The 49,404-nt window shown below is 53.7% G+C and carries 44 protein-coding genes, 2 tRNA genes and 2 pseudogenes; 19 read left to right on the top strand and 29 right to left on the bottom strand.

What is annotated here, in order from left to right:
* The first annotated feature begins 5 nt into the window (after window positions 1-5).
* Window positions 6-407 carry a flagellar motor protein PomA gene (locus HPY71_12930; protein NPV54398.1) on the top strand — a complete coding sequence of 134 codons (402 nt, stop codon included), beginning with the start codon at window positions 6-8 and terminating at the stop codon, window positions 405-407.
* Between the two features lie 3 nt (window positions 408-410).
* Window positions 411-1,124: an OmpA family protein gene (locus HPY71_12925; protein NPV54397.1), complete on the top strand. Its 714-nt coding sequence runs from the start codon at window positions 411-413 to the stop codon at window positions 1,122-1,124.
* 814 nt (window positions 1,125-1,938) lie between these two features.
* On the opposite strand, the gene HPY71_12920 is transcribed toward HPY71_12925, so the two are convergent.
* The 14 genes from HPY71_12920 to HPY71_12855 all read right to left on the bottom strand — a co-directional run bounded on the left by HPY71_12920 (window position 1,939) and on the right by HPY71_12855 (window position 15,347).
* Window positions 1,939-2,014 (bottom strand) — tRNA-Arg (locus tag HPY71_12920).
* Between the two features lie 30 nt (window positions 2,015-2,044).
* Window positions 2,045-2,123 (bottom strand) — tRNA-Pro (locus tag HPY71_12915).
* Window positions 2,124-2,384: 261 nt separating this feature from the next.
* Window positions 2,385-3,020: an XTP/dITP diphosphatase gene (locus HPY71_12910; protein NPV54396.1), complete on the bottom strand. Its 636-nt coding sequence runs from the start codon at window positions 3,018-3,020 to the stop codon at window positions 2,385-2,387.
* 116 nt (window positions 3,021-3,136) lie between these two features.
* The gene (gene rph, locus HPY71_12905) at window positions 3,137-3,940 is read right to left on the bottom strand and encodes a ribonuclease PH (protein NPV54395.1); all 804 of its coding nucleotides are present in this window, start codon (window positions 3,938-3,940) and stop codon (window positions 3,137-3,139) included.
* Between the two features lie 85 nt (window positions 3,941-4,025).
* Window positions 4,026-4,844: a glutamate racemase gene (locus tag HPY71_12900; GenBank protein NPV54394.1), complete on the bottom strand. Its 819-nt coding sequence runs from the start codon at window positions 4,842-4,844 to the stop codon at window positions 4,026-4,028.
* A gap of 43 nt (window positions 4,845-4,887) precedes the next feature.
* A complete protein-coding gene (locus HPY71_12895; protein ID NPV54393.1) occupies window positions 4,888-6,615 on the bottom strand; it encodes an N-acetylmuramoyl-L-alanine amidase in 1,728 nt (575 codons plus the stop codon).
* A 97-nt stretch (window positions 6,616-6,712) separates the two neighbouring features.
* Window positions 6,713-7,120 carry a hypothetical protein gene (locus HPY71_12890; GenBank protein ID NPV54392.1) on the bottom strand — a complete coding sequence of 136 codons (408 nt, stop codon included), beginning with the start codon at window positions 7,118-7,120 and terminating at the stop codon, window positions 6,713-6,715.
* Window positions 7,121-7,203: 83 nt separating this feature from the next.
* The gene (locus tag HPY71_12885; GenBank protein NPV54391.1) at window positions 7,204-7,719 is read right to left on the bottom strand and encodes a MerR family transcriptional regulator; all 516 of its coding nucleotides are present in this window, start codon (window positions 7,717-7,719) and stop codon (window positions 7,204-7,206) included.
* A 313-nt stretch (window positions 7,720-8,032) separates the two neighbouring features.
* Entirely contained in the window at window positions 8,033-9,271 is a 1,239-nt protein-coding gene (gene glgA, locus HPY71_12880; protein NPV54390.1) for a glycogen synthase, read from the bottom strand.
* A gap of 270 nt (window positions 9,272-9,541) precedes the next feature.
* On the bottom strand, window positions 9,542-11,302 hold the full coding sequence (locus HPY71_12875) for a phosphotransferase (protein ID NPV54389.1): 1,761 nt from the start codon (window positions 11,300-11,302) through the stop codon (window positions 9,542-9,544).
* Window positions 11,303-11,336: 34 nt separating this feature from the next.
* Complete coding sequence (locus tag HPY71_12870) at window positions 11,337-11,921, bottom strand: glycerol-3-phosphate acyltransferase (protein ID NPV54388.1); 585 nt, start codon at window positions 11,919-11,921, stop codon at window positions 11,337-11,339.
* Window positions 11,922-12,221: 300 nt separating this feature from the next.
* Entirely contained in the window at window positions 12,222-12,806 is a 585-nt protein-coding gene (locus HPY71_12865; protein NPV54387.1) for a Fe-S-containing hydro-lyase, read from the bottom strand.
* Between the two features lie 199 nt (window positions 12,807-13,005).
* Entirely contained in the window at window positions 13,006-13,848 is an 843-nt protein-coding gene (locus HPY71_12860; GenBank protein NPV54386.1) for a fumarate hydratase, read from the bottom strand.
* A gap of 155 nt (window positions 13,849-14,003) precedes the next feature.
* A complete protein-coding gene (locus HPY71_12855) occupies window positions 14,004-15,347 on the bottom strand; it encodes an NADP-dependent malic enzyme (GenBank protein NPV54385.1) in 1,344 nt (447 codons plus the stop codon).
* A gap of 600 nt (window positions 15,348-15,947) precedes the next feature.
* On the opposite strand from HPY71_12855, the gene HPY71_12850 reads away from it, so the two are divergent.
* The 5 genes from HPY71_12850 (at window position 15,948) to HPY71_12830 (ending at window position 20,841) form a co-directional block, all read left to right on the top strand.
* Complete coding sequence (locus tag HPY71_12850; protein ID NPV54384.1) at window positions 15,948-17,072, top strand: ABC transporter substrate-binding protein; 1,125 nt, start codon at window positions 15,948-15,950, stop codon at window positions 17,070-17,072.
* 317 nt (window positions 17,073-17,389) lie between these two features.
* Complete coding sequence (locus tag HPY71_12845) at window positions 17,390-18,283, top strand: branched-chain amino acid ABC transporter permease (GenBank protein NPV54383.1); 894 nt, start codon at window positions 17,390-17,392, stop codon at window positions 18,281-18,283.
* 8 nt (window positions 18,284-18,291) lie between these two features.
* Entirely contained in the window at window positions 18,292-19,380 is a 1,089-nt protein-coding gene (locus tag HPY71_12840; GenBank protein ID NPV54382.1) for a branched-chain amino acid ABC transporter permease, read from the top strand.
* Entirely contained in the window at window positions 19,350-20,150 is an 801-nt protein-coding gene (locus HPY71_12835; protein ID NPV54381.1) for an ABC transporter ATP-binding protein, read from the top strand. The genes HPY71_12840 and HPY71_12835 overlap by 31 nt, the downstream gene beginning before the upstream one ends.
* Window positions 20,137-20,841, top strand: a complete 705-nt coding sequence (locus tag HPY71_12830) for an ABC transporter ATP-binding protein (GenBank protein NPV54380.1) — start codon at window positions 20,137-20,139, stop codon at window positions 20,839-20,841. The genes HPY71_12835 and HPY71_12830 overlap by 14 nt, the downstream gene beginning before the upstream one ends.
* An 80-nt stretch (window positions 20,842-20,921) precedes the next feature.
* Here the strand turns inward: HPY71_12830 and HPY71_12825 are convergent, their stop codons facing one another.
* A complete protein-coding gene (locus HPY71_12825) occupies window positions 20,922-21,527 on the bottom strand; it encodes a DedA family protein (protein NPV54379.1) in 606 nt (201 codons plus the stop codon).
* Window positions 21,528-21,708: 181 nt separating this feature from the next.
* Between HPY71_12825 and HPY71_12820 the strand changes: the two genes are divergently transcribed.
* A complete protein-coding gene (locus HPY71_12820; protein ID NPV54378.1) occupies window positions 21,709-21,975 on the top strand; it encodes a zinc ribbon domain-containing protein in 267 nt (88 codons plus the stop codon).
* 279 nt (window positions 21,976-22,254) lie between these two features.
* Here HPY71_12820 and trxA read toward each other — a convergent pair whose 3' ends face one another.
* The 6 genes from trxA to HPY71_12790 all read right to left on the bottom strand — a co-directional run bounded on the left by trxA (window position 22,255) and on the right by HPY71_12790 (window position 28,225).
* Window positions 22,255-22,581 (bottom strand): thioredoxin, encoded by a 327-nt coding sequence (gene trxA, locus HPY71_12815; protein NPV54377.1) that lies wholly within the window; start codon window positions 22,579-22,581, stop codon window positions 22,255-22,257.
* Between the two features lie 298 nt (window positions 22,582-22,879).
* Window positions 22,880-23,287: a metal-sensitive transcriptional regulator gene (locus HPY71_12810; GenBank protein NPV54376.1), complete on the bottom strand. Its 408-nt coding sequence runs from the start codon at window positions 23,285-23,287 to the stop codon at window positions 22,880-22,882.
* Between the two features lie 490 nt (window positions 23,288-23,777).
* Window positions 23,778-24,515, bottom strand: coding sequence for a sugar ABC transporter ATP-binding protein (locus HPY71_12805; GenBank protein NPV54375.1), 738 nt, complete (start codon window positions 24,513-24,515; stop codon window positions 23,778-23,780).
* 126 nt (window positions 24,516-24,641) lie between these two features.
* Complete coding sequence (locus HPY71_12800; protein ID NPV54374.1) at window positions 24,642-25,652, bottom strand: ABC transporter permease; 1,011 nt, start codon at window positions 25,650-25,652, stop codon at window positions 24,642-24,644.
* 149 nt (window positions 25,653-25,801) lie between these two features.
* Window positions 25,802-26,764, bottom strand: a complete 963-nt coding sequence (locus HPY71_12795) for a substrate-binding domain-containing protein (GenBank protein NPV54373.1) — start codon at window positions 26,762-26,764, stop codon at window positions 25,802-25,804.
* Between the two features lie 684 nt (window positions 26,765-27,448).
* On the bottom strand, window positions 27,449-28,225 hold the full coding sequence (locus HPY71_12790; protein NPV54372.1) for a glucose 1-dehydrogenase: 777 nt from the start codon (window positions 28,223-28,225) through the stop codon (window positions 27,449-27,451).
* Window positions 28,226-28,569: 344 nt separating this feature from the next.
* Here HPY71_12790 and HPY71_12785 point away from each other — a divergent pair, with 344 nt between their 5' ends.
* Entirely contained in the window at window positions 28,570-28,839 is a 270-nt protein-coding gene (locus HPY71_12785; protein ID NPV54371.1) for a nucleotidyltransferase domain-containing protein, read from the top strand.
* A pseudogene (locus HPY71_12780) lies at window positions 28,820-29,238 on the top strand (HEPN domain-containing protein). The gene HPY71_12785 and the pseudogene HPY71_12780 overlap by 20 nt, the downstream one beginning before the upstream one ends.
* Before the next feature lie 57 nt (window positions 29,239-29,295).
* On the opposite strand, the gene HPY71_12775 reads toward HPY71_12780, so the two are convergent.
* Window positions 29,296-29,670, bottom strand: coding sequence for a hypothetical protein (locus HPY71_12775; GenBank protein NPV54370.1), 375 nt, complete (start codon window positions 29,668-29,670; stop codon window positions 29,296-29,298).
* A 718-nt stretch (window positions 29,671-30,388) separates the two neighbouring features.
* Between HPY71_12775 and HPY71_12770 the strand changes: the two genes are divergently transcribed.
* From HPY71_12770 to HPY71_12735, 8 genes are all read left to right on the top strand, one after another.
* Window positions 30,389-31,663 (top strand): extracellular solute-binding protein, encoded by a 1,275-nt coding sequence (locus tag HPY71_12770; protein NPV54369.1) that lies wholly within the window; start codon window positions 30,389-30,391, stop codon window positions 31,661-31,663.
* A 98-nt stretch (window positions 31,664-31,761) separates the two neighbouring features.
* Complete coding sequence (locus HPY71_12765; GenBank protein ID NPV54368.1) at window positions 31,762-32,646, top strand: sugar ABC transporter permease; 885 nt, start codon at window positions 31,762-31,764, stop codon at window positions 32,644-32,646.
* 15 nt (window positions 32,647-32,661) lie between these two features.
* The gene (locus HPY71_12760; protein ID NPV54367.1) at window positions 32,662-33,555 is read left to right on the top strand and encodes a carbohydrate ABC transporter permease; all 894 of its coding nucleotides are present in this window, start codon (window positions 32,662-32,664) and stop codon (window positions 33,553-33,555) included.
* Window positions 33,556-33,750: 195 nt separating this feature from the next.
* A complete protein-coding gene (locus HPY71_12755) occupies window positions 33,751-34,803 on the top strand; it encodes a hypothetical protein (protein NPV54366.1) in 1,053 nt (350 codons plus the stop codon).
* 36 nt (window positions 34,804-34,839) lie between these two features.
* Complete coding sequence (locus HPY71_12750; protein NPV54365.1) at window positions 34,840-35,871, top strand: LacI family DNA-binding transcriptional regulator; 1,032 nt, start codon at window positions 34,840-34,842, stop codon at window positions 35,869-35,871.
* 175 nt (window positions 35,872-36,046) lie between these two features.
* The gene (locus HPY71_12745) at window positions 36,047-38,734 is read left to right on the top strand and encodes a hypothetical protein (protein ID NPV54364.1); all 2,688 of its coding nucleotides are present in this window, start codon (window positions 36,047-36,049) and stop codon (window positions 38,732-38,734) included.
* A 286-nt stretch (window positions 38,735-39,020) separates the two neighbouring features.
* On the top strand, window positions 39,021-39,521 hold the full coding sequence (locus tag HPY71_12740) for a hypothetical protein (protein NPV54363.1): 501 nt from the start codon (window positions 39,021-39,023) through the stop codon (window positions 39,519-39,521).
* Window positions 39,522-39,649: 128 nt separating this feature from the next.
* Entirely contained in the window at window positions 39,650-39,793 is a 144-nt protein-coding gene (locus HPY71_12735; protein ID NPV54362.1) for a hypothetical protein, read from the top strand.
* Window positions 39,794-40,019: 226 nt separating this feature from the next.
* Here the strand turns inward: HPY71_12735 and HPY71_12730 are convergent, their stop codons facing one another.
* The 5 genes and pseudogenes from HPY71_12730 to HPY71_12710 form a co-directional block, all read right to left on the bottom strand.
* Window positions 40,020-40,883, bottom strand: a complete 864-nt coding sequence (locus tag HPY71_12730; GenBank protein NPV54361.1) for an ABC transporter permease — start codon at window positions 40,881-40,883, stop codon at window positions 40,020-40,022.
* Window positions 40,884-41,077: 194 nt separating this feature from the next.
* Window positions 41,078-42,109, bottom strand: a complete 1,032-nt coding sequence (locus HPY71_12725) for an ABC transporter permease (protein NPV54360.1) — start codon at window positions 42,107-42,109, stop codon at window positions 41,078-41,080.
* A gap of 205 nt (window positions 42,110-42,314) precedes the next feature.
* Window positions 42,315-44,144, bottom strand: a complete 1,830-nt coding sequence (locus tag HPY71_12720) for an ABC transporter substrate-binding protein (protein ID NPV54359.1) — start codon at window positions 44,142-44,144, stop codon at window positions 42,315-42,317.
* Between the two features lie 145 nt (window positions 44,145-44,289).
* Complete coding sequence (locus tag HPY71_12715) at window positions 44,290-45,393, bottom strand: ABC transporter ATP-binding protein (protein ID NPV54358.1); 1,104 nt, start codon at window positions 45,391-45,393, stop codon at window positions 44,290-44,292.
* Window positions 45,394-45,439: 46 nt separating this feature from the next.
* Window positions 45,440-46,436: pseudogene (locus HPY71_12710) on the bottom strand (ABC transporter ATP-binding protein).
* A gap of 532 nt (window positions 46,437-46,968) precedes the next feature.
* On the opposite strand from HPY71_12710, the gene HPY71_12705 reads away from it, so the two are divergent.
* A complete protein-coding gene (locus HPY71_12705) occupies window positions 46,969-47,307 on the top strand; it encodes a hypothetical protein (GenBank protein ID NPV54357.1) in 339 nt (112 codons plus the stop codon).
* Here HPY71_12705 and HPY71_12700 read toward each other — a convergent pair.
* Together HPY71_12700 and HPY71_12695 are read right to left on the bottom strand one after the other, a co-directional pair.
* Window positions 47,287-48,657 carry a PFL family protein gene (locus HPY71_12700; GenBank protein ID NPV54356.1) on the bottom strand — a complete coding sequence of 457 codons (1,371 nt, stop codon included), beginning with the start codon at window positions 48,655-48,657 and terminating at the stop codon, window positions 47,287-47,289. The two genes, HPY71_12705 and HPY71_12700, sit on opposite strands and share 21 nt — an antisense overlap.
* A gap of 40 nt (window positions 48,658-48,697) precedes the next feature.
* On the bottom strand, window positions 48,698-49,045 hold the full coding sequence (locus tag HPY71_12695; GenBank protein ID NPV54355.1) for an ACT domain-containing protein: 348 nt from the start codon (window positions 49,043-49,045) through the stop codon (window positions 48,698-48,700).
* Between the last annotated feature and the right edge of the window lie 359 nt (window positions 49,046-49,404).

The following is a 49,404-nucleotide window of genomic DNA, read 5'->3' as shown; positions in this document are numbered from 1 at the left end:
AGAGGATCCTGGCAACCATGGCTTCTCTAGCGCCGGCATTTGGCATGATCGGGACGCTGATTGGGCTGGTTCAGATGTTAAGAAACCTGGATAGCCCGGATAAAATCGGCCCGGGAATGGCTGTTGCCTTGCTCACCAGCTTATATGGGGCACTCTGGGCCAATCTCGTCTGTACCCCCCTTGCCGGGAAATTAGAAATGAGGAGTGAGGAGGAGGTTTTCGTAAAGCTCTTAATGGTGGAGGGACTCCTGGCTATGCAGAACGGGGATCCTCCCCGGTTAATTAGAGAGAAATTGTATCGTTTCCTGGCACCGAAGAAACGTGAGGAGCCCCCTACCCAAAGGGAAGTCCAGGAAGCAGGCGCATATCAGGTTGAAAATATTTCAGATGAATCGATTACTGCTTGACAAATGGGGGGATCAAATCTGTTACCAGATTTTATTGGAGAAAAAAAGAACAAAAGTCAGGGGCAAGGCGAATGGATACTGACTTACTCGGATATGATGACTCTCCTACTGACATTCTTTGTGCTCCTTTATAGCTATTCAAGGGTGGATATAAAGAAGTTTCAACAGATTGTAGCATCATTCAGGAAAGCCTTATCAATCGAGACAGTAGTATCGTTTGACGGGTCAAAAGCCCCTCCAGGAATATCCGAGGAGGAGATCTTTAACCGTATCCGCGGCCTAGTAGAAAGGGAGGAGGGCCTAAAGGGCCAGGTAAGCGTTTCGATGGAAGGGCGGAGGGGCGTAGTTATTAGGCTTGGGGAGAGGATACTCTTTGATCTTGGTAGGAGCAAATTAAGGCCGGAAGCCTTTCCTGTAATTAAGAAAATCGGCAAGGTTTTGTGTGAGGTGCCAAGTGTAGAAATACGGGTGGAAGGCCATACGGATGATATACCTATAGATACTGCTCTTTACCCTTCCAATTGGGAACTCTCTGCGGCCCGTGCCGGTGCCGTAGTAAGATACCTCGTGAATAGCTGCGGATTGAAGCCGGAACGGTTTGAAGTTGTAGGGTGTGGGGAGTTCAAACCGGCATACCCGAACAAAGGCGAATACTGGAGACAGTTAAACCGCAGGGTAGAAATAGTCATAAGAAAGTCAGAAGGGAAGATGCCTTGAGAAAACGTATCAAACTGGCGGTATTGGCCTTTATGAGAAGGTTATGTCTGGGGCCTCCCTGGTGTAATTAACACATCACCCTCTCAAAATATGTCCAGGGGGAGCGTAGATTATTTCGTGTAAATGGTCTTCTAATCGCACCATAGACATAGACATATTGAAATCCTCGATAAACGGTGACGGTCATATAGTGCCGCTACTGAGTTTTGCGACACTTATTGGATTTAGCATCGCGTTATTCATCTTGAGCCTGAAAAACGTAAAAAGGAAGGGATCTATTGAGGGGGTCCAGACCTGGAGGCCAAGAGAACTGAAGTGTACCACGAGATCTCTAGCCCCCAGCAATTAAAGAAGTCTAAGGCAGCACACCAGCAACTGTGCGGGCGTTTGATCGAGTGCCGGTCCTACGCTACTTTGGGCCGCCACCGAACCTGACGGCCTGGGCCACAGTCACGATACCGGTCTTATTAAGAAACACTTTTTGCCCAACCAGATAGATGATATAATACAGAACATACTGGCTGATAGCACGAGAAAAGCAGCATGCAATTTGGCATAACTTAACACCCACCAGACTCTCAGCCCGCCTTTTCTGCCGCCCAATTGCCGCCCAAAGGGATAGCAAAGGGTGGAAAAGGAAGAGATCCCCTGGTAATTCGGGAGCCTCTTTTGCCTGCTAGATGACAATATTCAGTATTCAATGATAACCAGGAATGGAACGGGAACGCAACTTAGGAGCAAGCGGGTTGCTGTAACGTTGCTGTAAAATCACCTTTTGCTGTATTTCATGAATCCCGCAACCCCTAGAAATACTTGGCGCGCCTGGCAGGAATCGAACCTGCGGCCAGCTGATTAGAAGTCAGCTGCTCTATCCCCTGAGCTACAGGCGCGCTTTACAATGAAAACCCTAAATTGTAACCTGGTCGGGGCGAGAGGATTTGAACCTCCGACCTCCTGCGCCCAAGGCAGGCGCGCTAAACCAAGCTGCGCTACGCCCCGCAAACTAGCGAGATTTATTGTAGCAAAAAAGACACCGATAGTCAAACGACCTTCCGATGTTCCCAAGTCCGGCTCATCATGCAATTGAGCGGAACATGGCGAAAATGCGTTCTCTCATACGCCTATCGCTCGAAAGCTACATGTTTATCGCCCTAAAATCCCGTTTTTACCCACGAATCGCAATCGCTATCCCGAAAATGACCAGCAGATTACCTCCAGGAAATTTTCACTCTTTGCGGCGTCGCACCGCGGCATGGGGGTCTAACATGACTCGGAGTCCGGCCCCCTCGCGGCTAGAATCTCTCTCAGGATATCCCTCACCGCTTCAAGGGCTTTCGCCCGGTGACTAATCCTATTTTTTATCGCCGGACCAAGCTCGGCAAGGGTTTTGTCATAATCAGGTACAACGAATAAAGGGTCATATCCGAAGCCCGCGGCGCCTCTCATCTCATGTGCGATATAGCCTTCGCAGACTCCCTGCGTGGTTTCTACATCGCCCTCCGGCGTTGCCACGGCTATCACACACCTAAACCGCGCTCCCCGCCTGCCATCTGGAATTCCCTTCATAACGTCCAAAAGCTTGAGATTATTGGCTTCATCGCTCGAACCGTCGCCGGCGAATCGAGCCGAAAGCACCCCGGGAACGCCCCCAAGGGCATCCACCTCGAGACCCGAATCATCAGCGAGCGCCACCCTGCCCGTCAACCGCGCAACCTCTGTCGCCTTCTTGACTGCATTCTCCTCGAAGGTCCGCCCATCCTCTACAATTTCCGGCAGGTCCTTGAAATCATCATATGACAGAAAATCTATATCATCGTCAAAGAAGATCGCCTTGATCTCGACTATCTTGCCCCGGTTTCTCGTCGCAAGCACAACCTGTTTCCTACAACGCGCCATAGCATCACTCATAGAATCACACGGCGCCAGCCCCCTGGAATAACCCCATCCCTAATCTCTACCTCTCCTCCCCATAGGGAACGACGCCATCCCCTCCTCCTGTCCTCAGCCTCCCGCTACCTACTCCCGATCCTGTTTGCCAGCTCTCCCAGTGAAGCCCGCTGGATCTCGATCAACTCCGCCACGCCCTTCCTGCCAAGCCGGATCAGCCTGTCCAGATCCGCCCTGGTAAAGGGCTCTCCTTCCGCAGTTCCCTGTATCTCAACCAGGCGCCCACGCCCGGTTAAAACGATATTCATATCGACATCCGCCCTGGAATCCTCCTCAAAACAAAGATCCAAGACCTCCTGGCCGTCGAGAATCCCGACGCTGGTAGCCGCCACAAAGTCCTTTAGTGGCAGTCGCGGCCTTCTGATCCCTCCTGTCGCGCCTCCAACCGCAAAAGCATTACCCTGATTACCGGAACGCCCTCTCCCATGGGTCATAATAAAGCTTAGGGCATCCACCAGGGCGACAAATGATCCGGTAATGGATGCTGTCCGCGTACCCCCGTCCGCCTGGATCACATCGCAATCCAGCCATATGGTGCGCTCTCCCAGAGCCGTGAGATCAACCACCGCCCTCAGGGCTCTTCCTATCAACCTCTGGATCTCATATGTCCTTCCACCTATCTTCCCCTTGGAAGCCTCCCTCGGGCTCCGCTCATGTGTGGACCTTGGCAACATCCCATATTCAGCTGTTACCCAGCCCCTGCCTGTCCCCTTGAGAAATGGCGGGACTTTGTCCTCAACACTCGCTGTGCATACTACCTTCGTGTCGCCTACCTCTATGAGCACGGAGCCTTCGGCATGTTTAATGTAATTCCTCGTGATCCTGACCTTTCTCATCTCGTCAGACTTTCTTCCATCAACTCGCGACAACAACCCGGCACCCTCTTTCAAACGCCCATCTAGAAACCAGGGAAGGCGCCTGCTCTAAACCTCCCGGGCGGGTCCACCCCGGGGCTTAGTCTTCTGCGATCACGCTATCCGCCACGGAGGTTTGCTCAACACGGGGAATCCGGCGACCAAGCAGCACGGATCCAAGACGTGCGAATTCACCAGGATCCCCGCTGACGATAAATCTATCATCCCCGTTCTTGCGCGGATTTATCATATCTTCCTTAACTAGAATCTCTCTCACCTCAAGCGCAACGTAGCGGGCCGGGTCGACTATGGAGACATCAGGTCCTAAAATCGCCCTGATCATCGGCGTCAAAAAGGGATAGTGGGTACACCCCAGGATCAGTGTATCAATCCCAAATGACCTTGGTCTCTCAAGATATCTCTCCAGAGCGGCTACGGTTTCCGGCGAATCCGTCCGGCCCGCTTCCACCAGCGGGACCAACAGGGGACACGCCTCGCTCACCACCTCAGCGTCAGGCTTTAACCTTCTGATTGCGGCCTCATATGCCCCGCTCTTAACCGTGCCTTCCGTTGCAATTATGCCTATTCTGCCTCCATGGGACTCACGCACGCCAGCCCTAACCCCGGGCTCGATCATCCCCACAATCGGCATGTCAAAGAGCTCCCGCACCCCGGCCAGCGCCAGCGCAGAGGAGGTGTTACATGCAACCACGACCATCTTTGCACCCTGGTCTCTCAAAAAGCTGATTATCTCCCTGGCAAACCTCCTGATCTCGGACGCAGGTCGTCCACCATATGGCACCCTGGCTGTATCACCATAATATATTATCCGCTCCTCTGGAAGCGCTCTATGAATCTCCCGAAGAACGGTTAGGCCCCCAACCCCCGAATCATACATCCCAATCGGCCTCGCGTCCACCCATCCACCCCCAAAGGGCTAAAACTGGGGAGAAAAAACTCCACTACTCAATTATATTCCCTTTGCCTCTCAAATCAACATCATTCACTTGAGCCACTGGATTTGCCTGAGCTACCGGCATAGTTTTTTCCGAAGAAAAGCTCAGTATCCCCGCGTATATACCCTGAGCTGCTTTTTGCCGGAAGCCAGGGCTCATGAGAAGCATTTCCTCCCCGAAATTCGAGATAAAGGCGACTTCCACGAGACACGCTGGGACTCTCGCTTCGCGAAGCACATAAAGCTCTCTGCTCTTGGCCTTCCTGTTATTGATCTCGCTCTCGCGGACCAGTGCATCCTGTATAAGAGCAGCCAGTCTCCTGCTGTCAGGGACGTTATCAAAATAAAAGGTTTCCGCGCCCGAGGGATAGAGATCGGTAAATGAATTGACATGGACACTTACAAAAAGGTCGGCATTATTCTCGTTGGCAAGCTTCACCCTGTCGGGCAGCGATACGAACCTATCATCTGTCCGTGTGAGCAAGACCTTTGCCCCGGCAAGCTCCAGGAGCCTGGCGAGGCGAAGGGCGATATCAAGGGTCACGAATTTCTCCTGGAGACCTGATGGGCCGATGGCCCCGGGATCTGATCCCCCATGTCCAGGGTCCACTACTACTACTTTCTTGAAGAGAGGCGACCTGACAATATCCAGGACGATTTCCCCCGGATTTCCAACATCTACCTCTGAGTGCCCCAGATAATAGGGCAAGCGGATTGCTACCCTCACAGTCCCGGGCTGGAACTGAGTAACCTCCACCTGGTCTATGACTCCGTCATCAACCACCCTTGTAGTTTCACACATTTCAAGCTGGGAATCCTCTATATCTATCACGAGCATCTTCAGGTCATCCAAATACCTGATGGTCCTGGCAGGGTTCCCCGTAACCTTCACAGCTATACGAGTTCCCGACCCCTGCGTCGCTATATCCACGCCCTTTACAAGATACCCGAAGTCAATGACTATCCTTCCAGGCTTGTCCTCCTGCTTCACAACGTTAAACGCGGGACTTCCATTCGTATCAGCGACTATACGGACTACGTCCTTCGTGTTTTGGCTCACTCGAACCTGCTTCACAAGTGCGTGATCAACGGGAATAGTAAATGCCTCACGTAACAGGGTGGCCTCTGGTATATCAATGACTATGCGGTCGGGGGACTTTAACGTCATCACCCTTGGCACAAGATCACCGGTGCCCGTTATTATGATCCCTGAACGACCATCGGTGTTTTGAAAGCTGATATCCTGTATTTCCCGGTTGAAGGTCACAACAAGGCCGTTCGAGCCTCCCTCCATTTCCTCTCTAGCCTTTATGACGCAAGCCGCCGATACTGACAGGTCAATGACCATTCGAACAACACTTGCGCTGAATTGTGCCATCCTGATCCTACGAACCAACCTATCACCTACGTTTACAGGATCTCGCCTGGCCATGCCAATCACGGCGTTATCTATGTCAATTACGAGACGATCAGGCTGCTTCAACACCATGGTCTTATATTTGCACGGCGACGTCGTGCCGATTATAACCTGGGCGCGCCCGTCCACCTGGGCGAACTTGATGCCCACTATCCTTACCGGGCCATCCACTCTACTTGAGCCCTCGCTGTCTCCCATAGGGGTAGCATCGAGGCCTCCGGCATGCACGATACCCGCCAGGTAGGGAAACACCGATAGTATAAGTCCGAAAGCCAAAAAGGCTATAAAAGGCGGGGTAGCTCCGCTCCGAGTTTTCATAGTTGAAGTCCCCCTACTGGAAGGCTCCTCCGTTGCGGTTGGCTACCTTTGGCTTTCGACTTCCTTCAACAATTTCCTGCTAACTTCCTCGTATTTTCTAAGGCATATCTCGATTTTCCCATGGAGCGCTCCGGTAGCTCAAGCGCTCGTTTGCCAGGGCTTCGATCTCAAGATATATGTCCCAGGCCTCCTGGGAAGCGCTTGCTTGGAGTCGATGCTGGAGCTCCAGGATCTGCGCATCGATCTTCATGTCTCGGAACTTTAGAAACAGGTACCTCGCCTTGCGCAAAAGCATCTCAGCCCTGCGAAAATTCTCGAATGAGAGGGGTCGCATTTCCTTGACTTCCTCCGCCCACCCGGCGATAGTCTTTAGGTCCTCTTCTACGTTACAAAGCCTGCTGATATGACAGGCCCTGCGGGCGTGGATGATCTCATCCTGTAGTCTATCAATGTTGCGTTCGAGCTCAGTTATATGAGCGCCTATGGCTTCACAGGCTTCGCACATGTCCTGGTTTCATCCCCCTTCTCCATTCTTCCGGTCCCTGCAGGGAGTCCGGAGGACCTTGAAGCAGGTCGGACTTGATTTTTCTATATATCACTCCGCCTCGCACGGCTGATTCCTTCCGCGCGTGGGCTAGGGATCCCGGCCCCTTTCAAAAGGGTTTCGAGATGTCGTATACGAGCCTCAAGCCCCTCTAATCTCTCCCGCAGGTCCTGAGGTGCCAGGCCCGCCATATATGTTCTCCCTTCATCCCTCGCAATGGGTGACCCATCTCCCGCTCTAGGAGAGGCAGTAATAGTCTCGCCTCTACCGGTGCCCTCAGCCAGCATAATCCGCTCAGCCTCTTCAGCAGCAGTCGCCAGCGTATACCCGCAATCGAGTAACTCCTTGACAAGCCGGACCTTTCGCACGGCATCTAAATCATAATACTGGGCCCTGCCGGGCTCCCTTTTTGCGCTTATCACCCCCTTTTCCGTCCAGTATGAGACCTGTCTCGAGGTAACACCTCCCAGCTTAGCAACCTGCCCTATAGTCAGTTCGAGGTTGTCGAGGATATCTGCGATATCCCTTGGCATATGTAAAGCCTGTAACTCCTTATGCATTAAGCCATCCCCCCCGGTGATGCCGTATACTGGCCCAGGCCGCCAGCACCAGCTGGGCATCTCCGCATAGAGTCTCAGCACTACAAGAATTTGCCTTCAATACCATCATATGAGGCAAAGGTCTCCTTGTCAACACATATGCTGAAATATCATACTTTTTTGTTCAATATTTTACATTAGACTCGCCCTATGCCCCTCAACTCATGCCCATCCCCTACCTCAGGGCCCCCCACCCCGGGGCTCTCGGCGCTCCCGTGCGAGGCCCCCGGAGTCCAAGCTTTAGCGCTGGATCCCTCCCGTCAAGAGATGCGCCCTAGGGTCGAGACGGGGGATCAGGATTAGGCGTTTCCAGAATCTCATCATAAAGGGCTTTTGTCTTCCTTGCAATGACATCCCACCCGAAATAAGCCTCAACTCGCCTACGCCCATTTCTACCCAATCTTCCCCTTAGATCTTCATCACCCAGAACCCGCTTTACAGCATCGGCAATCGCAACCGGGTTCCCGGGCTCAACGAGGAGGCCGGTCTCGCCGTCAACCACCACTTCCTTAATCCCGCCGACGGCGCTCGCAACGACCGGGGTCTCACATGACATCGCCTCGAGGTTGATAATCCCGAAGGGCTCATAGACCGAGGGGCACGCAAAGACGGCTGCGTGGCTATATAGTTGAATTAATTTCTTCTTCTCAACCATCTGGTCAATCCAGATTATATTGTTCTTTCCGGAGATTCTATCCCTAAGCCTTCTCAAGTCCTCCTCAGTGTCTGGGGCGCTGGCGCACAGGACCAGTTTAACCCCCTCCGGGAAGAAAGATGCGGCGTCAACAAGATGAAGAATGCCCTTCTGCTGGGTTATCCGTCCTACAAACAGGATATAACGACCCTGGATACCATATTCCTTGAGGGCCTCATCATCCGGCGTCCTGCGATACTCCACAGTATCTATGCCATTGTATATGACCACCACCCTGGCCGCGTCCACAGGGTAGCACCGCAAGATATCCTCCCTCATTCCATTTGAAACCGCGATTATCCTGTCCGACGCCCTTATCCCCATCTCCTCCATCCATGAACTCAGACGATATGCCCTGCCTAACTGGTTCTCCTTCCATGGGCGGAGGGGCTCCAGGCTGTGGATGGTTGTGACCAGGGGCACATTGTAAAGCATCTTTGCCATAAACCCCGCCATAAATGTATACCAGGTATGGCAGTGAACGACCTTCGAATCCAGTGGGTCAGCTACCATGGCCAGATTGACCGAAAATGGGGATATTGCCTTCATCAGGCGCGGATCACCCGTTGCTTTAAGCACCTCCCACGGCAGGTAACCCCTTACCCTCAGCGAACCACCTTCGAACCGTTGTTCTCCGAAGCACCTGACCTCCACCCTGATTAATTCAGACAGGAATTTTGTAAGATACTCAACGTGAACGCCGGCCCCTCCGTAAACATTAGGGGGGTATTCATTGGTCATAATGGTGACTTCATAGCCATTACGCTTGGCGGCCCCATCTTGCTCACATTGGCCGCGTTCTATCTCGTGCTTTTTCATCTTCGTTTTGTCCTGTGTACCTCCTGCGTACCTCCGCGCACCTCCGCTCCCTCAACCGACTCAGGTCAGGTTAGGCCTTCATGCCGCGACGTCACGGAGAGTGAAAATGTCTGGTGAAAATTCTCTGAAAGTAATTGAGTCATTTTCGGGATAGACACCCATGCCGCATAAGCGGCACCATCAGAGAATGGAAACGTCTTTAACTGAGGTAATATTTATTTTCGAGGTAGCGCGCAAACCGCAAACCATGGTGATAGTTTTAAACAAAAACTAAAGCTCCCGGAGGATACCCACCATACCGGCAAGCGGAATCCCAACCCATCCCGGCCTGTTGCCCACCTCATAGAGAACCTCATACATGGACTTCTCCAGTTTGAATATCGAAAGTAATGATTTAAACAGCCTTTCGCTTTCCGGGAGATATCGCCCCCCCAGCTCCATCGTGTGTCGGAGGTAGGAGGTTATAAACAACTCCTCTGTGTGCTTAAGCCATTCCGCCAGGGCCCGTTCCACCGGAGCCCGGCCTAACCCGGCCAGAGGCGAGTCTTCATCACCGGGGTTGGCCCCAGAGTCAACCGGGCAGTCAGAATCAATCAGATGACCGGGACGAATCAAAGGCGAATGGGCTGAATGAGCTGCATAATCAAAGGACCGCAATACACCAGCCAGATCCCTCAAAGGGCTCTCCTTAAGTCGCCTCTGTCCTATCCCCCTTAAGGGCTCCCCCTCAAAGTCTATGACAGCGAAACCCGAACCCTGGCCCATCCAGAGAAACTGGCCGAGATGCAGATCACCGTGAATTCTAAACTTCGCCCCGGCTCCAATCGCTCCCCCTATTCCCTCCTTATTGACCACGCCCGACACCAGAGACTCTATGGTCCTCTCGAGCTCTCGCCTCCCGGCCACAACCTCGTCCGCCATGGCCCTTATCTTACCGGTATTATCCGGATAGCGCGCCGTCAGCCTCTTCAGGACGGGAATAAGCTCAGCCAGCTTCTGCTTTATCCGATGGCGTATACCATCTATATCAGATTCCGTGACCGGCTCCGGGACGAAGTCCGGGCCCGAGAGCGAGGCAAGGGCAAAGTGTAAGTCGGCAACCAGGCAGGCAAGCTCCTCGACGTATTCATCTGTTCCAGAATCACGCCCCAGGCATTCAAGGAAAAGCTCCCAGGCATCTCCGGAGTTTTCCAGGAACTCCTGCAGGAGGCAGATTGTATACTCGCGCCGCGACTCATCGCAGTAGCTCATATATCCATGGGCCAGCGGCATAGCCCGGAACTGCGTCTCCAGCTGCAATCTCAGGAGCATCTCGAGTTCAGGGGAGATACCTGGTAGAAGCCTCCTGAAAACCTTCAAGACGCCGCGATATCCAGACTCATCCTCAACCACGACCAGGCTGTTACTGTGCTCACCGGGGAGCGCGTGCGCAGCTGTGACTTCTCCCCATTGCTCCAGGGCTTTACCAACCCTCCGGAAATGGAACCCTCCACGCATCGCCGGGAGATCGTCTGAGTTTCGCATTTTGTCAACGATTGCGCTAATGAAAATAGGGGATGCTACACCATCATAAAGAGAAAAGGCCGGGGAGCCCTCCCATTCGTTTACATGGAGAAGCATACCCGGACCCTGCATGTTCGGGGTGCCTGGGCCCAGCGCGCCTGGAGTTCCGGCGGGGTGATCTTGGTCTGCACCTACCCAGCGCCAGGATCGCCGCCGGGATTGCAGGAGAACCGGCACGTAATACGGCTCCGTATCTTCGCCTTTCGTGCCTTCGCCTTTTGAATCACACTTCTTGAAGTCTATGTCAATAATGGCGGGCAGGGCTATGTTCTCACCTGATCTTATCTCCCCTACGTCCCTGAGACGCTTCCCGGATATCATTACATGCTTGTGCTGAAACCAGCGTGCCCGGCTGAAGTAGGAGTTGTCAATATGCGGGACTATGCCCATGAGGGCCCGAGCCAGCTCGGCGAGGGTCAAATCAGCAGGGAATTTCCCCATCCACCTAGATTCAGATTCATCAGGCATGCACGTCTCCTCCGGGAGATAGTATTCCCCATATTTAGCCCGCTTCCCCAACCCGCGCTCGCCCGTATTTAACCCACGCGAGGATCTGCTTAAACGCCAACGTCAGGCCCATGCTGAAACCGAAGATGAAATAGGTCCACGATCCCTCGTAGATGCCGAGACATACAGGTATGGAGAAGCAGGTAAACACCGAACTCAAATACTTGTGGCGGGTGAGAGCGTAAGAGGCGCCCCAGAGTCCCAGGAGTAAAAGCGCTGAACTGGCCGAAAGCATGATGAGCCCTCCACCGAAGGTGGCGAGCCCGCCACCACCTTCAAAGCTAAGCCATATAGGCCAGTTATGGCCTATCATCGCACACAAGATAGCGAGCAGGGCGGCGGATGGCATATCGCATGAGCTAAACCTGGCAAGCACCACCGCCAGCATCCCCTTCCCGAAATCGGCCATTCCAGTAAGCGCGCCCGGGATGATACCAACCGACTTAAAAACATTCACAGTACCTACATTCCCTGAGCCGACCCGGCGTATGTCCATTCCCTTAAATAACTTTGCAAAGATATAAGCAAAAGGGATCGACCCCAGGAGATAGCTAGCCAGGGCGAGCATCGCAAGTTTCATCTTTGAGCAATCCCCCCTCATGACATGATATATGACCAACCCCTGATTCAGCCTTACCTCTATATTTTTATTCTATTTTAAACCCGGCTCTTTCTGATTCCTTCTTCTACACCCGTAAAATTCCCTCAAATTCTGATTTACCCTTCTTACTGATCTACCTACTCTACCTGCTGACCTACTCTTTCTATCATTCTTCCGGTTCTTCCGGTTGACCCTTCCCCTTCAAATCCCAGGTCAATCCCTTTTCAACCGGGTCACTGCTGTTGCCATCTTCCCGCTCATCCCTCTTCCCATATCATTCTACCGGTTATCCCGCCGATCCCGCCGGTAGTGCTGCAGCCCCGCCTCATAAAGGTCGCCACCGTAAATATCATTAATGACAACCACGGGAAAATCTTCAACCTGAAGCCTGTAAATCGCCTCTGGCCCCAGGTCCTCATAGGCTACGAGTTCGCATGCGCGGACCCTCCTGGAGAGCAATGCTGCAGCCCCACCCACGGCGGCAAAATAAACCGCCCGGTGCCGCCGCATCGCCTCCTTTACCGCCTCACCCCTCGAGCCCTTGCCTATCATACCCCTTAAACCATGTTCTATCAGGGCCGGAGCATAGGCATCCATCCTGTAGCTTGTTGTCGGCCCGCATGGACCCACGGCCATCCCGGGCCTGGCCGGAGCAGGCCCGGCATAGTAAATTACCTGCCCCTCTAAGGAAAAGGGGAGAGGCCCCCCCTCCCTTATGAGCTCGATAAGCCTTGCATGGGCAGCATCTCTGGCCGTATATATGAATCCATGGATTCTGACCCGATCCCCTGATCTAAGGCTCACCACATCAGCGTCGTCAAGGGGCGTTGTAAGCTTGATGGGATCTTCGGCTCCTATTCTCATATCCATTCCTTTTCCCACTCTCAACCCTGATTCCAATCCACTGACTCCAGTTCTAGCCCTAGCTCTAGCTCTAGCTCCGGCCACATTTCAGCCCCAGCTTCACACCAACTTCGAGCACTATTCCTGCCCCTAACTCCTGGTTCAAAGGCAATCCACCTGTAGAGCAATCTACCCGTACACTAAATCTTCTACCCGTACACTATAAGACTATGGTTTTATGTCGCGAGGCGTGACAATTCAGGTTTACCGCCACGGGCAGGCTCGCTATGTGACACGGCATCACCTCAATATGGACACCGAGGGCCGTAACCCTTCCTCCAAAACCTTGAGGACCTATGCCGAGATCGTTGATCATTCCTAGAAGCTCATCCTCCATGCGGGCGTAAAAAGGCTCCCTATTCTTCTCCCCCAGGGGCCGGAGCAGCGCCCTCTTAGCGAGGAACGCCGCCACCTCGAAGGCGCCGCCGATCCCCACGCCCACAACAACCGGCGGGCACGGATTAGGACCGGCAAGCCTGACAGTCTCAACGACGAAATCCTTCACCCCATCCTCCCCAGCCGAGGGCGACAACATGGCTACCCTGCTCATGTTCTCACTGCCAGCGCCCTTGGGTGCCACCATAATGGTAAGACGGTCCCCAGGCACCAGCGAGAGGTGAATGAACGCAGGGGTGTTGTCCCCCGTATTCTCGCGGCGGAGCGGGTCGCGGACAACGGACTTCCTGAGGTAGCCCTCGCTATACCCGCGCCTCACCCCTTCATTGATTGCATCATAAAGCAGCCCGCCGGCTATATGGACCTCCTGGCCCAGTTCAACGAAGACCACGGCGAGACCCGTGTCCTGGCAGGAAGGTATAAGGGCATCCCTGGCTATTCTATTATTCTCGATAACCTGCCGGATCGCCTCCCTGCCCTGCTCAGATTCCTCGATCTCCAGAGCCGTATCGAGGGCCCCCATTACATCGTCACCGATGCTGCAGTTAGCCTCAATGCAGAGCGCACGGACAGCCTCTATGATTTCCGAAACGTGTATCTCCCTCATACTGCTCATGTCGGCACACCCGCCCCTCCCAGCTTCCATCCCATGGCTTCATGGCTTCATCTCATGGCATGGTATGGCATGGCATAGCACGGCATGAAATGACACGACATGGCATAAGATGACATCGCTGCATATCGCCATCTCGCGCTGCTATTTCACGCCTCCGGCGCGGGCGCGATGATCCCCTCCCCCATGAGCAGGCTGGTCATCTGCCTGGATCTCTTGATCATGGAGGTGGCCTTCTCATAAAGCTCCTCCCTGCTTGGCTTGACCCTGGCCACTCCGAGCTCTATGGCTTTGAGGCCCACGGCCACCGCCTCCCGCGGGTAGACCTCCCAGTCATCCATCGTCGGAATCAGGTAGTCCTCGCTTATACCCTTGTCTTCCGCGCACTTCGCCAGCTCAACCGCGGCTGCTATGCACATCTCATCCGTGATGGTTCTGGCCCTCACATCAAGGGCACCCCTGAATATGCCGGGAAAGCCGAGGGAGTTATTGATCTGGTTTGGGAAATCCGACCTGCCCGTGGCCACTATCCTCGCCCCTGCATCCTTTGCATCCCAGGGCCATATCTCGGGGACAGGGTTTGCGCACGCAAACACGATCGCACCCCGTGCCATATCTGCCACCCATTCCCTCCTGATTACATCCGGCCCGGGCTTTGACAGGGCTATCAGGGCATCCGCTCCCTTCATGGCATCCGGTATCCCGCCCACAACGCCTCGACTGTTAGTCTTGAGGCATATGTCCCATTTCTCCCTGTATTTTGTCGCCCTCTTGAGATCATCCCTGCCGGCGTGGAGCGTCCCTTTACTATCGCACATGACTATATTACCAGGGGTGGCTCCCGCGGCAATTATCATCCTGGCTGTGCAGATGTTGGCCGCCCCCGCTCCGACCATGGCTATCTTGACCTCATCTATCCTCTTACCGACAAGCTTCAGGGCGTTTATGAGGCCCGCGACCGTGACAGCTGCTGTGCCCTGCTGGTCATCATGCCATACGGGGATTTCAAGCTCATTTCTCAGCCTCTCAAGGAGGTAAAAGCACTTGGGCTGCTCGAAGTCCTCCAGATTCACACCACCGAAGGAAGGCTCAAGCCATTTAACCGCGGATATTATCTCATCAGGGTCCTTCGTTCCAAGGCAGATAGGGAAGGCGTCAACACCACCCAGGTACTTGAATATCAAGGACTTCCCCTCCATCACCGGAAGTCCCGCCTCGGGCCCGATGTCGCCCAGGCCAAGCACCCTGCTCCCATCTGAGACGACTGCCACCGTGTTCCACTTGTTCGTATATTCGTAGACAAGCTCCTTGTCGGCCTTGATGGCCTTGCACGGTTCGGCCACGCCAGGTGTATACCAGACGGCAAAATCATCCAGGCTCCTGATAGCACACTTGGGGGTTACCTCTATCTTCCCCCTGTAGAATGGGTGAAGCTTCATCGCAACCTCAGCCGGTTTTCTAGCCTTCGCAAGTAGTTCGTCGCGCGTCGTCATCTCTCAATCTCCTATCGAAAATAATAGATAGCGCATATAGCACATACTGGCAGCATATATGCATATATGGCAATATCATATTATCATATCTGGAAGCCTTTTTCCGCAGGCTTCGACATTTTCTAAACTTCGACAAGCGACAAAAAAACTCCTCTCGCACCCAAACCAAAACATCCTTACAACAGGCTTACTTTTACCTTGACCTGGTTAAAGACCGCATAGTATAATTAACCCAGTATACAATTTCGACAACTATTTGGGCCAGCATCAGGATAAGTTGCTAATTGCAACGCTGTGGCTCATCGTCGTATACCCCTAGCCCCTATCATTTCGTGAATGTTTTATTCACTTGTCACGAATATTCTATTCTCTTGCCAGGCTGGACAAACAGGCCCATCCAGATCATCCTATTTGATCCAGGGGGGCCCTCACGTCGACTCCAGCGGCGCCGATAGAAGATGAAATGCGCGCACTGCATCAACACTAAATAACGTTGAAACTATCACCGGGGAGGTGGTAGCGCGAGGCTAAGATCAAAATCTAAGATCAAAATACCGTGGTCAGAATCAGGATACTGAATGTTGAGGGGGTAGAAGTATAATGAAAAGGCTTCTAATCTGCTCCATTGCTCTAATTTTGTTCCTGTCGCTGGGGATGGCGGCATCAGCTGCGGAACCAATTAAGATCGGGCTCAACCTGGAGATGACAGGAGGGACAGCCGCTTACGGCCAGATGGGCTATGAAGGTCTCCAGCTCATCCAGGAGCTTGTGAAGCCTGAGGTTCTCGGAAGGCCTGTCCAGTTTGTCCTGGTAGATAACAAGACCGACAGGGTGGAGGCAGCCAACGCCACAAGCCGCCTGATCGAAAAGGAGCACGTTGTTGCGATAATAGGCCCTATGATCAGCGGGAATATGTTGGCAGCCGGCCCCATAGCAGAGAAATACCAGATTCCGATTATAGGCCCGTCAACCACCAACCCTCTTACCACCCAGGGAAAGCAATTCGTTTTCCGTGCCTGCTTTATAGACCCCTTCCAGGGAACGATAGCTGCAAAGTTCGCCTACGAAACTCTCCGCGCCAAGAAAGCTGCAATACTTTCAGATATAAACCAGGACTACTGCGTGGCGCTTGGTAAGTTCTTTAAACAGGAGTTCGAGCGCCTCGGCGGCAAGGTTGTCTCTGAAACCTACCTCAAGACGGGCGACCAGGACATGACGGCCCAGCTCACGGCCATTAAGAGAGCCAAGCCCGATGTTATTTACTTCCCCAACTACTACACTGAGATCGCAATCGCGGCAAGACAAGCTAGAGACCTTGGCCTCACCCAGCCAATCCTCTCGGGGGATGGCGCTGACGCCCCCGAACTCATCTCCATCGGCGGCAAGGCTGTTGAAGGCCTCATGCACACGGCGTTTTGGCACGAGAAAACGGCCGTAACCGAAATCGGCAAAAAGTATCTCAAGGCATATAAAGAGAAATATGGCAAGGCCCCCAATGCGTTCGGCGCGCTCGCGGCTGACTCCTATTTGATCCTCCTGGATGCCATCAAGCGGGCGGGCTCGACGGACCCCAAGAAGATAAGGGACGCTATCGAGGCCACAAAGAACCTGCAGGTGGTCACAGGCCCGGTTACGATAAAGAACGGCGACGCCATAAAATCTATCGTGCTGCGGCGCGTCAAGAACGGCCAGTTTGAATTCTTAACGGTCGTGAACCCGCAGTAGGCTGTGTAGGTTGCTGTTGTATGTTATTGATTGTAAGTTAATGTTGTAGGTTATAATGTTGTAGGTTATTAGGTTACATAGAATAATTAGGAAATAGGATTACAGGACTCAGGGGGAGTTTGCCGGTTCTCCCCGGGACCAACAAAACCGGCAATCCATGTTTATCCATAAATTGGGGTCAATTAGGATCGCGGCTACTAAGAACAGAATCAATAAGAATTGAGACTGCAGCAATTGAATGTCAATCACAAATGCTGAATATATATACGGAATAACTGGGGAGGAAAGAAGGGTAGCCACCCTCCGGTGGTAGTATTATGGATATACAATCTTTTATCCAGCAACTCTTAAATGGCATTTCCCTCGGTAGCCTTTACGCCCTCATCGCCATCGGCTATACGATGGTATATGGTATACTCCGGCTCATAAATTTCGCGCACGGTGACGTCTTCATGCTTGGCACGTATTTCGCTTTCTACCTTGTGATGATCTTCATGCTGCCCTGGTGGCTTTCGGCCATCCTGGCCATAGCCCTGAGCGCCCTCGTCGGAATGTTCATCGACCGTGTGGCGTACCGCCCCCTGCGCAATGCACCGCGAATATCCGCGCTCATCACCGCAGTGGGCGTTTCATTTTTCATGGAAAACACGGGCATAGTGGTCCTGGGAGCCCGGCCCAAGGGCTTCCCGCGACCGGACTTCATGAGCCACGCTTACAACCTGGGCGGCGCCTACATAACCGGCGTCAGCATATGGGTGCCGGTAATAAGCATCATCCTGCTCCTCGTTCTCTTTTACGTAATCTACAGGACAAAAATAGGAATGGCAATGCGGGCCGTCTCGACCGACATGGAGACCACGCGCCTTATGGGCGTCGACCTCGACCGTGTAATCTCGTACACCTTCGCCATCGGGTCCGCGCTCGCCGCAGCCGGCGGGATAATGTGGGCATGTAAATATCCGCAGATCAACCCGCTCATGGGAATCTTCCCCGGCTGGAAGGCGTTTACCGCCGCTGTGGTCGGCGGCATAGGCAACATCCTGGGTGCGACTATCGGAGGGCTGGTAATAGGCATAATCGAGATCATGATTGTTGCATTCTTCCCCGCCCTCTCAGGGTACAAGGATGCATTCGTCTTTATAGTCCTGATCGTATTCCTGCTCGTCAAGCCTACAGGCATACTCGGTGAGACCCTGAAGGAGAAGGTGTGATGTCAAAGATGAAAAGGGAATGGCAGATGCCCCTCACGGTTCTGAGCATAGCGGTTTTTGCCCTCTTCATCTGGTGGGGGCAGAATCACCTCAATGCCTATTACATCCGGGTCCTTAATACGGCTGCCATCTATATAGTGGCCGCCGTTGCATATAACCTTATAAACGGCGTAACGGGCCAGTTTTCACTCGGACCGAATGGTTTCATGGCTCTCGGGGGGTTCACGGTAGCCCTGCTCGTCCTCCCGGTCCCCCAGAAACAGATGGTCTATTTCCTCCAACCCCTGATATGGCCTTTTAATTCATTTTCACTGCCTCAAGGCCTTTTTGTAATCGCTGTCCTGCTCGGCGGCGTGATAGCTGCCTTGGGAGGCCTTCTGATAGGTTTTCCGACCTTGCGACTCAGGGGGGATTACCTCGCCATAGCAACTTTCGGCTTTGGGGAGATAATATTTGTGCTCGCAAACAACCTTATCCCCCTCACGAACGGCGCACTCGGGATCAAAGGGATCCCTGAGTATTCGACGCTCATGTGGACATGGGGCTGGGCCATCTTTTCCATCATAATGGTGAGCAACCTGGCCAAGTCGAGCTACGGCCGGGCCATGAAGGCAATCAGGGAGGACGAGATAGCGGCTGAGGCGATGGGCATAAATGTCTTCTTCCATAAGATGCTGGCATTCACTGTGAGTGCATTCTTCGCCGGGGTTGCTGGTGGCCTGCTGGCCACCCTCATAACCACCGTATCCCCAAGCCTCTTCATGTTTACGATGACGTTCAACCTCCTGATCATCATAGTCCTGGGCGGGCTCGGAAGCATCACCGGCTCAGCGATAACCGCTGTGCTGTTTGCCTTCCTGCAGGAGCTGCTGCGGGCGGTTGAGGCACCCATACAGCTCGGCCCCATACACCTGCCGGGTGTAGCTGGTATGCGTATGGTGGTGTTCTCCCTGCTCCTTATATTAGCCATGCTTTTCTACCGGCGTGGCCTGTTTGGTAAGAAGGAGCTCACATGGGACACGATCTTCTCGCTATTGGGACGCACAGGAAAGAGAGTGGGGACGACATGGAAAAGCGAAAAAATGAAGCTATCCTGACAATGAATCACGTTACCGTGGCATTCGGCGGCCTTACAGCCGTCAATGATTTCTGCATCGATATCCGGCCAGGGGAGCTGGTGGGCTTGATCGGCCCGAACGGCGCAGGTAAGACCACGGTATTCAATGTAATCACAGGTCAATATACACCGACCAGGGGTGAGATATTCTTCGAGGGCAGGAATATCACCGGCCCCAGGCCCGACATGGTAACAAAATATGGCATAGCGCGGACCTTTCAAAATGTGCGGCTCTTCTCGGAGCTATCCGTCCTCGATAACGTCCTCGTCTCATATCATGCTCGCATTAAATCCTCTTTCTGGGAGGCCATTTTTCACAGCCCGCGATATCTGCGCGAGGAAAGGACGTTTTATGAGGGCGGGATGGAATTGCTCGAACGGGTTGGGCTCTCCGATATGGCCAGCGAGATTGCGGGGGCGCTGCCATATGGTCAGCAGAGACGGCTGGAGATCGCCCGCGCCCTCGCCACCAGGCCTCGTCTCCTGCTGCTCGATGAGCCGGCGGCGGGGATGAATCCCGAGGAGACGCGCCAGCTCATGGACTTCATACAAAAGATCCACGATGAGTTTGGGCTCACCATTCTCCTCATAGAGCATGATATGAAAGTAGTGATGGGGATCTGTGAGAGGATCAGGGTCCTTGACTACGGGATATCGATCGCCGAGGGAACGCCCATAGAGATCCAGTCAAATCCGAGAGTGATCGAAGCCTACCTGGGCGAGGAGGAACGCGATAATGCTGAGGCTTGAGAATCTACACGTTTATTATGGCGGTATTCATGCTCTGAAGGGGATCACCATGAATGTTCCCGAGGGCAAGATCGTGACGCTGATCGGAGCCAACGGAGCCGGCAAGAGCACCACCCTCCGGGCCGTAGCTGGACTGATCAGGGCCCAAAAGGGTTCCATTAGGCTTATGAATGAAGATATAACGGGTAAGCCAGCCCACGTCGTGATCCAAAAAGGGGTTGCCATGGCTCCCGAGGGACGCCGGATCTTCCCCAACCTCACCGTCCTGGAAAACCTCCTGATGGGCGCCTATCCGCGGACGGATAAGGATGAGGTCTACAGCGACCTGGACTGGGTATTCTCCCTCTTCCCCCGCCTGAAGGAGCGCCAACGCCAGAAGGGCGGCACGCTTTCCGGAGGAGAACAGCAGATGCTCGCCGTAGGTCGCGCGTTGATGTCGAGGCCAAGGCTCCTGGCGCTCGACGAGCCTTCTCTCGGCCTCGCCCCTGTGCTGGTAAACGAGGTCTTTGATGTCCTGAGGCAGATCCACGAGCAGGGCCGCACCATACTTCTGATCGAGCAGAACGCCAAGGCTGCGCTTAAGCTTGCTGACTACGGATACGTCCTCGAAACGGGGAAAATTACGATGTCCGGCTCCGGCCGCGAGCTTCTAGAAAACGAGCAGGTGAAGAAGGCATACCTCGGGGAATAGCTTCGGGAGAAGAGGGGATAAACCTCTGGAGCCCCCGGCCGTCGGAGCCTGGCCGCAGCTACCAGCCTAGCTGCCGGCTGCTAGCGATGGGTATATTTCAAGGACCTTATAATAAGCATGGCCACCACAGCTACGATCAGGGCCGCTATAATAAGAACCTCAAATGGCCTCATGATCTCGAAAATCTGCGCCACATAGGTTCCCGAGAAGACGCCCACGTAGGTCCAGAAGACGCTCCATACAAAATCGCCCAGCCCCGAGAAGATCAGGAAGAGGCCCGGGTTCATACGGGCCACTCCAGCACCAAGGATTGTGGGAGTTCTTGGAATCCCGAAGAGGCGAGCGAAGAATGCCGCCGGGGGACCGTAGCTTTGAAACCACGCCTCAACGGCATCGAGGTGCTCCTCCCTAAGTCTGAAATAGCGGCCATACCTCCGGAGGACAGTCCTGCCACCCTTTGCTCCTATCATGTATCCAACCGCGTTGCCCGTGACATTGCCAAGGGTTGCGATAACAGCCACCAGGGCGAAATCGAGCTGGCCTTTGCTTATGAGATACCCCGCCGCCATGAAAACCAGCTGGACCGGGCCCGGCATGCCTGTTCCTTCAATCGCAAGGCATATAAAGATCGCGATATAGCCGTAATTTGCGACCAGCCTGTAAATGCCATCCCCGAGACTCTCCAACTCAGACCCCCTGCCCTTTCACCCTTCTCCTGCCGACCTAACCTATCTCACACCAAGTGACATATATCCCTTCTCTTGACATCCAGTGTTTCTTTAACTATATTATTTTGTGAGCGCACCGCTATAATCAATTAGCAAACAATCAATAAGACATGAATAGTCCGGGAGGGATCCTTTCAAAATGCCTACCTATGAATACCTATGCAAGAAGTGCGGGCGTTTCGAAGAATTACAGAGCATGAGCGAGGAACCATTAAAAACCTGCCCCACCTGCGGCGGACCCGTTAAGAGGCTCATAAGCTCCAACGTAAATATCATCTTCAAAGGGTCCGGCTTTTACACCACAGACCACCGCAGTAAAGAGTATAAAGAGAGCATGAAAGCAGATGATGGGGGAGGGAGCTCTTCATCTCTCAAGGAGACGGCGGCATCCTCCCATAGCTCTTGAAGTTGAATTCTTGACCCTGAATCCTGAGCTCCAGCTAACGCCCCTGGCTGGTGCCGCTGGCGCCAGACCGCCAGGCTGGCACCATTACCAGGCCGACATCGCTATCGGATGCCACGCCGGATCGCACACGCGACCCAACGACATGGTGCCCCCGGCGAGCTTGCCGGGAGCACCATCATTACCCACCTGATGGCCTGCTGGAATTCCAGGCTCCAGGACTCCAGGCCTGCTTCAGGACTCCTCTATCGTCGCTATGTCCTCCATTTGGAAGTCACTCGTTCATTGAATCCACCGGTTGAGCCTCTGCTTCAGGGCTTCCTTGGGCTGAACCCCGATGACCTGGTCCACGACCTGACCATCCTTGAAGATGAGCAGGGTTGGTATGCTCATTATGCCGAAACGCGAAGCCGTCTCCGGATTTTCGTCCACGTCCAGCTTTGCGATCTTGGCCTTTCCCTGGTAATCCTCAGCTAGCTCCGAGACAATTGGAGCCATCATCCTGCACGGGCCGCACCATGCAGCCCAGAAGTCTACGAGGGCCACGCCTTTGTACGCCCTTATTTCCGACTGAAAGGTTGCATCTGTCACTTCGATGGGGTGAGACATGTTTTTTCCTCCTTCCACATTTGAACCTGGCTTATCTGAACGGGTGGCGCCCGAGGACGCCCCCGAGCCGTTCATCTTAGCATTCGATAAATAGTATGCCGCTCCCAAGATGCCGGTAACACAAATGATTGCGAGAAGGGCCCCAACGAGCATGAGCCTCCTCCGGTGATGACCGGATCCCGCACTTACTCTACGCGCCTCCGTCCCATGTTTCGCTGATCGTCCCACAGCCCCTTCTCCCTCCCATAATAAGGCTGAACCATAACCCAAACCATAACAAAGCCGAAACCTGCCGCAGCTACCTCAGGGTCTTGAAAATGGTATCGATCATCCTCTGCATCTCGGCCTGCACGTCCCGACCGCTTGCCATGGAGTTGAGCACGCACTGCCGGGCATAGCTTTCGAGGACGCTTAGCTGGACCTTGTTGATCGCAGACTTTATGGCCGCAAGCTGGGCCAGCACATCCGTGCAATCCTGCCCATGCTCAACCATCTTCTCGATCCCCGCTATGTGTCCCTTTATCGTCTTGAGCCTGCGAAGCAACTCGTCGCGCGCCGCCGCATATGCAGCATCGGAAGCATCAGCGATTCCCTCCATGCCATGGGATCCCGCCGGGTTCTCGCCTTCCTCAAATTCCTTCACCGGCCCGCCTCCTTTCTCACCATCAGCGTTGGGGTCGGGATGACGCGATAGATTCCCTGCCAATTTTGGGCCCCTCCCCCAGGGGTGGGGTCTGGCTTCTAAATTCATTATATGTGGTCCCCTAACATAAGTCAATAGGCTCCCGTTTGTTCCCTCATATTTTTTATTCCCCGCCTATTTTGTGCGCAAAATCAAACCTCAAACCAGCAGGCAAAAAATATGGGTGCGGGAACCCTGGAGGACCGCACCCATACCCTTCTTACCTTACTTCTTCTCTTACATTTACATACATCCTGCCTGCCGACGAATTTCCGCAGACGACCACTTTCCATTAGCACTATGTGAATGTTCAAAGATTGTCGCCACTTTTCCAGGACTTACGGTGCTTGCGCGACGGGGCCTTTGAAATTTGGCAAGGCCCTCGCGCCAAATTTCAACGGAGGCGCGCCGCAAGCGCGCCGTCCCCGGAGCGCAACACCGTAAGTCCTGGGACGTGCTGGTAAACTGGCACAGATTTAGGGACCTGCACTTAGCATCAGCATAGGCATCAGCATCAGGCGATCATGAGGCGAGTAAGCCCTTCTATTGAAGTATCCTCCCTATTCACATCGGCTATCTTTTCACCGTGTTTCAGCACTACGAGCCTGTCAGCGGCGGGATAAACATGATGGAGGTTGTGAGTTATAAAGATGCTTGATATTCCCTGCCGCTTGAGATCCTGTATGTATTGCAGGACCTTGTTAGACTCCTTCACAGAGAGGTTATTCGTGGGCTCATCCAGGATCAAGAGCCTGGTCTTGAAATACATAGCCCTGGCGATGGCTACGCCCTGTCTCTGGCCCCCCGACAGCTCCCTTACGCTTGCCGCCGCAGACCTCAGCTCGAGGCCGACTTCCCGGAGGGCACGGGCTGATTCCTCTGCCATCTGCTTGAGATCCAGCAATTCTATGGGACCAATACGGCGCGTCAACTCCCTCCCCAAGAATATGTTTCTCCTGACGTCCATCGTGTCCACGAGCGCTGTCTCCTGGTGGATTGTTTCTATGCCCGCCTCCATGGCGTCCCTCGGGGATGAAAAACGCACCACGCGTCCCTCGAAAATTATCTCGCCCTCATCGGGAGGGTAGACACCGGACAACACCTTTATCAGGGTGGACTTACCCGCCCCGTTATCCCCCACGAGGCCGACGACTTCGCTATACCCTACGCGAAAGTCCACGCCCCTCAGCGCGCAGACCCTGCCGAACCACTTGTGAATGTTCCGCATCTCTATCATTATTCTATCCCGCATCATTATCCTATCCTGCGCATCATCCGACATATCATCCGACCCCCGCATCATCCTCAGATTCAGGGCTGTGACACAGAAACCCGACGCAGGAGGCCTCACCCTCACACAGGAAGCCTCACAATTTAATTAACACCTCATCTTCTGCGCTTTCTCCCTGATGGCGGTATTTAGAATCACCGCCAGTATGAGAACAATTGCAATAAATACACGAAACCAGTAACCCGGTGCCCCCGCCATGACCAGGCCGTTATCGATAATCCTGATGAGTAAGGCCCCGACCGCCCCACCTATAACGCTCCCGACGCCGCCGGTCAACTGGGTTCCCCCGATGACTGCGGCAGCGATCGCGTCAAGCTCGTAGTTCTGCCCCGCTGAGGGCAGGACAGCCCGGAGCCTCGAGGCTTGAATGAGCCCGCTGAGGCCCGCCAGGAACGATGTCAGGATGAAGGTGCGGAGCTTGATCGCCCTGGGGTCTATACCCAGGACTCTCGCAGTTGCAGGGTTTCCACCCGTAGCAAACGCCCAGTTCCCAAACCTGGTCCGCTCGAGCATCACCCATAAGATGAATACCAAGGCTATGAAATAAAGAAGCGAAAGTCGTATGAAGCCCAACTGGCCAACCAGCACAGCCCTGAGGGTAAGGGCCTCAGACGGGAACTCCGGGGGAAAACCCTCAGTTATCAGGAGGACTATTCCACGCCACAACATCATGCCACCCAGGGTGGTTATGAAGGAGGGGATCTTGATCTTCAAGGTTACGAGCCCGTTGAATGCGCCTATGCAACAACAGAGCGCCAGCGAGACGAGCATGGCCAGCCACACATTCAGGCCGCCATCCGCCAGGCTCACCATCGCGACCGGGCAGAAAGCAAAGACCGATCCCACAGATAGGTCGAATTCGCCCGAGATCATGAGGACGGTTACACCGGCGGCCAGAATTCCAACCTCGGGGAGCGCCTCCAGGATGACGGCGATATTGTTGAGGCTCAAAAACCTGGGCGAAAGCAAGAAGAATAAGAGAATGGCTGCCAGCAGCATTATGAAGCTGCTCGTCTCCTTTATATGAAGGATCCCTCTGAGCTTCCTGACCAACACGGGCGCCACAGGGGCTCTTCCAGCAAGCGGTGTTCCATTCATGTCATCTTCTCCTCGCAAGCAGGGCCCCCTGTGGCCCATATAGGCAGGTAGGCGGGAATGACGAACCGGCGAATCAGCGGCGGACCACAGGGGGATTCCATTGATTGGATCCTTGTCCTGATCTTAGAATCTTACCTGATCCTTATCCTTTACCTGATCCTCTTCTCTGAAAGCTCCCGCACCGTCTTGACATCGTCTTTGTCGACGATAGCAAGGCCGGTATCGACATCCCAGGCGCTCAACCCGTAGGTCTTCATGAGATAAAGCTGCACTACGGGCAGATAGCCCTGGAGGTAGGGTTGCTGGTCGACAGTCAAATGTATGTACCCAGCCTCAATCCCATCCAGTATCTCGGGTATCAGGTCAAAGCCGCCGATCACGATACGTCCGGGCTTGTATCCCAGGCTCTCGACTGCGAGGCGGGCTCCGGCAGACCCAGTGCCAACCGTGAGGATCATGTTGACCTCCGGGTGCTTCTTGAGGTAGCCCATGAACCTGGAGTGTTGCGTGGACCTGTCCATGGAAATGTCGAGCCTCTCATACTTGGCTCCGTATTCATCAAAGAACTTCGTTATACCCTTGGATCGCAACTCAGCCCAGACGAGGCCGGGGCCCTCGATGCCTATTAACACGTTCAATGGCTTCGGCGGGCCGGATGGGAAATATCTGACTGCGGACCTGGCAAGATTATAGCCTGCATCCTCCAGCCTCTGGCCGATATATGAGAGCCGCGCGTTACCCTTGGCCCCTTCAGGGTCGTCAGTATTGGATACGATTACGGGTATGCCCTTGCTGATGGCCTGTTTGACAACATCGTCAAACATTGTCGGGTGGGGAATAGTGGTTATTATGCCATCAGGCTCCTGGGCGAGCACAGCTTTAAAGGTGGATAGCTGAAATTCCAAGTCTCCTTCCTTCGGGGGGCGATACATGACCCCGGTGCACCCGTACTTCTCCAGCGCATCTTTGAAGCCTTTGTAAACCGTGGCCCAGAAGATATTCTCCTCTCCACCGTGACAGAGGAACACAAAATTGTACTTGGGAGGGGTCTTCGCCAGAACAGATGTCCCGGCAACTACCAGGAGAGCCAGTGATGCGATCACAACCCACATTACCAATGCTCTTGACCTCTTCATCTCGAAACCTCCCTTAAATTGAAATTGATATAGTTTGGGGTTTTAATAGGGCAAGCCTATATTCATAATATATATCTTATTCGCAGTAATGTCAATTATGGAAAAACGTTGAAACGTTGCCTAACTACATCCTATGACTCTGAATACTAGGCAGCTCTGCGCCACACCCGCTGCGTCGGACCTGCAAAGAAACTTGGCAGGCTGCCTCCCACCCTGCAAAGAAATTTAGCAGGCTAACCCGTGGGTGAGGCGAAACTGCTAAGGATCTTGGCATCTCTGCGCGCAGCCTACCTAGAAAATAGACATTACCCCAGCTAAGACCATTTTCATTCCCTGGTGGTGCCGCTGAAGGCGGCATGGGCGTCTGCCCTGAAAATAGCTCCACCCGCATCAGAGGATTTTCCTCTACCTGATGGTGCTGCGTAGCGGCATGGGGGTCTGCCAAGAAAGTAGGCAAGCTTACCCGTAGGCGGAGGCAAGATGGCAGCAAAGTTGGCAGGATGAATGCCTAACTGCCTAGAATCTTGGCATCTCTACGGGCAACTTGCCAAGGAAGTTATCATGCGCATGCTGGGGGAGCAGAGACTATCAGAGGCAGAGAGCCTATATCGAATATACCGATCAGCCTAGCGAAGGATCTATCCTATCCCCTACCACTCTCTACCATATAGTATATCCGCCGTCAACCACCAGAACGTGCCCCGTCGTAAAGGATGAAGCATCCGAGGCGAGGTAGACGACGGCCCCTCCGAGCTCCGACGGCTGGCCCGGCCTGTTCATTGGCGTCATGCCGATCCAGTACCTGGTGGCCATTTCCGTCTTGAGGATCTCCCTGGTCATCGCCGTTTCCATGTAACCGGGGGCGATGGCATTCACGCGGATGCCGTGCTTTACCCATTCAGAGGCCAGGGACCGCGTGATCATGATGACTCCCGCCTTCGATGCGTTGTATGATACCTGGGGCTGCGGGGTATTGACGATGAGCCCTGACATGGAAGCAATATTGATTATGCACCCTCGCTTCCGTTCGATCATATGGCGTCCAACGCGCTGCGAGCAGAGGAAGACAGCAGATAGATTGAGGTTGATTACATCATTCCAGTCCTTCATGCTCATATCCTCGGCGGGGATGTGCTTGACTATGCCTGCGTTGTTGATCAGGATATCTATCTTGCCAAACCTGTCCAGGGTGGCCTTGACCATGGCGTCCACGTCTGATTCGTTTGTAACATCGGCCCTGATTGCAATGCACTGCCTGCCGGTCGCGTCAGAGAGCCTCCGGGCCGTAGAGCGAGCCAGGTCCTCATTTATATCGGCTATAACGATATCGGCGCCGGCCTCCGCCAGTGCCTGTGCCATAGCCTCACCGAGCCCCTGGGCGGCCCCTGTGACGATAGCGACTTTACCGGTAAGTTTAAATGAATCCATCACTGACATGTCGGAGATCACTCCTTATATTTCAATGATACTTCGTATTTCAACAATACTTCGTAGCCTAGAAATGACCCAATTACTTCCAGAGACACTTTCATTCTCTGTGGCGTCGAACCGCAGCATGGGGGTCTACTCCGTAATAGATCGTAATAGATCCGGTTGATAGGCAAAACCACCCGATTTTGAACAATTGCCCTTGCATTAGTTCATTTCGACGGGGCTTATCTGAATCCTCCTTAGGTGGCGGAAAATTTATGGTAGGTACACCCACGGCAAAGTACACCCATAAAAAGAAGTCCAGATAACACTGACACCAGAACGACACCAACAATAAAGCCTTCCACACCATAATTAATAGTCCAAAGAAGGTAATTCTCTTCGGATCCTATGCCAGGGGAAGGGCTGACCTCTTCACTGACCTGGACCTTCTTGTGATCCTCGACAGCGAACTGCCGTTTATTGAACGCACAGGGTGGCTTTACAGACAGCTCGCGCCCCGCGTGGCAGCCGATATCCTGGTTTACACCCCTGAGGAATGGGAAAGGGTGCAAGGGAGGCCGTTTATTCAGAAGGCACTTTCAGAAGGAGAGGTTCTTTATGAGGAAATCACCGATTGAAGAGGCCAGGCGGTGGCTGGACCAGGCACGAGAGGATCTCAAATGGGCTCATAGGTTAGCTGAAGAAGGCGGATATCATATTGCCTGCTTTCTGGCTCAGCGAGTGGCCGAGAAAGCAATCAAGGCTTTCCTTTATGCGAAGGGCGAATTGCTAGTTTTGGGGCACTCCGTAAACGCGTTGAGTGAGAGAAGACAGGCGAATATGACAAGAGGATAGAGGATAAACGCAGCGCATTGGCGATCCTGGATGGCTATTATATTCCCACCCGATACCCAAACGGTCTTCCCGATAGCATCCCTGCGCAGGTTTATAATCAGAAGGCTGCCCGCGAAACGGTTGACCTGGCGAATGATGTGGTTGATACCATTGCCAAGTTCCGCAGAACCCCCTGGCTTTAGCCATGGGGAGGTTCAGCCAATCCACCCACTGCCAGCTCTCACTTCACTGCCGGCTCGCTACCCTTCTGCCTGCGCCTCGGCCTGCGCAAGATACTCCTCGCGCGATGCGAGCTCGCCGCCTGTGATCTTGCTGCCCACCGCCCTGTAGTTCGCGTCGAATTCGACTAGCAAGTCTATTCTATTGAAGCACCTGGTGCCCATGACCTCTTTTCTAACAAAGAATACCGCCCCCGGCGCCGAACACACACCATCGCAATCCCGCTGGATCTCATCGGTCTTGCGTAGCCTCAACGCAATAATCTCTCCGCATTTCTTGCATTTTACATAGACCCAGACGGCGTTGCGGTCGCTACTACCTGCCGGGGCCCCTGCAGCCTTGCTCTTCGCAGGCTGCCCTGCCGCCGAACCAAACAACCTGGCGAACAAGCCCATAATACTCGCACTCCCTCCGAAAGCAGGCTACTACATTGCCCCATCCATTTACATCAATAACGCCACCGACCCACCAACAAAAACGCCATTGGTGGACAACCTTCAGGGCCACCAACAGATAGCCTTCAATTTAAATTTACCACATTTTCGCTCCTGGTGCAATGAAACCAATTGAAACGTTGAAAATGCTAGAACGAAGCTAAGTGCAGGTTCCTTAATTTATGCCAGTTTACCAGCGCGTCCCAGGACTTACGGTGCTTGCGCGCCGTCCCCGGAGCGCAACACCGGCAACCCCCGGAAAAGTGGCGGTAATCTTCGAACACTCACATAGGACGAAGCTAGGATGAATATCGCGGTAGATTCCACCCGCTGCCATTGCGATACAAATTCTTAAAAAATCTCCGTCAGCAAGCAGGAAACTTCGTTTCATTTATAGAATATTTAGTTGTGCAATATGTTGCGAAATTAGCGCACTATGTTGTGATACATTCGTGGCACATCGTTTCAATCTCTACCCGTAATTCCTCTGAATTCACATGATTCAAAGGAGGCGATGATAGGGACAGAACATGGTGACTTCGCTCAGCACAAACGTCTTTGCCGCTCGAATCTCAGTTTTAGGGAAAAATCTCCAGGTAGCCATCCATGCTGGCATGCGGCACCACGGTGCCACGGTGCCACGAGGCATGGAAATCTATTTCCGAAGGAGGTCCCGATAATGTCTAGGAAGGCCGTAGTGTTGTTGTTTGCCGTGCTCTTTACGGGGGTATCTTTGTTGAGCGTCTTTACATTTGCACAACCCGTGACCCTAACAGTAATGTATCAAAATTCAGGGCAGGAGGATGATCTCCTACGTGATTGGATGAATGAAAACGTCGCCCTGTTCGAGAAGTCGCATCAGAACGTAAAATTCAACGTGATCTCCAATGCCACAGGCGACGAATACTTGACCAAAATCACCGCTATGATGGCTGCCGGCAATACCCCGGACGTTTTTCAGGGATGGACCCTCGGCCGGATGGAGCCGTTTGCGAAAGCGGGACGGCTTTACGACCTTAGCAAGGAGTTCAAGAAGGACCCCAAATTTGCAGCCTTCCTTCAAAAGGAACCGCTTCAATCCACCACTTTTAACGGCGGAGTTTACGGAATACCCGCGACGCTTGATGGAGAGTTCATCTTTTACAACAAAAAGGTCTTCAAAAAATTGGGGCTCTCGAAACCTGAGACATACGAAGATTTTCTCCGCATAATCAACGTCTGTAAAGCCAACGGAATCATCCCGATAGCCCTCGGGAACAAGGAAATCTGGATTGGCACGATACCCTATATGATGCTGGCCGAGCGCATTGGCGGTTTAGAGGCCTATCGCGCCACCGTCATGGAAGGCACCGGCAAGTGGACCGACACACCCTTTATCGAGGCGGGAAGGAAGCTACAGGAATGGATCAAGATGGGTGCGTTCGAGCCGGACGTCAACGGCATACCGCCCGAAGAGGCGAGAGCCAAGTTTATCAACGGCAAAGCCGCCATGTATTTCATGGGCACGTGGGAGATCGCCGGCCTGACTTCAAGGATGGGCGTCGACGGGTTTGGTATATTCAACCTCCCAGATATCAAAGGCGGAAAGGGAAGCAGCAAGCACTATCTCATCATACCGAATGTTGCATTCTCGATAGGACAGAATTCGCAGCACAAAGATGTCGCAGTTGAATTCCTCAAGTTCATATTCTCGCCGGAGCGCCAGCGCAAGTTCGCCAAGCTCGGCTTCATACCGACAACCAAGGTGTCCATTGACCCCGCCGAGGCGAATCCAATCCAGGTCGAGGCCTTGAACGCGTTCGCATCGGCCACCGGGACTATGTATCCGTGGGACGTTCCCCTGGGTCCGGCATTGGGTAAAGAACTCAACAATACCACGCAATTACTTTATGCGGGTGTTTCACCAGAAAAGGCCCTCGCCCAGCTTGAACGGATAGCACAGAGTATGAGATAATCCAACTAAGGAGACCGAACTAGACCAGATGGTACATGTTCCGGGGGTTTTTAGGCCCCCGGAACGTTTAAAATAACCCACTGAGGTGGAATTGTGATATGCAGAAGATGTTGGGTAACAAGCTTCTGATATTCGTTTTTATGGCTCCAGCCCTGTTTCTCTACAGTGCAGTCATACCGTATCCGATTGTGAAGTCGGTCGTTTATAGCTTCTTCAAGTGGGATATCGTCGGCAAACTGTATTACGTTGGCCTAGACAATTTCGCCCGGTTGTTTACAAGAGACTACATCTTCTTTACTGCTTTAAAAAACACGTTTGTGTTTACCATAGGCTCGATACTGCTGCAAATACCCCTGGCATTCCTATTAGCCAGCGTTGTAGTAAGACTCGGCAAGCTTACGAAGCTCTTTAGAAATGTCTACTTCTTGCCGTGTACCATTTCGGCGGCAGCGGTGAGCCTGCTTTGGCAATTTATATATCACCCGAATATGGGAATTCTTAACACTGCCCTCAGAGGACTGGGGTTGGAGCGTTTGACGCACACTTGGCTCGCTGACCCGAGATTTGCCCTTTACGCAGTCATAGTCAGCGTGGCATGGCAGTGGTTCGGCTATCACATGGTAATCTTTCTCACCGGTATTACTTCAGTTCCGGATTCCATATTCGAATCAGCAGAGATCGAAGGCGCTACCGGGTTCAAAATGATACGTTACATCACATTTCCCCTGCTGAAGCCGTTTGTTAAGATCAGCCTTGTGCTTATAACCACGAGCTCTATAAAGGCGTTTGATAATATATACGTCTTGACCGGGGGAGGGCCGGCACACGCTTCGGATGTGCTTGCGCTCCAGATGTACCAGAAGGCATTTACCCAGATGGAATACGGTTACGGGAGCGCTATCTCAGTCGTTCTCTTGGTGTTATGCATCGCACTCACGGTTATATTAAACAAGTTGTTCGCGCAGAATCCGGTCGAGTTTTGAGGAGGCGGGGAAGCAATGTCGGGAGATGTCCCGGTTCGGGGAGCCCACACGTCGGGTGCGCGTGAGATCAGATTCAACCTCAGACTGCAGCTACTAAAAAAGCTTATAATCTATGGGCTGCTCATTGCATTGGCAGTGACAGTCATTTATCCGATCGCGTGGACGATCATAAGTTCATTGAGAGATAGCGAGGAGTTCTTCCAAAATCCCTGGGGGTTCCCACGAGGTTTCGACGCGAGCGTCTATGAAAAGGTGTGGAATGAACATCAACTTAAGTACAACTTGTTTAACAGCGTGATGCTATCTGCCATCGCCGTGAGCGTATCTCTGGTCGTATCTCTTATGGCATCTTACGCCATCAGTAGGATGAAATGGAGGTTCTCCGGCCTCGCCCTTGCCTTCTTCCTCATGGGAATCATGATACCGGTTCATTCCACGATCATACCGCTTTACATCAGCATGCAACCCATCATCAATTCTTTGGGCGCGAGGTTCGCCCTGGCTATACCGTATATAGCGTTCAATCTACCCGTATCCATCTTCATTCTTACCAACTTCATGAGGTCCATCCCGAGCGTGCTTGAGGAAGCAGCGGTTATAGACGGCTGTTCGGTGCCACAACTCTTCTTGAGAATCATAGTGCCGACCAGCCTGCCCGCTATAGCCACAGTATCGATATTCAGCTTCCTTGGAGTGTGGAATGAGCTCCTGTTCGCCCTCGTTTTCCTATCGAGAAACACCGAACAGACACTGCCCCTCGGGATCCTGAGGTTTACGGGGAGGTACGCGGTCCAGTGGTCTGAAACGCTCGCCGCTGTGTCGATTGCCATGATACCGAGCATGGTCATCTACATGATACTGCAGGATAGGCTGATCAAGGGGATGACCGCTGGGGCAGTCAAGGGTTGAGGGTGGCGTAAGTTAGGATATAGCAATGTTCACTTAAGATATATATAGTAATGTTCATTGTAAACGGCTTTACACAGAATGTGGTGATGATGATAAATGACAACTAAGAAGAAAATGACTTCGAGGGAACGCATGATGACTGCCATGCGAAACGGGCAGCCGGACATGATCCCGGTTGCGCCCGATATTTCCAATATGATCCCCTGTAAACTGACTGGAAAGCCGTTTTGGGAAATTTATGTTAACGAGAATCCCCCGCTGTGGAAAGCATATATTGACGCCGTGAGATATTACGACTTCGACGCTTGGTTCATAGACGGTTACATCGAATACCTGACGCCGTATCCAATCAAACCAAGGAGACTGAGCCTCAAAAAGACAAAAAGCAGATGGATAGAGGAAAGAGTCTTCGAGACTCCGGCAGGGGACCTCACCGAAACAGTGACTTATTATGTGGCTGATCCCCCCACCAAGACGTCTAAAGTCGTGAAGGATTTTGATCAAGATTTCCCCCGACTTCTCGCACTATTCCCCGAGATTCTCGACTACGACTCTAGCGTCTTGGAAGAACAGAGGGCAGAGTTGGGGGAGCTTGGACCTCTTGGAACGTTCATTGAATGTCCGGGGTTTCATACATGGCTTGACTATTTCGACGGAAACCTCGAAGCGCTCACATACGCCTATTATGATCACCCGGACAGATTCGAGGAACTCCGGGAAGTACATGAGAAAAATGCTCTGCGTCGATGTGAAATGGCGATAGATGCAGGTGTTGACCATATCTTAACCGTCGGAAGCGGAAGCATCACCTTGCAATCACCAGAATTATGGGATAAATTTACCTTGCCAACATTGGAGAAAATTACCAAGATGTGCAAGGAAGCTGGTGTCATCTCCGGCGTCCACTCTTGTGGGAAGGAAGCCCACGTGGTCAAGTCGGCCTATGAAAAAACAAATCTAAATTACATCAATCCGCTCGAGATCCCGCCGATGGGGGACTCAAACTTGCGGGAGTTCAAACAGCTTTACGGTGATAAACTCTGTCTCATGGGCAATATCCACACCACCGATGTCATGCTCAAAGGGACCCCCTCGGATGTAGAGAGAGCCGCACGACAGGCCATCGACAACGCCGCTGCCGGTGGCGGGTTTATCCTTTCTACCGGTGATCAGTGCGGCAGGGACACGCCAGAGGAGAATATACGTACGCTTATACGAACGGCCAGGGAGTATGGGGTTTATAAATGAATGTTGAATAAATAACTGTGCCGAGTAAATAAATGAATGAAAGGAACGCAGTTGATGAGACTCACACTGGAAGATATCGCAAAAAAGGCCAAGGTTGCCAAGTCCACAGTCTCACGGGCCTTGAACAAACCGGAACTCGTGAGCGATAACACGCGAAGGCATATTATCCAAGTCATGAGGGATCTAGGCTATGAACCCAATAATATAAACCAACTCTCCCGACGAACCGGAAACCTCGCATTTTTGATCGACGGCAAAGGCTTCTCGCCGCAAGAATTATTCTATACGAAAATCTTTAAAGGTGCAGAGGCTCAGGCTAAAAAGGATGGGTATCACTTTATGCTGACAATAACAAGTTCCGAAGAAGAGGCTACCGGTTTTCTCGATCAAGGGAAAGTCGACGGGGTGATAGTGGCGGCACAGACCACAAAAGCCTTCTTCAGGCGTGTTGTGGAACTCGAATACCCTGCGGTATTCGTAGACTGTAACATCGTCGATAAAAGGATGAACCGTGTAGAAATCGATAATTTCGATGGAGCGTTTGAGGCAGTCAATTACCTGATAGGGTTGGGCCACCGACATATAGGATTCGTCGGCGCAAACATGAGACATCCCAGCATACTACATAGGTTTTACGGCTATCGGGAGGCTCTCCTAAACTCTGGAATCGAACCGGATCCAGACATTATCGTTGCAGATAGAGAGCTCGAGGCCACCGTGGAAACCGGCATGCTGCTCATGAAAAGGATGCTGGAGAGGACCAAGAACATGCCCACCGCCATTTTCGGCGCGAACGATCATCTGGCGGTCGGTGCCATAAAGGCAGTACGCTCTTCCGGTATGAGCGTCCCGGATGATATATCGGTGATAGGCTTCGATGATGTTGACATAGCCATCCATTCGGAACCGCCGCTTACGACCATGAGAATCCACAAGGAGGAGATCGGTGCTCTCGCTGTGGTCAGATTGGAGGAGCTCATGAGCGGGCGAAATGTCCATCCTTCACGGACAGTGGTCTGTGTCAACCTGGTGGAGCGGGAAAGCTGCGTTAGATGCAAGAACAGATGAGAACGAGAACAGATGGGAACTAAATTACCGCTTCCCGCGGCACCAGCAAAGGATGAAAACGTCCCCGCGTGTATGAGCATGAGGGTATTTTTCAAGGGTAGTAATTGAGTAGCTCTCGCACATTGTCCAGGAGAAGAAGCACATCTCGTCGGTATGGTGGGAGGAATAGGTATTAATGAAGCAGGTAATCGATCTGTCAGGTACAGGTTGGCGTTTGAAAGGCTTTGTAGGAGCAGCATGGGATTATCAAAAGGTCTACGCGAATGACAATGACGGATGTGACGGATCAGGTTTGGATGGCTCATGGTATCCGGCCTCAGTCCCCGGGACCGTCCAGACCGATCTGCTGCGACTAGGAATGATAGAAGACCCCTGCTTCGAGCTCAACAGCAGAAAAGCCGAATGGGTATCGGAGAGGGATTGGGTCTATCAAAAGCGCTTCCGTTTAGGGAGTGATTTGGCCGGCCGGAAGGTTGGCCTCCGTTTTGAGGGGATAGATTACTCGGCCCATTTCTTCTTGAACGGCCGGAAGCTGGGGGAACACACGGGAATGTTTACTCCCGTAGAGTTCGACATCTCGGATTTTATCAAGCCAGGCGAGGACAATATTCTTTATGTAGCAATAGAAGCTGCACCTGATGAGTACCCGCAGATAGGTTACACAAGCAGGGTCAGGACACATAAATGTCGCATGGCGTATGGGTGGGATTTCTCGACAAGGCTCGTCCCGCTGGGCATATGGAAACCTGTGAGGCTGGTTGTATACGATGAAGCGTCGATCGAAGACCTCTGGGTGCGATCATTTCTGGCGGAAAGCCTCGGACAAGCCACTATCAGAATAGTAGCTCGTGTGGCCGCCACCGGCCGGACCGGTGCCAGCACCCTGGACGGGGTGCGGCTCGAAAGCCGCATTAAGTTTTCGGGCCAAACCATATCCAACAAGGTCGTGGAGTGCAGCCCGGAGGAAACTACATCAAGAAGCGAACTGACTATCGAACACTTGATCGAGCGCCCGAGACTGTGGTGGCCGAACGGCATGGGTGACCCGAACTTATATGAATCTGAAATCATACTCTACGATGCCGACGGCGAGGTTCTCGATCAGCGTACCGACGAATTTGGCATACGTAAGATTGAAGTCATACCGAATGACAATGCACCCCAAAACGCTCGAGCATACACATTCGTTGTGAATGGAAAGAGGACTTTTGTGCGAGGCTGGAACTGGGTTCCTGCCGATCAACTGTATGGGCGAGATCTGAGCCGAAAGTATAAAAGGCTGATTGAACTCGCCAGAAGCGCCAATGTCAACCTCCTGAGGGTATGGGGCGGCGGCCTCATCGAAAAAGAGGAATTCTACCGCGCCTGTGATCGGAACGGAATAATGGTATGGCAGGAATTCATCTTGTCAAGCTCTGGCCTGGACAATATGCCCTCCAGCGACCCCGAATACATAGAAATGCTCGTTCGAGAGGCCCGAGGGATAATCCCGTTGAGGCGGAACCACCCGTCCCTTGTGGCGTGGTGCGGCGGAAACGAACTTATGGATGAGAACCAGATCCCAATCACAGGCGATGAACCTGTGATAGCTGCTCTGCAAACAACAGTCACCGAGCTGGATCCTGACAGGCCGTTTTTTCCGAGCTCTCCAACCGGCCCTGTGTTTACCCTCACGCGAGATATCGTAAAGAAGCATGCTGAAGTACATGACGTACACGGGCCCTGGCACTACCTGGGTGCGCATGAGCATTACTATCTTTACAATAGCAACAAGGCGTTGTTCCACAGCGAGCTTGGCTGCCCGGGTGCCACCTCGACGGGGTCGCTCAGGCGATTCCTGGAAGATGCCTCCATGTGGCCACCCGACAACTCCAACCCGTCATGGCATCATCACGGTGGCGACTGGTGGGACCACAGGAAACAACTCGAAGAACTCTTTGGCGAGCTACACGAGATCGATATGTTCGTGAAGGCATCCCAAATCATCCAGGCCGAGGGGCTCCGATATGCTATAGCTTCCAACATGCGGCGCAAGTTCCGGTGTTCGGGGACAATCCCCTGGCAATTCAACGAACCCTGGCCCAACGCCGTATGTACTTCCGCAATAGACTACTATACGGTACCAAAGATGGCTTATTATTGGGTCGCCGACTGTTACTCGAGCGTGTATCTGGGGGCCTCCTATGAAAAGCTCGTGTGGAAACCGGCTGAGACATTCAGCGCCGATCTATGGATAAACACGGGCCCGGGATTACCGGGAGGCAGATACACCTACGCGTATTCCATAACTGACCTCAAAGGCAGATCATACGTGGACAACTCCGGTGAAGTCGACTTGATTACCTGCGAAGAGTGCGCGTATGACATCGGGCCTGTTGAGTGGCAGATCCCCGTAGCCTTCGAGGATGTTTTTCTTTTGCACCTGCAAATCTGGAATGAGGCCCAGCAGGTCAGAAACTCAACTACATATGTTTTTTCGAGTAAAGAGACTGATCCACTCCAGCCGCTGCTGCAAGCCCCCAAGACACAGCTGCAGATCAACAAGATCATACGCGAACAAACCGGCCGAGGATCCGGCAGCTCAATTGAGCAAGCGTATTTAATGGAAGTTGCGAATACCGGTAAAAGTCCGGCGATGTTCGTGGTTCTCGAAACACCGGAATTATGCGATGAGGTCTTCTATAAAAGGAACTATGTTACAATCCTACCAGGTGAATCCGAGGTGTTCCAGTTTTCGATCGTGCCAGGGGAAATCACATCAGGGAAAACTAAAGGCGTGGTGGGACGGCCTTCATTACAGGTCTCTGGCTGGAATACGACTGTGCTGGAATACGCTCTCGAATACAACCGTGCTGAGAAATGAGTCTTCCCCGATAAGCGACAACTCGATCCATGTTTCTCCGAGATGATCCAGCAGAGTCATGGGAGCTGACTTGGGCCAACGGGATGTAACCTGGTGCAATGAACCGCTTGAGCGCTCAAACGGGTATCAGGGCGATCATCATCGATCATCATATCATCATCTGCAATAATAGTGCCATTAAGTTTGATGGTATGTTATAATCAGATTAGCGCTGTTCCGACCCGTTTTTATCCTTTCCAATTTGCAATTTAGACGTTATAATTTGGACGGCGCGGGTGATAGATTCGTGGCAGCGAGCTCGAGGGTTAATCCCGGATCAGGCATTGATTCTGGCGATATAAAAATAAATCCTCCCACTGGGTCCATCAATAGCCTCATGCGGGCCGGCAGGCTCAGCAAGAGCATGAGGGGCATCCTCATAGCGCTTTTCTGCATCGTCCTGGTCTGGGGCATGGCCCCCCTGAGTAACTCCATATCGGAGGGCTACCGTCCCCAGGACCTCAGCGTCCCTCATATTACCATTGTCTCAAGCCCACAGAGCTCCGCCGCCGCGTTGACAAACTCATGCCGTGAAAACGAGCTGCCGCAAGGGACGCTTACGCTGCGGACCTGGACTCCGCTCAGGCTCCAGGATCAAAAGGTCAAGCTCCAGCCGGAGCTCAGGGGGACAGTCATGGAGCCCGAAGGTGGCCGCGTGTCAGCCGTTTTCCTCGCAGCATTGCTCACTCCTTCATGCAACGGGAGCAGGTATAAAGGCTGGCCCCTCTTCTCCGTTTTCACATCCTAGATCTCACATGCCTCACATCCTGCGATATGAGGCTGGTTGAGGCTACCTAGCAGATCGAAACTAGGGAAAGCTAGGCTAGGCCAATCTAGGCTAAGCTGAAAAAGGATAACAGAGAGGGGAAGCCATATATGAAAAACCGTGAAGAGCTCGAGAATGAAGCCCAGAAGCCGGTGTCTGCATCGAGCGAATGGGGCCTGATCCTGTTCCTCATAGCCATTATCCTGGGCACGCTCGGGATATTCGGCTGGCTCATCAGCCTGGCGCTGAAATAGGGACACTAAGTGCGAGTTCGCAGATTACCGCTGCTTTTCCGGGACTTACGGTGTTTGCGCGACGGGGCCTTTGAAATTTGGCAAGGCCCTCGCGCCAAATTTCAACGGAGGCGCGCCGCAAGCGCGCCGTCCCCAGAGCGCAACACCGTAAGTCCCGGAACGTGCTGGTAAACTGGCACAAATTAAGGAACCTGCACTTAGCTCCGCCTCCGCACAAAGGCCGACCTTACGCCCGTATCTTGGGATCCAGGATATCCCTGAATGCATCCCCGATGAGGTTCCATGCCAAAACAAACAGGATTATAACTAGGCCCGGGTAGATAACTGTATACCAGTATTCCAGGGGGTTCCCGGCGGTGCCGAGCAGCCAGTTGCGGGCGAAGCTTATCATCTGGCCCCAATCCGCGTAGCCCTCCGGCGCGCCAACGCCGAGGAAGCTCAGGCTGGACGCCGTTATCACAACAGAGCCCAGGCTCATAGATGCCTGGATCAGGACGGGGAAGATCGAGTTGGGCAGGATGTGGCGGAGGATTATCTTGAGGTCGCGGACCCCGCACGCCTTCGCCGCGAGCACATATTCCTCCTCCCTTATCGCAATGATGCTGCCTCTCATCAGGCGGGCGTAGCCCATCCACCCGAAGGCGATCATGGCTATCATGACCTTGTCCAGGCCCTTGCCCAGGATCGTAGTGAGAACCACGGCGGCTATGAGGAAGGGAAAGCTCAAGAATATATCCACAATCCGCATCAGCACCTCATCCAGCCTCCCACCGTAATAGGCAGATACGGCACCGATTATTATCCCTATGAGGCAGCTGGCCCCCACCACGATGAGGCCGACCCTGAAGGCCGTCCTCGTCCCCCATACAATGCCGTAGTATATATCATATTGGCCTTGAGTGAGCCCAAGCGGGTGTTCCGGCGATGGCGGCCGCGGGGTTGAGCTCCAGCCATATCTTGGTATTCTGTAGGGCTCGTCGGAATACCTGGGCGGGGCGAGCCAGGGCGCGGCAAGGGCTACAAAAATGAAGAAGATCACCAGGATAAGGCCAAGCAGTGATATAGGATTCCTTACCAACTTCCTCCACATGATAACCTCGCTCCTGTTCCAGTTCCAGTTTCACTTCCAGGTTCGCTTCCAGGTCCAGGTCTAGTCCCAGTTCGTCTAATCCCGGTTCCTAATTCCCAGCTCCTGGTTCCCAGACCCAGGTCCAGGTAGGGTTCCTGTTCCGTTTCTTTCCACCCCGGTCCCCATCCCTGTCCCCCGCGACCCGGGAGTGTATATTACTCCAGCCTCACTCTCGGGTCGATAAATGCATAAAGTATATCCACCGCAAGGTTCACGATCACAAGCAGCATCCCGTAAAACATGGTGGTGCCCAGGACGGTGGGGTAATCGAGCTGCTGGGCCGCCGTTGCGGTCAGGAGCCCGATGCCCTTGTAGTCGAATACGCTTTCTATGATAACGACGCCCCCCAGGAGCCCCAGCACCATCAACCCTGCCACCGTCGCAACGGGGATGAGGGCATTTCGCCGGACGTGCTTCCTTATAACCACGCTCTCCGGCAGGCCCTTGGCCCTGGCAGTCGTGACGTAATCCTTGTTGAATACGTCAAGCATGCTTGAACGCGTGATCCTCATGATGAACGCCCACCAGAGGTAGGCCAGGGTTATCGTGGGCGCGATCAGGTGGCGAATGGCGTCCCAGAATACCGCCCAGTTCCCATTCAGTATAGCGTCTATAGTATTCATGCCCGTATATCGTATAAAGGCCTTGGACATGACTATCTGGTCCGCCCAGGTGCTGAGCCGCCCGGGCGGGAACCACCCGAGAACCCCGTAGAAGAACATCAGGACAATAAGACCAAAGACGAAATCCGGGAGGGACCACCCGACTATAGCGAAGATCCTGGCAGCATGATCATAGGGATCATTGTGATGAACCGCGCAGAAAGACCCGAGAAGGATGCCGCCAATCACCACCGGGATCACGGCAAAAAGGACAAGCTCCAGGGTGGCCGGAAATCTCGCAGCAATAGCCTCGCTTACCGTCATATTCGCCGACTCGGACCAGCCCAAATTCCCATGGGCCAGGTTATTCAACCACCGGCCATAGCGTACGTAAAATGGGTCATCGAGATGGTATTTTTTGACGAGGGCATCTATATCCTGATTGCGAAGCTCCTCCGGCGACCTGATGTAAGTGCTCACAAGTTGGTACGGGGAGAGCAACTGCATCAGGCCAAAGATCATGATGGTTACCCCAAAGATCACCAGCGGCAACAGGAAGAGCCGCCTTATTATGTAATTTACCACTGTTACCCGCCCCTTCGCAGAAACCTGGCGCAGCTTACGCTTGTTTACTCTCGCGCGGGATGAGGCTTGGCTTAAAGAGGGAGAAGATCTCTGGGCCCGGACCTGGCCCGGAGTGGAAGCCGGGACGATCCGGCCTGGCCATCCCGGCTTCCACCCTCCAAGCGGCCACCAGCCCTCTATCAGCCGGCCGGCCAGCCAGTTACAGTTACTTCGAAAGCTCGTAGAAGTCGAACTCTCCCGGCCTCACAGGGTTATATGTGAATCCCTTGACCCAGTCGCGCATGACCCTGTGTTCGATAGGCTCAGCCGTAAAGATCGCTATGGCCTCCTCGTAGGCGAGCTCCTGGAGCTTGTAGTAGATCTCCTGTCGCTTCTTGGGATCGAGGGTTGCGATGCCCTGCTCAATGAGGGAATCGAATTTCTCCCGCGCAAGCTTGCGCATCGCCTCGCCCGTGTAACCTGCGAAGGCGCCGTTGCTGTGCATGTAGGGGTGGACGAAATTGTGAGCATCAGGGTAGTCAGGCAGCCATCCCATGAAGAATATGGTTTGCCGGCCACTCCTCAGCTTATCTAGGTATGTCGACCACTCCACGCCACGTACATCAACTTTGAATTTGCGATTTACGGATTCGATGTTGGCCTCCAGGATCTCGGCACCCGCCTTGCGGGCGTCATTACCCGAGTTATAGGAGATTGTCATCTTGAAGCCCTTCTCCCAGAGCTTCCCGCCAAACGCCTTCTTGAACTCCTCCTCGGCCTTCTTCAGATCCAGGTGGTAGGTCGGCTGCTTGGGGTTAGAGTAGGGCAGGGCCATCGGGATCGGCCCCTTGGGCTGGCGCGCCTGGCCCAGGGATACCTCCTTGATATATGCATCCCAGTCAAAGCAGTAGTTGAAGGCGCGCCTTACGTGGATGTCGCCGAAGAAATCCGACGGGATGCCGTTGCCATCCAGCTTCCCGCTGCCAACATCATCATTGCCCTCGACGGGGATCGTCTGATTGAACAGGATCGCGGTATTGGACATCCCAGCCAGATTTTCCACGACTTTAACCCCGGGGATCGCCTTCACCTGGTCGAGGTACATCACGGGGACATAGATCATATCGGCCTCGCCGTTCTGCAACATCAACTTGCGCGTGTTGAATTCATCGATGTACTTTATGACTACGTTCTTCACAGGAGCAGGTCCACGCCAGTAACCGTCAAAGCGTGTATATATGACCTGCTTCGCGTTCTTATCCCACCTCACGAGCTTGTAGGGACCAGTGCCGACCCCCTTATCAAACAGGACTGTTTTTTCCTTGGGGGGATTATGGAACTTCGCCCAGGTATCCGCCTTGCCATCCCAGTCCCCATGGGCTATGCACCACTTCTTGTTTATGATCACGCTCCAGTTGGCGGAGTGCGCGAGGATGCCCATGAACGGCGGGTAGGGCCTCTTGAGGTGGAACACTACGTTATCACCCTTCACCTCGACGGCCTTGTCTATCATGTCATAGATTTTATTGAGGGTCTTGCTGTCGACCTTATCGAAGGTGTCGGAGGTTATCTGAGTCCCCATGAGATCCGAAGCGAGATCATTCAGGCTCGATACGCCCAGCAGGGGCTCGAGAAGCATCCAGACCGGCCCGCCGTCAGGGTCCATAATCATCGACCGTTCGAAGCTGTACTCCACATCCTCGGGCGTAAGGACATCCCCGTTGTGGAATTTCACATCCTTGCGGATCGGGAATGTGTAGGTGCGCCCGTCCTTGGAGACCAGGCCGTTCTCCACGGTTGGGACCCTGGTTGCGAGCATGGGAACGAATTCCGAGATATCGCCCGGCTTATACGCTACCAAATTATCATACATGTTGTAGATAACTTCGCCGCTCGCTGTATCATAGGCGTACGCGGGATCCAGCGAGTCCGGCCCACCGATGGTGACATAGACAAATGTGTCCGGATTCTTTACAGGTGAAGCTTGAGCCGAAGACAACACAGAGACAAGAGCCAATAGGGAAACCAGGACAACCAACCTCGAAAGCGCTCTCATAAAACTACCTCCCCCTATCTGTTTTTTTATGAAAATGGCCTGAGCCATCTTCATCGAAACTCACAAAAATCGCCAACTGCATCACTAAGCAGGGCAGTACAACTGTCTCCTGAAGGCTTCTCAATATACTAATTCAACCCATAATTCAACCCGTCTGCGCCGCCCCCGCGCTCCAGACGCCCATAAGCCCCAGCTCATCCGCGAAGTGGCATGCTGCAAGGTGATCCCTGTTCCCCACCTCATGCAGCACCGGTTCCTCTTTTGAGCAAATGCTCCGGGCATACCTGCACCTGGGGTGAAAATTGCACCCCGGGGGCGGGTTTATCGGGCTCGGGATGTCGCCCTCCAATATGATCTGCTTGTACTGGAATTCCGGGTCCGGCACCGGGATCGCCGAGAAGAGCGCCTCGGTGTATGGGTGCCGCGGGTTATCAAATAGCTCCTCGACGCCAGCGATCTCCACGATCTTGCCCAGATACATGACGGCTACCCTGTCGCTTACATGCTGTACAACGCTTAAATCGTGGGCGATAAATAGATAGGTGAGACCGAATCGCGCCTGCAGGTCCTCGAGCAGGTTGAGGACCTGGGCCTGCACCGAGACATCGAGCGCCGAGACCGGCTCGTCACATACGATGAGGCTGGGATTGAGGGCAAGGGCTCGAGCTATACCGATACGCTGCCGCTGCCCGCCGCTGAACTCGTGGGGGAATCTCCTCATATGCTGGGAACTCAAGCCCACGGCATTGAGCAGCTCCTCCACCCGCTCGTACCGCTGCCTCCGGCTCCGCATTCCCTGAGCCTCGAGCGGCTCCGCTATGATGTCCTGCACCTTCATCCGGGGGTCCAGGGAGGAATATGGATCCTGAAAGATGATCTGCATCGACTTTCTGAGGGATTTTATGGTTTTGCTGTTTACCTCAATTGGCTCCCCATCCATGTTGAATCTTATCTCCCCGGCAGTCGGCTCGATGAGGTGCAGGATGCACATGCCGGTAGTGCTCTTCCCGCTCCCGCTCTCCCCTACCAGTCCCAGGGTCTCGCCGCGCCGGATGTAAAGGTCAACCCCATCTACGGCTCTCGCGTAGCCTATCGGTTTCCTGAAGAGCCCGCCCAGTATGGGGAAATACTTCTTGAGTCCGCGGACCTCCAGCAGCACTTCCTGGTTGCCCCTGTTACGCGAGTCGATCCCGTCACGCGGCCCGGTCGCGCCATCTGGCTTGGTCGCACCACGCAGCTCGCTCGCCATCGTTCTCGTCGCGCGCTTATCATCCGCATCCACACGCGTGCGCATATTACGCATATAGCCAGCACCTCACCTCATGCCCATCATCTAGCTTTACGAGGCGCGGCTCTTCGCCGCATATCTCCATAGCTCGCGGGCACCTGGGCGCAAACCTGCACCCACCAGGGATGTCAAAGGGGTCTGGCACCACTCCCTCTATGGGGACAAGGCGCCTCTTTTGTTTCATCCTGATGTTGGGAATTGAGTTCAAGAGGCCGATCGTGTAAGGATGTCGGGGCTCATGGAAGATCTCGTGGACAGGTGCATATTCGACGATCTTGCCCATATACATAACTGCAACGTCGTCGCACATATGACATACAACCCCGAGATTGTGGGTGATCAGCATGAGTGACATCTGATATTCGTCCTGGAGACGACGAATCAGATCGAGGATTTGGGCCTGTATCGTTACATCAAGCGCCGTGGTGGGCTCATCTGCGATAAGAAGCCGCGGGTTGCAGGAGAGGGCCATCGCTATCATTGCGCGCTGCCGCATGCCGCCGCTCAACTGGTGGGGGTATTCGCGGATCCGCTCGGAAGGGCTTGGGATGCCCACCCGGCCCAGCATTTCGGCGGCGAGATCCAGCGCCTCCTTCTGGGAGGCCTTCCGGTGGAGCCTGACAACCTCCGCAATCTGTTCTCCTAATGGTATATACGGGATTCAAGGATGTCATGGGCTCCTGGAATATCATGGCTATCTCGGCCCCGCGAATACTGCGCATTACCTTGCCGCGCGGGTCCTGCACGGCAATATCGATTAACTCTCCATTCGTCCCATTTGCACCGTTCCTACGATAAAAAATGTGACCTGAATGAATGCGCCCGTGAGGCCTGGGGACCAGCTGCATGATGGAAAGGGCCGTCATACTCTTCCCACAGCCGCTTTCGCCCACAACTCCCAGGACATGGTGCCGCCGGATTGCGAAGGATACCCCGTCAACGGCCTTGACGGTGCCCTCATCGGTTCGAAGATATGTGGCGAGATCCTCTACCTTCAAAAGTATATCTGGAGATAGTTGACCGTTTTGTACGCCCGACTCATCCGCAGGGGTCTTGTCCAAAGCGCTCACCTCATAGTAGAACAGTTGACGTAGAACAGTTAAAGTTAATAAGAATGCTCCGAACCGGGGTTTCGGTGGGCTGGATGAACCTGAAACGCTGCGAATTCGTAATGCAAACTTATAATCGGATGCTCCAGGAATCCCTTCGCATCTAGTATAATGTTACCACCCCCACCTATTCGTGTCAAGGCCGGGTTGCCCCATCCTCCGGTACTTATCCTGGCCTCATGCACGGGTTTTGCGGCAGGCTGACCCGGCCTTCCACCCGCCTGCTCTCCAGCCTATTCGGTCGAACAGGATCAACCACACACAGAGCTTCCGTATCCTGCATAGATTTAAATAAAGCCAGGATTTCAAGCGGCATCGTTCTACCAGTGGTCCTGCCCCTGGTTTCCATATGAGGACCGGAGATTGAGAGGGCTAAGCGAACTAACAGGTAGTACTGCAATGCTAACCAAGTTGGAAGGGGGGAGCGATGATGGACGAACACGCACAAGACTTCCGGCAGGAGATAATAAATGCCGGTTTGCTCGGCGCGATCGCAGGCTTTGGTGCCAGAGCCGGGGCAGACCTGGCAAAGCAGGAGCTATCGAACTTTGAGCAATATATCATCGATGCATGCCTGGGGTTTATCGGAGGGGTGTTCTCGTGCATTATCGCGGAGTTCGTGCACAGCCCCCCGGCAGCAGCCTTCATCGGTGGCTTCCTATGGGCATTCGCGGCGGAGGAATTCGGCGGCATATCCATCCCAGCAGAACCCAGTTCCTCGATTCACCGCTCGATTCTTCAATTCTCAGTTGTTCAAGGCTCTTAGCGGCGCCGGTATCCTGCCGCCCCTCAAGCTAAAGCCCCTCGAGGAAAACTGGCTCACCTCCATTATCGGGGCGCGGCCGAGCAAGCCACCGAATTCGGCCCATTCTCCCGCGCCCTTGCCAGGTACGGGTATAATCCTGACCGCTGTTGTCTTGCCATTTACCATGCCAATCGCAGCTTCGTCGGCAATTATCGCGGATATGGTCTCGGGAGGCGTATCGCCCGGTATGGCTATCATATCAAGCCCAACGGAGCAAACGCTGGTCATGGCCTCGAGTTTTGCCAGAGTCAAGGCTCCAGCCTCGACAGCGGCCATCATCCCGCTATCCTCGCTCACGGGGATAAAGGCCCCACTCAGACCGCCGACATATGATGACGCCATCGCCCCGCCCTTTTTCACAGCATCGTTCATGAGCGCGAGGGCAGCAGTGGTGCCAGGCGCGCCGCACCTCTCGATACCCATCGCCTCGATGATCTCAGCTACGCTATCGCCGACCGCAGTGGTCGGGGCAAGCGACAGGTCTACTATACCAAATGGCACACCAAGGCGCTCGGCGGCGATACGGCCAACCAGTTCGCCCATCCGGGTGACTTTAAAGGCTGTTCTCTTGATGATGCCAGCCAATGTGCCGAGATCGGCATCCGGGTGTTCGCGAAGCGCCCTTAAAACGACCCCAGGGCCGCTTACCCCGATATTTATAGCGCATTCGGGTTCACCCGCTCCATGAAATGCCCCCGCCATGAAGGGGTTGTCATCAGGCGCGTTGCAGAATACCACCAGCTTGGCGCAGGCGATCCCGTCGCGACCGGCCGTGCGCTCCGCCGCACCCTTGATGATCGAGCCCATATCCCTCACCGCATCCATATTTATACCGGCGCGCGTAGAACCTACATTTACGGAGGAACAGACCCGTTCCGTCTCGGAGAGGGCCTGCGGGATGGCCGCGATCAGGGCTCGCTCGCTGGAGGTGGCTCCCTTGTGGACCAGCGCCGAAAAACCCCCTATGAAGTTCACTCCAAGGTCCCCTGACACCCGGTCCAGGCAGTGAGCCAGCTCAACGAACCCTCCGGCATCCAGCGCTCCCCCAATATCCGCTACAGGTGTCACGGCGATACGTGTATTTATTATCGGGATTCCATATTCGCGCTCGATCTCTCGCCCGACCTCCACGAGGTTGGAGGCACAGCGGCGAATCTTCCCCGCTATCTTGTGTTTTAGCCGGGGGAGCTCGGGATCCGCGCAATCGTGCAGGTCTATCCCCATGGTGATTGTCCTGATATCCAGGTTCTCCATCTGGACCATGCGTATTGTCTCGAATATCTCGCTTGGAGATAGGTTAACCAACTTCATCTCGCTCATGACCCCTTCCCCGGTGCACAATCTATCTTGACTAAACCCGATGCATAAAATTGAAAACGTCTTCGTGCTGGATGGTGATCTTCAAGCCCATATCCTCACCCGCCGCAGCGAGCTCCCCCTGAATCCTGGCAAACCTGGAACGCTCCGGGCCAAGGTCCACCAGCATGATCATGGTAAAGAACTCCTGCATGATTGTCTGCGAGATATCGAGGATGTTGACCCCGTTCGCGGCGAGAATCCCCGCCACGCGGGCTATGATCCCGATCCTATCCTTCCCTACAACGCTCACCACGGCCCTGTTAGACCTACCGCCGTCAACATCATTTCTAGCACTCCTGCCTGCCTCATCCCTGCCGCTCTTGCCTGTGTTGCTATGCATGCTGATTCACCCTCTATCAAACACTCCCTCGATTAGAAATATTTCCCATCCGTCGAGCCAGTGCGCGCGGGTCTACCTGGCCTTTGCTGGCAATAATCGACCGGCTGCCACATGCCGGCCTGGCAGAGTGCTCGCACCTTCGCTGAGCACCTTCGGTCGGCACCTTTTATGTGCATCTATGTGCAACATTATATCCTAGCTCGCCGATTTTAAAAAGCCCCCTGCAGGCCTTGGGCGCATAACTTCTTTATGATCCAGAAGATGAACTCATTGGCAATACAGGAGTTATGCTCCCAATCGGGATGGTAATCTTGCCAGATTCTCTCTAGCCACCCAGAGCATTACTCACGTGGAGACCT

This window comes from Bacillota bacterium (assembly GCA_013178125.1).
GTDB lineage: Bacteria > Bacillota > SHA-98 > Ch115 > JABLXJ01 > JABLXL01.
The sequence above is the reverse complement of the archived record's forward strand: the minus strand, read 5'-3'. Positions and strand labels throughout refer to the sequence as shown.

Coding starts and splice junctions, on each gene's coding strand:
- HPY71_12925 (NPV54397.1), top strand. CDS start 411: ATGGGGGGATCAAATCTGTTACCAGATTTTATTGGAGAAAAAAAGAAC.
- HPY71_12910 (NPV54396.1), bottom strand. CDS start 3,020: ATGGCGCGTTGTAGGAAACAGGTTGTGCTTGCGACGAGAAACCGGGGC.
- HPY71_12895 (NPV54393.1), bottom strand. CDS start 6,615: ATGAAAACTCGGAGCGGAGCTACCCCGCCTTTTATAGCCTTTTTGGCT.
- HPY71_12890 (NPV54392.1), bottom strand. CDS start 7,120: ATGTGCGAAGCCTGTGAAGCCATAGGCGCTCATATAACTGAGCTCGAA.
- HPY71_12885 (NPV54391.1), bottom strand. CDS start 7,719: ATGCATAAGGAGTTACAGGCTTTACATATGCCAAGGGATATCGCAGAT.
- glgA (NPV54390.1), bottom strand. CDS start 9,271: ATGAAAAAGCACGAGATAGAACGCGGCCAATGTGAGCAAGATGGGGCC.
- HPY71_12875 (NPV54389.1), bottom strand. CDS start 11,302: ATGCCTGATGAATCTGAATCTAGGTGGATGGGGAAATTCCCTGCTGAT.
- HPY71_12870 (NPV54388.1), bottom strand. CDS start 11,921: ATGAAACTTGCGATGCTCGCCCTGGCTAGCTATCTCCTGGGGTCGATC.
- HPY71_12865 (NPV54387.1), bottom strand. CDS start 12,806: ATGAGAATAGGAGCCGAAGATCCCATCAAGCTTACAACGCCCCTTGAC.
- HPY71_12860 (NPV54386.1), bottom strand. CDS start 13,848: ATGAGGGAGATACACGTTTCGGAAATCATAGAGGCTGTCCGTGCGCTC.
- HPY71_12855 (NPV54385.1), bottom strand. CDS start 15,347: ATGACGACGCGCGACGAACTACTTGCGAAGGCTAGAAAACCGGCTGAG.
- HPY71_12850 (NPV54384.1), top strand. CDS start 15,948: ATGAAAAGGCTTCTAATCTGCTCCATTGCTCTAATTTTGTTCCTGTCG.
- HPY71_12845 (NPV54383.1), top strand. CDS start 17,390: ATGGATATACAATCTTTTATCCAGCAACTCTTAAATGGCATTTCCCTC.
- HPY71_12840 (NPV54382.1), top strand. CDS start 18,292: ATGAAAAGGGAATGGCAGATGCCCCTCACGGTTCTGAGCATAGCGGTT.
- HPY71_12835 (NPV54381.1), top strand. CDS start 19,350: ATGGAAAAGCGAAAAAATGAAGCTATCCTGACAATGAATCACGTTACC.
- HPY71_12830 (NPV54380.1), top strand. CDS start 20,137: ATGCTGAGGCTTGAGAATCTACACGTTTATTATGGCGGTATTCATGCT.
- HPY71_12820 (NPV54378.1), top strand. CDS start 21,709: ATGCCTACCTATGAATACCTATGCAAGAAGTGCGGGCGTTTCGAAGAA.
- trxA (NPV54377.1), bottom strand. CDS start 22,581: ATGTCTCACCCCATCGAAGTGACAGATGCAACCTTTCAGTCGGAAATA.
- HPY71_12805 (NPV54375.1), bottom strand. CDS start 24,515: ATGCGGGATAGAATAATGATAGAGATGCGGAACATTCACAAGTGGTTC.
- HPY71_12800 (NPV54374.1), bottom strand. CDS start 25,652: ATGAATGGAACACCGCTTGCTGGAAGAGCCCCTGTGGCGCCCGTGTTG.
- HPY71_12795 (NPV54373.1), bottom strand. CDS start 26,764: ATGTGGGTTGTGATCGCATCACTGGCTCTCCTGGTAGTTGCCGGGACA.
- HPY71_12790 (NPV54372.1), bottom strand. CDS start 28,225: ATGTCAGTGATGGATTCATTTAAACTTACCGGTAAAGTCGCTATCGTC.
- HPY71_12775 (NPV54370.1), bottom strand. CDS start 29,670: ATGGGCTTGTTCGCCAGGTTGTTTGGTTCGGCGGCAGGGCAGCCTGCG.
- HPY71_12770 (NPV54369.1), top strand. CDS start 30,389: ATGTCTAGGAAGGCCGTAGTGTTGTTGTTTGCCGTGCTCTTTACGGGG.
- HPY71_12765 (NPV54368.1), top strand. CDS start 31,762: ATGCAGAAGATGTTGGGTAACAAGCTTCTGATATTCGTTTTTATGGCT.
- HPY71_12760 (NPV54367.1), top strand. CDS start 32,662: ATGTCGGGAGATGTCCCGGTTCGGGGAGCCCACACGTCGGGTGCGCGT.
- HPY71_12755 (NPV54366.1), top strand. CDS start 33,751: ATGATCCCCTGTAAACTGACTGGAAAGCCGTTTTGGGAAATTTATGTT.
- HPY71_12750 (NPV54365.1), top strand. CDS start 34,840: ATGAAAGGAACGCAGTTGATGAGACTCACACTGGAAGATATCGCAAAA.
- HPY71_12745 (NPV54364.1), top strand. CDS start 36,047: ATGAAGCAGGTAATCGATCTGTCAGGTACAGGTTGGCGTTTGAAAGGC.
- HPY71_12735 (NPV54362.1), top strand. CDS start 39,650: ATGAAAAACCGTGAAGAGCTCGAGAATGAAGCCCAGAAGCCGGTGTCT.
- HPY71_12730 (NPV54361.1), bottom strand. CDS start 40,883: ATGTGGAGGAAGTTGGTAAGGAATCCTATATCACTGCTTGGCCTTATC.
- HPY71_12720 (NPV54359.1), bottom strand. CDS start 44,144: ATGAGAGCGCTTTCGAGGTTGGTTGTCCTGGTTTCCCTATTGGCTCTT.
- HPY71_12715 (NPV54358.1), bottom strand. CDS start 45,393: ATGGCGAGCGAGCTGCGTGGTGCGACCAAGCCAGATGGCGCGACCGGG.
- HPY71_12705 (NPV54357.1), top strand. CDS start 46,969: ATGATGGACGAACACGCACAAGACTTCCGGCAGGAGATAATAAATGCC.
- HPY71_12700 (NPV54356.1), bottom strand. CDS start 48,657: ATGAAGTTGGTTAACCTATCTCCAAGCGAGATATTCGAGACAATACGC.
- HPY71_12695 (NPV54355.1), bottom strand. CDS start 49,045: ATGCATAGCAACACAGGCAAGAGCGGCAGGGATGAGGCAGGCAGGAGT.